This is a genomic window from Sphaerisporangium corydalis (assembly GCF_025506355.1).
GTDB lineage: Bacteria > Actinomycetota > Actinomycetes > Streptosporangiales > Streptosporangiaceae > Sphaerisporangium > Sphaerisporangium corydalis.
The window spans coordinates 1-57,671 of the sequence record NZ_JANZYP010000066.1; the positions used below are offsets into that span (position 1 = coordinate 1).

The 57,671-nt window shown below is 71.4% G+C and carries 52 protein-coding genes and 1 pseudogene (1 of these 53 running past the window's edge); 37 read left to right on the top strand and 16 right to left on the bottom strand.

Translation table 11 applies throughout. The features are described from left to right. Positions 1–97: 97 nt before the first annotated feature. Positions 98–1,246 (bottom strand): serine protease, encoded by a 1,149-nt coding sequence (locus NYZ98_RS33170; RefSeq protein ID WP_262847631.1) that lies wholly within the window; start codon positions 1,244–1,246, stop codon positions 98–100. A 304-nt stretch (positions 1,247–1,550) separates the two neighbouring features. On the opposite strand from NYZ98_RS33170, the gene NYZ98_RS33175 reads away from it, so the two are divergent. From NYZ98_RS33175 to NYZ98_RS33195, 5 genes are all read left to right on the top strand, one after another. Further along, positions 1,551–2,321, top strand: a complete 771-nt coding sequence (locus tag NYZ98_RS33175; protein ID WP_262847633.1) for a DALR anticodon-binding domain-containing protein — start codon at positions 1,551–1,553, stop codon at positions 2,319–2,321. A 126-nt stretch (positions 2,322–2,447) separates the two neighbouring features. Further along, a complete protein-coding gene (lysA, locus tag NYZ98_RS33180) occupies positions 2,448–3,830 on the top strand; it encodes a diaminopimelate decarboxylase (protein ID WP_262847635.1) in 1,383 nt (460 codons plus the stop codon). Positions 3,831–3,928: 98 nt separating this feature from the next. Continuing rightward, the gene (locus NYZ98_RS33185) at positions 3,929–5,215 is read left to right on the top strand and encodes a homoserine dehydrogenase (protein WP_262847748.1); all 1,287 of its coding nucleotides are present in this window, start codon (positions 3,929–3,931) and stop codon (positions 5,213–5,215) included. A gap of 69 nt (positions 5,216–5,284) precedes the next feature. Then, a complete protein-coding gene (locus tag NYZ98_RS33190; RefSeq protein ID WP_262847637.1) occupies positions 5,285–6,478 on the top strand; it encodes a glycosyltransferase family 2 protein in 1,194 nt (397 codons plus the stop codon). Further along, complete coding sequence (locus NYZ98_RS33195; RefSeq protein WP_262847639.1) at positions 6,475–8,319, top strand: glycosyltransferase family 2 protein; 1,845 nt, start codon at positions 6,475–6,477, stop codon at positions 8,317–8,319. The genes NYZ98_RS33190 and NYZ98_RS33195 overlap by 4 nt, the downstream gene beginning before the upstream one ends. Here NYZ98_RS33195 and NYZ98_RS33200 read toward each other — a convergent pair. After that, positions 8,285–9,940, bottom strand: coding sequence for a glycosyltransferase (locus NYZ98_RS33200; RefSeq protein WP_262847641.1), 1,656 nt, complete (start codon positions 9,938–9,940; stop codon positions 8,285–8,287). The two genes, NYZ98_RS33195 and NYZ98_RS33200, sit on opposite strands and share 35 nt — an antisense overlap. A 215-nt stretch (positions 9,941–10,155) precedes the next feature. Beyond that, a complete protein-coding gene (locus NYZ98_RS33205; protein WP_262847643.1) occupies positions 10,156–11,235 on the bottom strand; it encodes a class I SAM-dependent methyltransferase in 1,080 nt (359 codons plus the stop codon). A gap of 323 nt (positions 11,236–11,558) precedes the next feature. Here NYZ98_RS33205 and thrC point away from each other — a divergent pair, with 323 nt between their 5' ends. From thrC to NYZ98_RS33315, 22 genes and pseudogenes are all read left to right on the top strand, one after another. Further along, a complete protein-coding gene (thrC, locus tag NYZ98_RS33210) occupies positions 11,559–12,617 on the top strand; it encodes a threonine synthase (RefSeq protein WP_262847644.1) in 1,059 nt (352 codons plus the stop codon). A 212-nt stretch (positions 12,618–12,829) separates the two neighbouring features. Next, entirely contained in the window at positions 12,830–13,765 is a 936-nt protein-coding gene (gene thrB, locus NYZ98_RS33215) for a homoserine kinase (protein ID WP_262847646.1), read from the top strand. A 451-nt stretch (positions 13,766–14,216) separates the two neighbouring features. Further along, positions 14,217–16,391, top strand: a complete 2,175-nt coding sequence (rho, locus tag NYZ98_RS33220; RefSeq protein ID WP_262847648.1) for a transcription termination factor Rho — start codon at positions 14,217–14,219, stop codon at positions 16,389–16,391. Positions 16,392–16,598: 207 nt separating this feature from the next. Then, on the top strand, positions 16,599–16,817 hold the full coding sequence (gene rpmE / locus NYZ98_RS33225; protein WP_262847651.1) for a 50S ribosomal protein L31: 219 nt from the start codon (positions 16,599–16,601) through the stop codon (positions 16,815–16,817). A gap of 111 nt (positions 16,818–16,928) precedes the next feature. Next, positions 16,929–17,981, top strand: coding sequence for a peptide chain release factor 1 (prfA, locus tag NYZ98_RS33230; RefSeq protein ID WP_262847653.1), 1,053 nt, complete (start codon positions 16,929–16,931; stop codon positions 17,979–17,981). Between the two features lie 26 nt (positions 17,982–18,007). Further along, a complete protein-coding gene (gene prmC / locus NYZ98_RS33235; RefSeq protein ID WP_262847656.1) occupies positions 18,008–18,862 on the top strand; it encodes a peptide chain release factor N(5)-glutamine methyltransferase in 855 nt (284 codons plus the stop codon). A 60-nt stretch (positions 18,863–18,922) separates the two neighbouring features. Next, positions 18,923–19,556 (top strand): annotated as a pseudogene (locus tag NYZ98_RS33240) (L-threonylcarbamoyladenylate synthase); the annotation flags it as partial. A 715-nt stretch (positions 19,557–20,271) separates the two neighbouring features. Then, on the top strand, positions 20,272–22,254 hold the full coding sequence (locus NYZ98_RS33245; RefSeq protein WP_262847658.1) for a hypothetical protein: 1,983 nt from the start codon (positions 20,272–20,274) through the stop codon (positions 22,252–22,254). Positions 22,255–22,270: 16 nt separating this feature from the next. Next, positions 22,271–22,654 carry a hypothetical protein gene (locus NYZ98_RS33250; RefSeq protein ID WP_262847660.1) on the top strand — a complete coding sequence of 128 codons (384 nt, stop codon included), beginning with the start codon at positions 22,271–22,273 and terminating at the stop codon, positions 22,652–22,654. A gap of 231 nt (positions 22,655–22,885) precedes the next feature. Next, the gene (locus NYZ98_RS33255) at positions 22,886–24,172 is read left to right on the top strand and encodes a serine hydroxymethyltransferase (protein WP_262847662.1); all 1,287 of its coding nucleotides are present in this window, start codon (positions 22,886–22,888) and stop codon (positions 24,170–24,172) included. 60 nt (positions 24,173–24,232) lie between these two features. After that, positions 24,233–25,480, top strand: coding sequence for a glycosyltransferase family 4 protein (locus NYZ98_RS33260; RefSeq protein ID WP_262847664.1), 1,248 nt, complete (start codon positions 24,233–24,235; stop codon positions 25,478–25,480). A gap of 140 nt (positions 25,481–25,620) precedes the next feature. After that, positions 25,621–26,046 carry a hypothetical protein gene (locus tag NYZ98_RS33265; RefSeq protein ID WP_262847666.1) on the top strand — a complete coding sequence of 142 codons (426 nt, stop codon included), beginning with the start codon at positions 25,621–25,623 and terminating at the stop codon, positions 26,044–26,046. 76 nt (positions 26,047–26,122) lie between these two features. After that, the gene (locus NYZ98_RS33270; protein WP_262847668.1) at positions 26,123–26,335 is read left to right on the top strand and encodes an AtpZ/AtpI family protein; all 213 of its coding nucleotides are present in this window, start codon (positions 26,123–26,125) and stop codon (positions 26,333–26,335) included. A gap of 58 nt (positions 26,336–26,393) precedes the next feature. Continuing rightward, positions 26,394–27,185, top strand: coding sequence for a F0F1 ATP synthase subunit A (atpB, locus tag NYZ98_RS33275; RefSeq protein WP_262847670.1), 792 nt, complete (start codon positions 26,394–26,396; stop codon positions 27,183–27,185). Between the two features lie 68 nt (positions 27,186–27,253). Continuing rightward, positions 27,254–27,484, top strand: a complete 231-nt coding sequence (gene atpE / locus NYZ98_RS33280; protein WP_262847672.1) for an ATP synthase F0 subunit C — start codon at positions 27,254–27,256, stop codon at positions 27,482–27,484. A gap of 33 nt (positions 27,485–27,517) precedes the next feature. Further along, on the top strand, positions 27,518–28,066 hold the full coding sequence (locus tag NYZ98_RS33285; protein ID WP_262847674.1) for a F0F1 ATP synthase subunit B: 549 nt from the start codon (positions 27,518–27,520) through the stop codon (positions 28,064–28,066). Continuing rightward, positions 28,066–28,875 (top strand): F0F1 ATP synthase subunit delta, encoded by an 810-nt coding sequence (locus NYZ98_RS33290; RefSeq protein WP_262847676.1) that lies wholly within the window; start codon positions 28,066–28,068, stop codon positions 28,873–28,875. The genes NYZ98_RS33285 and NYZ98_RS33290 overlap by 1 nt, the downstream gene beginning before the upstream one ends. 40 nt (positions 28,876–28,915) lie before the next feature. Continuing rightward, positions 28,916–30,565: a F0F1 ATP synthase subunit alpha gene (gene atpA, locus NYZ98_RS33295; protein ID WP_262847678.1), complete on the top strand. Its 1,650-nt coding sequence runs from the start codon at positions 28,916–28,918 to the stop codon at positions 30,563–30,565. A gap of 3 nt (positions 30,566–30,568) precedes the next feature. Next, a complete protein-coding gene (locus NYZ98_RS33300) occupies positions 30,569–31,471 on the top strand; it encodes a F0F1 ATP synthase subunit gamma (RefSeq protein WP_262847680.1) in 903 nt (300 codons plus the stop codon). Positions 31,472–31,480: 9 nt separating this feature from the next. After that, a complete protein-coding gene (atpD, locus tag NYZ98_RS33305) occupies positions 31,481–32,908 on the top strand; it encodes a F0F1 ATP synthase subunit beta (RefSeq protein ID WP_262847682.1) in 1,428 nt (475 codons plus the stop codon). 52 nt (positions 32,909–32,960) lie between these two features. Next, entirely contained in the window at positions 32,961–33,362 is a 402-nt protein-coding gene (locus NYZ98_RS33310) for a F0F1 ATP synthase subunit epsilon (protein WP_262847684.1), read from the top strand. Positions 33,363–33,393: 31 nt separating this feature from the next. Then, positions 33,394–33,780 carry a DUF2550 domain-containing protein gene (locus NYZ98_RS33315; protein WP_262847686.1) on the top strand — a complete coding sequence of 129 codons (387 nt, stop codon included), beginning with the start codon at positions 33,394–33,396 and terminating at the stop codon, positions 33,778–33,780. Between the two features lie 18 nt (positions 33,781–33,798). On the opposite strand, the gene NYZ98_RS33320 is transcribed toward NYZ98_RS33315, so the two are convergent. After that, positions 33,799–34,389: a cob(I)yrinic acid a,c-diamide adenosyltransferase gene (locus NYZ98_RS33320; protein ID WP_262847688.1), complete on the bottom strand. Its 591-nt coding sequence runs from the start codon at positions 34,387–34,389 to the stop codon at positions 33,799–33,801. Positions 34,390–34,518: 129 nt separating this feature from the next. Here NYZ98_RS33320 and NYZ98_RS33325 point away from each other — a divergent pair, with 129 nt between their 5' ends. Further along, positions 34,519–34,836 carry an STAS domain-containing protein gene (locus tag NYZ98_RS33325; protein WP_262847690.1) on the top strand — a complete coding sequence of 106 codons (318 nt, stop codon included), beginning with the start codon at positions 34,519–34,521 and terminating at the stop codon, positions 34,834–34,836. A gap of 6 nt (positions 34,837–34,842) precedes the next feature. On the opposite strand, the gene NYZ98_RS33330 is transcribed toward NYZ98_RS33325, so the two are convergent. From NYZ98_RS33330 to NYZ98_RS33360, 7 genes are all read right to left on the bottom strand, one after another. Then, complete coding sequence (locus NYZ98_RS33330; RefSeq protein WP_262847693.1) at positions 34,843–35,451, bottom strand: TetR/AcrR family transcriptional regulator; 609 nt, start codon at positions 35,449–35,451, stop codon at positions 34,843–34,845. Positions 35,452–35,531: 80 nt separating this feature from the next. Then, positions 35,532–37,019 (bottom strand): aldehyde dehydrogenase family protein, encoded by a 1,488-nt coding sequence (locus tag NYZ98_RS33335; RefSeq protein ID WP_262847695.1) that lies wholly within the window; start codon positions 37,017–37,019, stop codon positions 35,532–35,534. A 117-nt stretch (positions 37,020–37,136) separates the two neighbouring features. After that, the gene (locus NYZ98_RS33340) at positions 37,137–37,754 is read right to left on the bottom strand and encodes a response regulator (protein ID WP_262847697.1); all 618 of its coding nucleotides are present in this window, start codon (positions 37,752–37,754) and stop codon (positions 37,137–37,139) included. Continuing rightward, positions 37,751–39,019, bottom strand: a complete 1,269-nt coding sequence (locus tag NYZ98_RS33345) for a sensor histidine kinase (protein WP_262847699.1) — start codon at positions 39,017–39,019, stop codon at positions 37,751–37,753. Before NYZ98_RS33345 ends, NYZ98_RS33340 begins: the two co-directional genes overlap by 4 nt. After that, a complete protein-coding gene (locus NYZ98_RS33350; protein ID WP_262847701.1) occupies positions 38,977–39,807 on the bottom strand; it encodes an ABC transporter permease in 831 nt (276 codons plus the stop codon). The genes NYZ98_RS33345 and NYZ98_RS33350 overlap by 43 nt, the downstream gene beginning before the upstream one ends. Then, positions 39,804–40,700: an ABC transporter ATP-binding protein gene (locus NYZ98_RS33355; RefSeq protein ID WP_262847703.1), complete on the bottom strand. Its 897-nt coding sequence runs from the start codon at positions 40,698–40,700 to the stop codon at positions 39,804–39,806. Before NYZ98_RS33355 ends, NYZ98_RS33350 begins: the two co-directional genes overlap by 4 nt. A 114-nt stretch (positions 40,701–40,814) precedes the next feature. After that, positions 40,815–42,095, bottom strand: a complete 1,281-nt coding sequence (locus NYZ98_RS33360) for a glycosyltransferase family 4 protein (protein WP_380707441.1) — start codon at positions 42,093–42,095, stop codon at positions 40,815–40,817. A gap of 289 nt (positions 42,096–42,384) precedes the next feature. Between NYZ98_RS33360 and NYZ98_RS33365 the strand changes: the two genes are divergently transcribed. Together NYZ98_RS33365 and NYZ98_RS33370 are read left to right on the top strand one after the other, a co-directional pair. Then, a complete protein-coding gene (locus NYZ98_RS33365; RefSeq protein ID WP_262847707.1) occupies positions 42,385–42,954 on the top strand; it encodes a TetR/AcrR family transcriptional regulator in 570 nt (189 codons plus the stop codon). Positions 42,955–43,042: 88 nt separating this feature from the next. Further along, complete coding sequence (locus tag NYZ98_RS33370) at positions 43,043–43,663, top strand: DUF4865 family protein (RefSeq protein ID WP_262847709.1); 621 nt, start codon at positions 43,043–43,045, stop codon at positions 43,661–43,663. A 64-nt stretch (positions 43,664–43,727) separates the two neighbouring features. Here NYZ98_RS33370 and nucS read toward each other — a convergent pair whose 3' ends face one another. Continuing rightward, positions 43,728–44,387, bottom strand: coding sequence for an endonuclease NucS (gene nucS / locus NYZ98_RS33375; protein WP_262847711.1), 660 nt, complete (start codon positions 44,385–44,387; stop codon positions 43,728–43,730). A gap of 157 nt (positions 44,388–44,544) precedes the next feature. Here nucS and NYZ98_RS33380 point away from each other — a divergent pair, with 157 nt between their 5' ends. The 4 genes from NYZ98_RS33380 (at position 44,545) to NYZ98_RS33395 (ending at position 48,032) form a co-directional block, all read left to right on the top strand. After that, entirely contained in the window at positions 44,545–46,017 is a 1,473-nt protein-coding gene (locus NYZ98_RS33380) for a 3-hydroxyacyl-CoA dehydrogenase (RefSeq protein ID WP_262847713.1), read from the top strand. Positions 46,018–46,158: 141 nt separating this feature from the next. Next, complete coding sequence (locus NYZ98_RS33385; RefSeq protein WP_262847715.1) at positions 46,159–46,389, top strand: ATP/GTP-binding protein; 231 nt, start codon at positions 46,159–46,161, stop codon at positions 46,387–46,389. A 101-nt stretch (positions 46,390–46,490) separates the two neighbouring features. Further along, positions 46,491–47,195, top strand: coding sequence for an alpha/beta hydrolase (locus tag NYZ98_RS33390; protein WP_262847717.1), 705 nt, complete (start codon positions 46,491–46,493; stop codon positions 47,193–47,195). A 78-nt stretch (positions 47,196–47,273) separates the two neighbouring features. Next, positions 47,274–48,032, top strand: coding sequence for an SDR family NAD(P)-dependent oxidoreductase (locus tag NYZ98_RS33395; protein ID WP_262847719.1), 759 nt, complete (start codon positions 47,274–47,276; stop codon positions 48,030–48,032). A 16-nt stretch (positions 48,033–48,048) separates the two neighbouring features. On the opposite strand, the gene NYZ98_RS33400 is transcribed toward NYZ98_RS33395, so the two are convergent. The 3 genes from NYZ98_RS33400 to mce form a co-directional block, all read right to left on the bottom strand. Continuing rightward, complete coding sequence (locus tag NYZ98_RS33400) at positions 48,049–49,254, bottom strand: AI-2E family transporter (protein ID WP_262847721.1); 1,206 nt, start codon at positions 49,252–49,254, stop codon at positions 48,049–48,051. A gap of 163 nt (positions 49,255–49,417) precedes the next feature. Next, positions 49,418–50,713: a DivIVA domain-containing protein gene (locus NYZ98_RS33405; RefSeq protein WP_262847723.1), complete on the bottom strand. Its 1,296-nt coding sequence runs from the start codon at positions 50,711–50,713 to the stop codon at positions 49,418–49,420. Between the two features lie 253 nt (positions 50,714–50,966). After that, positions 50,967–51,419 carry a methylmalonyl-CoA epimerase gene (gene mce, locus NYZ98_RS33410; RefSeq protein WP_262847726.1) on the bottom strand — a complete coding sequence of 151 codons (453 nt, stop codon included), beginning with the start codon at positions 51,417–51,419 and terminating at the stop codon, positions 50,967–50,969. Between the two features lie 114 nt (positions 51,420–51,533). Here mce and NYZ98_RS33415 point away from each other — a divergent pair, with 114 nt between their 5' ends. From NYZ98_RS33415 to NYZ98_RS33425, 3 genes are all read left to right on the top strand, one after another. Continuing rightward, complete coding sequence (locus NYZ98_RS33415; RefSeq protein WP_262847728.1) at positions 51,534–52,751, top strand: acetyl-CoA C-acetyltransferase; 1,218 nt, start codon at positions 51,534–51,536, stop codon at positions 52,749–52,751. A 299-nt stretch (positions 52,752–53,050) separates the two neighbouring features. Further along, positions 53,051–55,462, top strand: coding sequence for a CHAT domain-containing protein (locus NYZ98_RS33420; protein WP_262847730.1), 2,412 nt, complete (start codon positions 53,051–53,053; stop codon positions 55,460–55,462). 192 nt (positions 55,463–55,654) lie between these two features. Next, a complete protein-coding gene (locus tag NYZ98_RS33425; RefSeq protein WP_262847732.1) occupies positions 55,655–57,043 on the top strand; it encodes a hypothetical protein in 1,389 nt (462 codons plus the stop codon). 27 nt (positions 57,044–57,070) lie between these two features. Here NYZ98_RS33425 and NYZ98_RS33430 read toward each other — a convergent pair whose 3' ends face one another. Continuing rightward, positions 57,071–57,671: the 3' portion of a hypothetical protein gene (locus tag NYZ98_RS33430; protein ID WP_262847737.1), read on the bottom strand. The gene runs 191 nt beyond the window's last position; the window shows 601 of its 792 coding nt (coding positions 192–792); its start codon lies beyond the right edge, outside the window — the gene reads right to left on this strand; it ends in the stop codon at positions 57,071–57,073.

The window sequence follows — 57,671 nt, forward strand, 5'->3', positions numbered from 1 at the left end:
CAGGAGGGGGGTCGGGGGCGGGGGACGTAGCGGCGGGAGGCGGTAGGGCCGTTAGGCCTGGAAATACGTCCGAGCCGAAGGCGAGGACCTTTGGGGGTCAGTGGGTGGACTTGGGGGTGCGGTCTTTGCCGGCGGTGATGGCTCGCTGGGTGTTGACGATGTACTGGGCGACGTAGGGGTGGGCGGGGTAGAGGCGGCTGACCTGGCGGAACTTGGGTAGGGCGGCCTTGTAGCGTGCGGCGAAGAAGTCGTCGAGCGCGGAGTTGTAGACGTGCGTGGTCGAAGACTCCCGGGCGGTGACGTGGGCGGCGGTGAGCCGCTTGTGGATGATGCTGACGGGCAGGATGAAGCTGTGGTTCTCGGCCGTCTCGCCCGTCTCGGAGACGGATCCGGCGATCAGGATGCCGATGACCTTGCCGTCCGCGTTGAAGACCGGGCCTCCCGAGTTGCCGTGGTACGACGGCGCCTGGGCCTGGATGTAGGGGACGCCGAGGACGGTGGTCCGCTTGGCGTTGTAGGCGCCCTCCGTCAGCGCCGGGTACAACTTCGAGCGCAGGTTGAAGATCGGGCTGTTGGTGATCAGGCCGGGGAAGCCGTTGATGTAGAGGATGTCGCCGACCTGGACGTCGACGTCCCGGCCGAGCGGCACAGTGGGCAGGTTCCGTGCCCCGGCCATCTTCAGCAGGGCGAAGTCCTCGCCCGGGTAGACGCGGCCCTTGGCGACGAGGGTGACGGGCGTGACCTTGGCGGTCTTGTCCATCCCGCCTCCGGGCAGGGGGGCGACGACGCTGAGGAACTTCTTGATCCCGGTCACGCGCATCTTCTTGGTGTTGAACCGGGTGAACACGGTGTCCGCCAGTTTGACCAGCTCGTCGTCGGGCTGGGCCACCTGCATGATCGACTTCAGGAATCCCTTGACGTCCGTGGTGTTGATGGTCGGCAGGACGTTTGTGGCGAAGTACGTGCGCAGGCCAGCCCTGGTCTGGTAGACGCAGTGCGCGCCGGTGACCATGTAGCCGTTCGGCGTCACCCACCACCCGGTGCACCAGCCGCCCGAGATGGCCTTGACCGATCGCAGGGGACGCGCCGGCGCGAGGTAGCGGTCGACGTTGGACCTGGCCGTACGCAGGACCCATTTGACCTGGCTCTGGTGGTCGGACGGGATGCGCCCGGCCTTGGCGTGCTTCGCGGCCTGGGCGAACAGCCCGTCGAGCGCCTTCGTCGGCTTCGCGGTCGGCACGCTCACCTTCGCGGAGTATTCAAGGGAGATCAATTGGACCGCCGGGTCGGTCCGAGCCGCTAATCGTGTTCCGATCGTCGCCTTGTGCGGGGCTTCACGCGTGGCCCCGGCCGACGCGTATCCCTGGGAAAGTGAAAGGGCGGCCAGCGCCACCCCTGCCGCCATGACGAGCCTTCGCGAGCGGTGCATTGGCCGAACCCTCCTGTAGTAGTGAGGAAAGGGTGCGTTGTAGTGCTGAACCCTGGCTTGCACGCCGCTTGAAACATGATCTTCAGGTGCGCGGCACCGTCTGTAGGCTGCGGGAATGCTCATGGACGAGTTGCGCGCGATCCTCGGCTCGCCCCCCGTTCCACGAGGTTCCTGGGCGAAGCGGGCCACGTACGTCTCCACGGCGGCGCTCGTGCGGCCGGAGGCCCCCGAGGGGGAATCCGGGCCGGTGGCCGGGTGGACGGAGACGGCGCGGCGCATGGCGGCGGAGCTTCGCGACGTGCCGGGGGTGGCTTCGGTGGACGTCCGGCGGAACGGGTTCCTGGTGATCGAGATCGCGGTCCCCGGCGTGATCGTGGCGGACATCCTCGGCGGTGCGGGGGAGGGGCGGAATCGGGCGGGAGATATCCATCAGCAAGGTGATAAGTCGGGCTTGTGGCCTGACTTTCCACGTACGTGGAGCAATCCTGGATTTGTCGTGAGATATGCCTACGTAAGGGCCGACGCCGTCCAACGCTGGGCCCGCGAACTCGGACTCGCGGCGGCCGCCGGGCCCATCGCCCCGGCTCGGGCGACTGCAGGGCTCGCCGTGTTCCGGCCGGAATCGCTGGGAGCGCCGGCCGACCGGGCCGTGCTGCGGGTGCTGGCCGAGTTGCCGAGCCGGCGGGTGAGCCGCGACCCGGGCTGGCCGGCGTATCTGGAGCGGCTCGCCGGGGCCTACCACGACGCCTTCGAGCGGGCGCCCGCCCTTCCGAAGGGCGACGAGGCGCCGTCCGCCACCCACGCGGCCCGGGTTCGCCTGGCACGGGCGGTGCGCGAGGTCCTCGCCGAGGGTCTGGCGGCGCTGGGAGTGACCCCGCCCAGCAAGATATGAAAATTCGGGCAAAGCTCAGCAATTGGTACGTCCGGTGAGTCGGGGTTCTGGAGATCTTTCGCGTGGGCGTCTCGCTGGGTGAGCATCGGGCGCGGGGGGATCACGGGGTCGGATAGCCTCGTTCGGGTGAGTCGATTCGCCCATCCCGCCGGTGACCGGCACGCGGAGGTGCTGCCCGAGGAGCGTCCTCCGCAGGCCCCCGCCGACCTCAATACGCTCGTCCCGCTGATCTGGCCGCGAACGACCGGCCGGGCGGACGGAGCCATCACGATCGCCGGCGTCGACGTCCGCGATCTCGCCAGCGAGTACGGAACCCCCCTGTACGTCGTGGACGAGGACGATTTCCGTTCCCGCTGCCGCGACTACCGCGCCGCCTTCGCGAACGACGACGTCTACTACGCGGGCAAGGCGTTCCTGTGCAAGGAGGTCGCCCGCTGGGTCGACCAGGAGGGCCTCGGGCTCGACGTCTGCAGCGGCGGCGAGCTCGCCGTGGCGCTCAGCGTCGGCTTCCCGCCCGAGCGCATCGCCCTGCACGGCAACAACAAGTCCTACGCCGAGCTCGAACGGGCCCTGCGCGCCGGTGTCGGCCACATCGTGGTCGACTCCTTCGACGAGATCGCCCGCGTCGGCTACCTCGCCGACCAGCTCGGCGTGCGGCCCAAGATCCAGATCCGGGTCACCACCGGCGTCGAGGCGCACACCCACGAGTTCATCGCGACCGCCCATGACGACCAGAAGTTCGGTCTCTCGCTGGGCAGCGGCGCGGCGGCCGAGGCGGTGCGCCGGGTGCTGGCCATGCCCCAGCTCGAGCTCGTCGGCCTGCACTCCCACATCGGCTCCCAGATCTTCGACACCGCGGGCTTCGAGGTGGCCGCCCGGCGCCTGGCCCTGCTGCTGACGCAGATCAAGGAGGAGCACGACGTCTTCCTGCCCGAGCTCGACCTCGGCGGCGGGTACGGCATCGCCTACGTCGAGGGCGACGACCCCCCCGACATCAAGGTGATCGCCGACAGCCTCCGCGAGATCGTCTCCAGGGTCTGCGAGAACGCGGGGATCCCCGTCCCGAGGCTCACCGTCGAGCCGGGCCGGGCCATCTCCGGGCCCGGCGGCGTCACGATCTACGAGGTCGGCACGGTCAAGGACGTCGAGGGCCTGCGCACCTACGTCAGCATCGACGGCGGCATGAGCGACAACATGCGCACGGCGCTGTACGGTGCGGACTACACCTGCGTCCTGGCCTCACGGAACAGCGACGCCCTGCCCGCGCTGTCGCGTGTCGTCGGCAAGCACTGCGAGAGCGGTGACATCGTGGTCCGTGACGTGTGGCTGCCGAGGGACCTCGCCGCGGGCGACCTGCTCGCGGTCCCGGCGACCGGCGCGTACTGCCGTTCGCTGGCCCACAACTACAACTACCTCCCCAGGCCCGCGGTGGTGGCGGTGAGGGACGGCGTGTCGCGGGTGATCGTGCAGAGGGAGACCGAGGACGATCTTTTGAGGGGGCAGGCGTGAAACCGGGCGCACCGGAAGGGCCTCACGAGGCGCAAGGCACTCAGGCGGGACCGGCGGCCTCGGTCAGGCGCGTCCGGCGCGCGGAGCCCGGCGCGCCGCTGAAGGTCGCGCTGCTCGGCTGCGGCGTCGTCGGCTCCCAGGTCGTCCGGCTGCTCCACGAGCAGGCCGCCGATCTCGCCGCCCGCGTCGGCGCCCCCCTGGAGCTCGCCGGGGTCGCCGTGCGGCGTCTCGGCCGTAAGCGGGACAGCGAGGTGGACGCCGCCCTGCTGACCACCGACGCCGAGGCCCTGGTGACCCGGGACGACGTCGACATCGTCGTCGAGGTGATCGGGGGCATCGAGCCGGCCAGGTCGCTCATCCTGGCCGCCATGTCCAGCGGCAAGTCGATCGTCACCGCCAACAAGGCCCTGCTCGCCGAGGACGGCGCCACGGTGCACGGCTCGGCCAAGGAGCACGGCGTCGACCTCTACTACGAGGCCAGCGTGGCCGGGGCGATCCCCCTGCTCCGCCCGCTGCGCGAGTCCCTGGCGGGCGACCGCGTCCACCGCGTGCTCGGCATCGTCAACGGCACCACCAACTACATCCTCGACAAGATGGACTCCTCGGGCGCCTCGTTCACCGACGCGCTGGAGGAGGCCCAGTCGCTCGGGTACGCCGAGGCCGACCCGACCGCCGACGTCGAGGGCTTCGACGCCGCCGCCAAGGCCGCGATCCTCGCCGGGCTCGCGTTCCACAGCCGGGTGACGGCCGCCGACGTGCACCGCGAGGGCATCACCGAGATCACCGCCACCGACGTGGCCAGCTCCAAGGCCATGGGCTACGTCATCAAGCTGCTCGCGATCTGCGCCAGGTCCGACGACGGGCGGTCGGTCGGCGTCCGCGTCCACCCCGCGATGATCCCGAGGAGCCACCCCCTGGCCGGGGTACGCGAGGCGTACAACGCGGTGTTCGTGGAGGCGGAGTCCGGCGGGCAGCTCATGTTCTACGGCAAGGGCGCCGGGGGCGCCCCCACCGCCTCGGCGGTGCTGGGCGACCTGGTGGCCGTGGCGCGCAACCGCCTCGCGGGCACCCACGGCCCGCAGGAGTCCACCTACGCCGACCTGCGCGTCCATCCCATGGGCGAGACGGTCACCCGCTACCACGTCTCCCTGGACGTCGCCGACAAGCCGGGCGTGCTCGCGCGGGTCGCCGACGTCTTCGCCTCGCACGACGTGTCGATCCAGACGGTGCGCCAGGAAGGCCACGGCGACGACGCCCAGCTCGTGCTGGTCACCCACCGGGCCAACGACGCCGCGCTCTCGGCGACAATAGATGATCTGCGCGGGCTCGACATCGTCAGAGGCGTGACGAGCGTGATGCGCGTCGAGGGCGAAGAAGCGCCCTGACCTGGGCATGGGGCCCGGACGACGGCCGTCCTTCCCCGCCCTGGCGGGGCCCGATCGAGAGGCAGCGCATTGGGAGAGGGCGACCCCACCCCGCTCGGTTACGTGCGGACGCCGTCGGGAGGCCCGGCGGACCTGACCTTCGACGGCGGGCGGCCGCTGCTCGCCGGTGAGGCGGTGGACCTTCCGCTGACGGCGGCCGACGTCGTACGGCTCCGGCCGTTCGACGGGGTGCGGGTCCAGTGGCCGGAGGGCCGGGAGGGCGCGCTGGAGACGGTGCTCGGGCTGGCCTCGGCCGGGGTCCCGGTGCACGCCGCCGACGTGCCCGCCTGGGCCGAGCGGGCCGACCCCGGCCTCACAAGCCTGCTCACCTCCTGGACCCCCGCCGAGCCGCCCCGGCGCTCCCCGGGCGGATCCGGGTCGCCCCGGGTCGCGGGGGCCGAGCCGGTGCGGTCGGTGCGCGACCTGCGCAGGGAGGAGCACAGCCTGCGGCTGCGGCGGCACGCTTTCGCGAACCCGGCGGGCCAGGGCGCGACCCCGGCCGGTCAGGGCGTGGCCTCCGGCCGGACGGTCCCTAAGGTCAGCGTGGTGATGTCCAGCAAGCGCCCCGGCCTGCTCGGGTCCGCGCTCGCGCAGATCGCCCGCCAGCGTCACGTCGAGGCCGAGGTCCTGCTCGGGCTGCACGGCTTCCCCGCCTCGCACGAGGACGTGCGCCGGGCCGTCGCGGACTTCCCGCTGCCGCTCACCGTCATCGAGGCCGGCGAGGACGTCCCGTTCGGCGAGGTGCTCAACCGGGCGGCGGCCAAGGCGAGCGGCGACGAGATCGCCAAGTGGGACGACGACGACTGGTACTCCCCAGAGCACCTCTCCGACCTGCTGCTGGCCCGCGCGTACAGCGGGGCCGACATCGTCGGGACGGCGGCGGAGTTCTTCTACCTGGAGCCGCTGGACGTCACGATCCGGCGGACCGACTACACCAGCGAGATCTGGTCGGATCATGTGGCCGGGGGTACGATCTTCCTCGCTCGGGCGAAATTTCAGGAAATAGGCGGATTCGAGGGGGTGGCGCGAGGGGTGGACGCCCAGTTCCTGAAGACCGCGCACGCCGCCGGCGCCCGCATCTACCGCACCCAGGGCCTCGGCTACGTCCTCCGCCGCTCGCTCGCCGCCGCGCACACCTGGCAGCTCCCCCTCGCGCATTTCCTGCGCGTCGCGGCGAACCAGTGGCGCGGCTTCCGCCCGAGCCGGATCCTGGAAGCCTCATGACCCTGCGGATCCGAGGCAACGACTACACCGTGCTCGACCCGCCCGCCCTCGGCGGCTGGACGCCGAGCCTGCGGGTGAGCGTCGTCATCCCCGCCTACGACGGCCAGGAGAAGCTCGACCTGGCGCTCGCCGGCCTGTCCGCGCAGAGCTACCCCGCCGCGCTCGTCGAGGTCGTCGTCGTCGACAACGGCAGCTCACCGGCCCTGCGCCTGCCGGAGATCCGCCCGGCAGGCACGCGGCTGATCCGCTGCGAGGCCCCGGGCAGGGCCAACGCGCGCAACGCCGGGCTCGCCGCCGCCACCGGAGACGTCGTCCACTGGCTGGACTCCGACGTGGTCGCCGACCGGTACGAGGTCGAGGCGCACATGCGCTGGCACCACCTGGCGCCCTACCTCGTCGTCACCAGCTACCTGCGGTTCACCACGGCCCCGCTGCCCTCTCCCGAGACCGTGGCGGCGGCGGACGACCTGGCCAAGCTCTTCGAGCCCGCCGAGCCGCACGAGTGGCTCGTGGACCTCGTGGAACGTACCGACGGCCTCACCGCCACCCCCAGCCGGGCCTTCAGCCTGCACGTCGGCGGCGCCACGTCCGTGAACCGCGTGCTGATCGACGCGGCGGGCCCCATGGACGAGGAGCTCATCCTCGGCCAGGACACCGAGATGGGCTACCGCCTCGCCCAGGCCGGCGCGGTGTTCGTCCCCGAGCCGCTGGCCAGGGGGTTCCACCTCGGGCCCTCGATGCGCATGCGCGACAAGCAGCCCATCGACCGGGTCAGCCACGCCCTGATCGGCGACCGGATCCCGCAGTACCGCTGGCTCCGCGCGCACCCCGCCCGCCAGTGGAAGGTGCCCTACCTGGAGGTCGTGGTCGAGGCCGGGGGGTACGAGGAGACCCGGGCCACCATCGACGCCGTCCTCGCCGGCACGGTGCCCGACGTCTCGGTCCTGCTGGCCGGCCCGTGGGACACCCTGGTCCCCGAGCGCCGTGCCCCGCTCACCGACCCCCGGCTCGACCTGAGCCTGCTCCACGGCCACTACGCCTACGAGGGCCGGGTGCGGTTCGTGGCGGCCGATGCCGGGCGGCTGGCGCCGTTCCTGCTGCGCCTCCCGGCCGGGTGGGTGCCGGGGGAGGACACCCTCGCCCGGTTGCTCGACCTGGCCGTCGAGGGCGGTCACGGGCTGGTCGGCGTGCTGCTCGCCGAGGGCGCCGAGGGCGTCACCGCCGCCCGCCTGGAACGCCGCGCCGCCTTCGCCCGCGCCGCCCTGGTCCTCGGCACCCCCGCGCCCCCGGAAACGCCGCCGTCCGCCGCCCCGGCCGTGCCCGCGTCGGCCGAGACCCCCGCGTGGACGCACGAGCCCGCGTCCGCCGAGGCCGCCAGGGCGTACGACGACGTGGTGGACGACGTGTACGGGGCGCTGTGGATCGACGGCGAGACGCTGGGCTTCACGGCCGCCACGGAGCCGGCCCCGGCCAAGGGCCGCAGGATGGCCTACCGCTCCCGGCTGGAGACCGAGGCCGAGGTGGTCAAGCTCACCAAGGAGATCGAACGGCTCCGCGGCCAGGTGGGCAAATGGCGCGATGAGGCGGGCCGATGGCGCAAGACCGCCGTCGACCTGCGGCGGGACGTGGGCGGGCTGCGGCGCGAGATCGCCGCGCTCAAGACCAGCCGTCTGCGCACCGTGATCAAGCGGATCTCCGTCCGCAGGGCCGGGACCTCCCGGACGGCCCCGGACGCGGAGCCGCTCGGGAACGCTCCGGCGGCCCCGGAGACGGTCCCCGAGCCGCCCGGTGCGGGCGGGACGGGGATCAGCGGCCCCGGAAGGCCGTCCGCAGGCGGTTGACCAGCGCCGCCGGCTGCGGGGCGCTCCGCCCGGGGCGGCCCTCGGAGGCGTCGCGTCCTGCGGGTTCACCCGTGTCGTGTCCGCCGGGCTCGCCCGTGTCGCGGCCTGCGGGTTCGCCCGTGTCGCGTTTGCCGGGTCCGTCCTTGGGCGCGGCCGATTGGGCCCGGGGGGCCTTGGCGGGCCGGTCCTTTGCCGCCGGCGGCCAGAACTCGGACGCGGCGCCGCGTCGTACCCCGTAGACCTGCTCGATCACCTCGGCCAGGTCCTCGCCCGGGGCGGCGAGCAGCCGGGCGCGGTTGACGGCGTCGGTACGTTCCAGGCGGGCCGTCCTGCCGTCGGGGAACTCCACGACGAGCATCCCGTTCAGGTTCTCGGTCATCGCCTTGATCATCAGTTCCAGCGACCGCCGGTCCAGCGGCACGTCCACCGGCCCGGTGTACCGGAACGGCACGGGAGCGGGGTCGGGCACCGGCGCCGAGACCAGCCGGACCCGGTCGTCGTACCTGAACTGCTCGCGGACCAGCCGCGTCTCGAACCCGGGGTCGGTGAGCACCTGGTGGCGTCCCTCGGGCAGCTCCGCCCACGGCCCCACCAGCGTGACGGCCACGTCCGGCAGGCTGCCGCCCAGCGCGCCGGCGACGGCCGCGCCCACCTGCGCCTCGGCCGCCCCCCGCACGTCCAGGACCACCTCGGCGTACGGCACCAGCCAGGTCCGGCCCCGCTCCTTGCGCAGGTCGCGGCGGAGGGGGACGCGGTGCGCCAGGAACGGGGCCACGACCCGGACGGTCGAGTCCTTGTCGACGCGCTGCGCGGGAAGCCCGAGATGGACGGCCCTGGCCTGCATGTCGGGCACGAACACCGCGCCGCTCATCGCCAGCCGGTAGGCGAACTCGGTGTCCTCGCCCCTGAGCACGTTCGGGTCGAGGCCGCCCACCGTGTGGAACAGGGTGCGGCGGAACGAGACGGTGGGCCCGGTGCACACGTGGTAGGGGTTCCTGCTGGCCCGCAGGCCGTCCAGGCGGCGGATGGTCGCCTCCGTCGAGCTCGGGACGGCCGACTCCATGTCGAAGAGCGTGTCTAGGCCCCCCTCGCCCACCGCCGCGTACACCTCGGCCGCCGTCAGGTCCGGCTCCTGCACGAAGACCTTGGCGCCGATCGTCACCACGTAGTCGGTGAGATGGTGCCAGCGCATCAGGGCCTCGATGTGCTCCCGGCAGATCACCATGTCGGAGTCGAGCCGCTGGACGATCTCCCCCTCGGCGAGGCGGATGCCGGAGTTGAGCGCGTGGGCCGTGCCCCAGCCGCCGTCGGCGCCGGAGACCAGGCGGGTGTGCTCGGGGCGGATGGCGGGCAGCCGCAGCGGCGGCTCGCTGCCGTCGTCCACGACGATGATCTCCATCAGGCCCGGCGGGTACGTCTGCGTCGCCAGCGCGGCGAGCGTCAGGTCGAGGCGGTGCTGGCCGCCGTACGCCGGGATGACCACGCTCACGGGAAGGTGAGGGGCCCATCCGCCCAGCGGGGGCGGGACGAGCGGGGAGTAGTCGTTGTGGCGGATCCTGGGCCGCGCGCCCGTCGGGGCCGCCGTCCCGGCCGCGCGCGGGAGACCGCTGGATTCGCTCATTTCGCTCATGAGGAGGGCCCGGTCTCCGGCCCGCCGGGCCGGGACGCCGTCGGGCTCGTCCATGGGGAGGCGGTCAAGATGATCGCTCCTTCGCCGCTCGGGTTCGCCGCCGGGAGCCGACCCTATACAAGGAACCTGTGAGCTTCATAGGAAGGTTCCCACGGTTCCGCCGGGGTCGTCACCTGCGTATCCTCGACTGCCCCGAGATCGGGACGTCAACCCGGGGGCCCGGCTCCGAGCTTCTGGGCGGCGGCCGGGGGAGGGGTGGGCTCCCCGCCGTCGGGGTGGCGCAGGCGGCGGTAGGCGGTCACCAGGCGCCAGGCCCGCGACCCGCGCAGCCGGGCGATCACCTCGCGGTACTCCACGAGGCGCCCTTCGAGGTGCCGTACGCGGCTTCTGAGGCGGACGGCCTCGGCGCGCAGCTCGCCGTTCGCCTCGGACAGGTCCTCGCGCGCGCGTGCGAGCGTTCTCTCCCGCGCGGCCGTCTCGGCGCACCGCGCCCTCAGTTCGGCGATCTCCGTGTGCAGGAGCCGCTCCCGGTGCAGGAAAGCGGTCTCGGCCCGGCTGAGCGCGAAACCGGGCGTCCCGCGGGCCTCGTCGCGGCGCACGGCGACCCCGGCCAGGTGCCCGCGCAGCACGGTCAGCTCGCGGATCTCGAAAAGGGGTTCCACGAGGTGGCGCAGGCTCCCGTGGTAGAACACCCGCCGCCGCTCGCCCTCGTCGTCGGCCGCCTCCGGCCCCGCGTGCCCGTCCGGCCCGGCGTGATCGGCGCCGCCAGCCGCTGAACGGCCGGCGTGATCGGTGCCGCCACCCGCTGGACGGCCGGCAGGTTCGTCGTCGCCGCCCTCGGCGAGGCGCAGGACCGCGTCGGTGACCCCGTAGGGCACCGTGAAGACGAGCGTCGCGCCCGGCCTGAGCGTCCGGTGGAGCTCGGTGAGGACCTGGACGGGGTCTCCGACGTGGTCAAGGAGCCCGCCGACGGCCGCCGCGTCGAACGTCGAGTCCGGGGCCTCGTCGAGCTTGTGCCCGTCCCCGACCGCGAAGTCCATCCGCGAGGCGACGTCGGAGGGCAGCCGCTCGCACCGCCGCCGCGCGTGCATGATCACCGGCGGCCGGACGTCGACCCCGGTGACCCGGTCGCCGCGCTCGGCGAGCAGCAGCGACAGGTCGCCTTCGGCGCAGCCGAGGTCGAGCACGACGATCGGGCGCCCTGGGCGGCTCGCGGGCAGGTGGTCGAGGATCCAGTGCAGGCGCTCCCGATCGTCCTCCTCGCGGAGCACCAGGTCGTCGGTCACGTCGGCGCTTCCCTCCGGGCAGATTGAACTCGCCCCGAATTCGGGACTGGCATTTCCCCAATTCTGGGGCACGGGATGCTAAAGAGACAGTGAGGATTTTCGGGGTTCTTCTGGGGTGCGGACTTTGCCGCTTTCAGGGTCGGGTCCGGCCTTCATGCCGGAGAATCGGGGGACAGGGTCAAGTTGGGCGGTCCAGCCTGTGGACAGGCGGCGCGGCGGGGTTTCCGCCCCCGTAGACTCGTTGCCTGATACCGCTGGTGGCGGACCATGGTTACGCGTTGTCGGGCCTGCTTGACGCCGGGCCGGGCGCGGGAGGAGCAGCGATGTTCAGGGCGTGGCGTGGCCTTATCGAGGAATACCGTGACCGGCTCCCCGTGACCTCCACGACGCCCGTGGTCACCCTGCTCGAAGGCGGCACGCCGCTGGTCCCGGCCAGGCGCGTGTCGGCGCTCACCGGTTGCGACGTGCACCTCAAGGTCGAGGGGCTCAATCCCACCGGCAGTTTCAAGGACCGCGGCATGACCGTGGCGATCAGCAAGGCGGTGGAGGAGGGCGCCAAGGCGGTCATCTGCGCCTCCACCGGCAACACCAGCGCCTCCGCCGCCGCCTACGCCGTCAGGGCCGGGCTGACCTGCGCGGTCCTGGTGCCACGCGGCAAGATCGCGATGGGCAAGCTGGCCCAGGCGCTGGTGCACGGCGCCAAGCTGCTGCAGGTCGACGGCTCGTTCGACGACTGCCTGGAGATGACCAGGAAGCTCGCGGAGAACTACCCCATCGCCCTGGTCAACTCGGTCAACCCCCACCGGCTCCAGGGGCAGAAGACGGCGGCCTTCGAGATCGTCGACGCCCTCGGCGACGCGCCCGAGGTCCACTGCATCCCGGTGGGCAACGCCGGCAACATCTCGGCGTACTGGATGGGATACCGCGAGTACGCCGCCGACGGCCTGGCGACCCGGACCCCGCGCATGCTCGGCTTCCAGGCCAGCGGCTCGGCGCCCATCGTCGACGGCGCCCCCGTCACCCACCCGCACACCATCGCCACGGCGATCCGCATCGGCAACCCGGCCTCCTGGAAGCTCGCCGAGGCGGCCCGCGACGAGTCGGGCGGCGACATCCAGGCCGTCACCGACCGCCAGATCGCCGCGGCGTACAAGCTGCTGGCCCAGGAAGAGGGCGTGTTCGTCGAGCTCGCCTCGGCCGCCAGCGTGGCGGGCCTGCTCCAGGCCCACGAGCAGGGCCTGCTGCGCCAGGGAGAGCGCGTCGTCTGCACCGTCACGGGCAACGGCCTGAAGGACCCCGACTGGGCGATCTCGGGCGCGCCGACCCCGCTGACGATCCCGGTCGACGCCTTCGCCGCCGCGCACGCCCTCGAACTGGCCTGACCTGTCCTGAAGGCGCGAGCCGTCAGGGACGCCCGAGCCGCGAGGCGCGGGCACACAGGGGCGCGAGCCGTCCGGGACGCCCGCCCAGGGCGGTCCGGGACACCCGGGCATCACCGCATCACTCCCGCCTGAATGTTCTCCTGAGATCGGCGAGGACATTCGCCTACATATCGCCTGAGACGGGCAAGAACCGAGGAAGACCGAGGAACCGCATGGTATCGAGCAGCACCGTCGTCGTCCGCGTGCCCGCGACCAGCGCCAACCTCGGGCCCGGCTTCGACTCGCTCGGCCTGGCCCTCACCCTGTACGACGAGGTAGAGGCGACCGTTCTCGACGGCCCGTCCGACCCGGTCTCCGGCCACGCCGTCGAGGTGCGCGTCGAAGGCGAGGGCGAGGGCGAGCTCGACACCGGGGAGGGCCATCTGATCGTCAGGACGATGCGCGCCGCCTTCGACCGGGCCGGGGCGCCGCAGCCCAAGGGCATCCGCCTGCGGTGCCGCAACCGCATCCCGCACGCGCGCGGCCTCGGCTCCTCGTCAGCCGCCATCTGCGCCGGCCTCCTCGCGGCCCGCGCCCTCGGCGCCGCCGAGCTGACCGACGACGACGTGTTCGCCCTGGCCACCGCCATCGAGGGCCATCCCGACAACGTCGCCCCCTGCCTGTCGGGAGGACTGACCATCGCATGGACCGACCTGTCCGGAAATCCGCGTAAGCTGAAGTTGAGCCCGCATGGGGGCGTCCGACCTGTGGTGTGTGTGCCGAGAACCCGGCTCTCCACCGAGGAGGCGCGCGGGCTTCTGCCGAAGGACGTGCCGCATGCCGACGCAGCGGCCAACGCCGGACGCGCCGCCCTGCTCATCGCGGCGCTCACCCAGCGGCCGGAGAGCGGGTTGTTGTTCGACGCCACCGAAGATCGTCTCCACCAGAACTACCGCGCGCCTGCGATGCCGGGCACGGCTGATCTGGTAAAACGTCTCCGCGTGGCAGGGTTTCCCGCAGTCGTATCCGGGGCCGGTCCCACGGTTCTGGTGTTCGGAACAGCGGATACCCATGATTTGATCGCGTCGGAAGTGGGTAGTGACTGGCACATCCAGCCATTGGACGTCGACCAGTCTGGCGCGAGCGTTCAATTTCCCGAGACACGCTGATGCATCTTCGACCTTCAGGGAATAGCAGTGTGCGCTGGTGATGTTAGGCTGATAGCCGCACCAGATGCCCCCGTTGCGGGTGCGTGCTTGTCAGCCATACATCGCTGGATCGCGCCTTCCGTCGTGAGACGGAGGCCGCACAGCGGGCTTCCCGAATTGATCACCTCCGGTTGGTCCACATCCGGTTGGCGCGTCGAGAAGCGGCGTAATCGGGGACATGCGCGTTCGACGGACATCGACATCTGGTCGGCGGTAACCAGCCGGGGGGCGACCCCCGGGCCCCCAACGGCTCGCGAATCTCGACGGTGACGGCTATGTGCCGGTTCGACGCACCGGCTTCCCGACACCTCCGAAGTTCGTTCAGCCCGACCCGGTCTGTCCCGCCGGGTCGCACCACCGGGACGCCTGGCTGATCGTGGCCGACGCCCGACCCCTGGGAAGGACCTTTTAGTTGAGCGACACCACCGAACTCCTCTCCGACGCCTCCGGCTCCGCGCCGCCGGTCGACGGCGACACCCCCATCCGCGCCGCGGCCAAGCCGCGCCGTCGCTCCGGCACCGGCCTTTCCGCCATGGTGCTGCCTGAGCTGCAGGCTCTCGCGTCGAGCCTTGGCATCAGCGGGACCGGACGGATGCGCAAGAGCCAGCTCATCGCGGCCATCCAGGATAAGCAGGGCGTATCTGCTGACGGTGCCTCTTCCTCCGCCTCCGCCGCGCCGACGGCCGCACCGGCCCCCGTGGTAGCGGCGGCCCCCGTGGTCACCGCCGAGCCGGTCGCCGAGCAGCGCCCCACCCGTACCCGCCGGGAACGTTCCCGCCCGGCCCCGGTGGAAGCCGTGGCCGAGACCCGCGAAGAGCGCGTCCCCGTCGCCGAGGCGCCGCCGGTCGAGCAGGCCCCCGTCATCGCCGCCGCCGCGCCCGCCGCCGCCCCCGTCGAGGCCCCCCAGGCCGAGACGCGGCCCGAGCGCGGCGAGTCCCGCCGTGAGCGCGGCGAGCGTGCCGACCGTGGCGAGCGCACCGACCGCGGCGAGCGCCGTGGCCGTGGCGACCGGCGCGACCGGGGCGACAACCGCCCGGACAACCGCAACGACAACAGCCGTCCCGAGCAGCGCGCCGCCGACGCGGGCGACGCCCCCGGCCGCCGCGACCAGGGCCGCGACCAGGGCCGCGACACCCGTGACCAGGGCCGCGACACCCGTGACCAGGGCCGCGACACCCGTGACCAGGGGCGCGACCAGTCGCGTGACCAGGGCCGGGAGCCGTCGCGCGACCAGGGCCGTGACCAGGGTCGCGAGCAGTTCCGTGACCAGGGCCGCGAGCAGGGCCGTGACCAGGTGCGCGAGCAGCAGCGCGACCAGGGCCGCGACCAGGGCCGTGGCGGCGACCCCCAGAGCGAGGAGGACCGCCGCGGGCGCCGTGGCCGGTTCAGGGAGCGCAACCGCCGCGGGCGCGACCGCTTCGACAGCAACGAGCCCGTCATCGGTGACGACGACGTCCTGATCCCGATCGCCGGCATCCTCGACATCCTCGACAACTACGCGTTCGTGCGCACCAGCGGTTACCTGCCGGGCTCCAACGACGTGTACGTCTCGCTGGCGCAGATCCGCCGCAACGGCCTGCGGAAGGGCGACGTCATCACCGGCGCCGTCCGGCAGCCCCGTGACGGCGAGCGCCGCGAGAAGTTCAACGCCCTCGTACGGCTCGACACCGTCAACGGCATGGACCCCGAGCAGTCGCGCAACCGGCCGGACTTCAGCAAGCTCACCCCGCTGTACCCGCAGGAGCGGCTGCGCCTGGAGACCGACCCGAACATCCTGACGACCCGGATCATCGACCTGGTCGCGCCGATCGGCAAGGGCCAGCGCGGGCTCATCGTGTCGCCGCCGAAGGCCGGCAAGACGATGGTGCTCCAGGCGATCGCCAACGCGATCACCCGGAACAACCCCGAGTGCCACCTGATGGTCGTCCTGGTCGACGAGCGTCCCGAAGAGGTCACCGACATGCAGAGGTCGGTGAAGGGGGAGGTCATCCACTCCACCTTCGACCGTCCCGCCGAGGACCACACCACGGTCGCCGAGCTCGCCATCGAGCGTGCCAAGCGGCTGGTGGAGCTGGGCCACGACGTCGTCGTGCTCCTCGACTCCATCACCCGTCTCGGCCGCGCGTACAACCTGGCGGCCCCGGCGTCCGGGCGCATCCTGTCCGGTGGTGTCGACTCGACCGCGCTGTACCCGCCGAAGCGTTTCTTCGGCGCCGCGCGCAACATCGAGAACGGCGGCTCCCTGACGATCCTCGCCACGGCGCTGGTGGAGACCGGCTCCAAGATGGACGAGGTCATCTTCGAGGAGTTCAAGGGCACCGGCAACGCCGAGCTCAAGCTCAACCGCGGCCTGGCCGACAAGCGGATCTTCCCGGCGGTGGACGTCGACGCGTCCGGCACCCGTAAGGAAGAGATCCTCATGTCCCGGGACGAGCTGCAGATCGTCTGGAAGCTGCGCCGGGTGCTGCACGCCCTGGACATGCAGCAGGCGCTGGAGCTCCTGCTGGAGAAGATGCGGGAGACCCAGTCCAACGCGGAGTTCCTGCTCCAGGTCCAGAAGACCACGGTCAGCTCCGAGCGTGACTAGCACCACGAAGTGATCACGGGAAGGGCGGCGGGCCCGACGGTCCGCCGCCCTTCGCCCCCGGCCGGGAATGCCCGATGGCCTGGTGTGGTTACAGCATCTGGCACACTGGTAGCCGAACCAAACGGCGGTTCCGGTTCCCGCCCGCCCGCGCGTCACCTGACCGCGAGAGACGAAGGCGACCCGGCGACCGCGCCAGAGAGGATTGCAATGAAGCCCGACATTCACCCGCAGTACGGCACCACTCAGGTGACCTGTAGCTGCGGCAGCAGCTTCACCACCCGCAGCACCGCCAAGAACGGCGTCATCCACGCCGACGTGTGCTCCGCCTGCCACCCGTTCTACACGGGCAAGCAGAAGATCCTGGACACCGGCGGCCGGGTGGCCCGCTTCGAGAAGCGTTTCGGCAAGAAGGCCGCAAGCAAGTAGCTCGGCAAGAGGCGCCGGCTCGGAATCGTCCCCTTCACGGGGGCGGGCCCGGGTCGGCGTTCTTGGTGATGGCCCTGGTTCTCGCCGGTTGTGAAGGAAGAAGGACGCACGGTGAATCTCGACGAGTTGCTCGGTGAGTACGCGGAGCTGGAGCACAAGCTCGCCGACCCTGCCGTCCACGCCGACCAGAACCAGGCCAGGACCCTCGGCAAGCGCTACGCCCAGCTCACCCCCATCGTCTCGACCTACCGCGAGCTCGGCGGCGTCCGCGACGACCTGGAGGCCGCCCGCGAGCTGGCCGCCGAGGACCCCGCCTTCGCCGACGAGGCCGTCGAGCTGGAGGCCCGCCTCGGGCCGCTCGAAGAGCGCCTCATGCACCTGCTGATCCCGCGCGATCCCAACGATGACAAGGACATCATCATGGAGATCAAGGCGGGCGAGGGCGGCGAGGAGTCGGCCCTGTTCGCCGGGGACCTGCTCCGCATGTACCTCAGGTACGCCGAGCGCGTGGGCTGGAAGGCCGAGATCATCGACGCACAGCACTCCGATCTCGGCGGCTACAAGGACGTCACGGTCGCGGTGAAGGGCAAGGGCGCCGACGGGGTCTGGGCCCGCCTGAAGTTCGAGGGCGGCGTCCACCGCGTCCAGCGCGTGCCGGTCACCGAGTCGCAGGGCCGCATCCACACCTCTGCGGCCGGCGTGCTGGTGTACCCGGAGGCCGAGGACGTGGAGGTCCAGATCGACCCCAACGACCTGCGCGTCGACGTGTTCCGCAGCTCGGGGCCCGGCGGGCAGAGCGTCAACACCACCGACTCCGCGGTCCGGATCACCCACGTGCCGACCGGCACGGTGGTCTCCTGCCAGAACGAGAAGAGCCAGCTCCAGAACAAGGAGTCGGCCATGCGCATCCTGCGCGCGCGGCTGCTGGCCATCGCCCAGGAGGAGGCCGACGCCGCCGCCTCGGCCGAGCGCAAGTCGCAGGTGCGCACCGTGGACCGCTCCGAGCGCATCCGCACCTACAACTATCCGGAGAACCGCATCTCCGATCACCGCGTAGGGTTCAAGGCCTATAACCTCGACCAGGTGCTGGACGGTGACCTCACCTCGGTCATCCAGGCCCTGAGCGACGCCGACACCGCCGGCAAGCTCGCCGCCCATTCATGACGACGACGTAGACGACGAAAACTCCCATGACCCTGCTGCTGGACGAGATAGCGCTCGCCACCGCCCGGCTCGCCGAGGCGGGTGTGCCCTCTCCGCGAACCGACGCCGAGGAGATCGCGGCGTTCGTCCACGGCGTGCGGCGTGGCCAGCTCCACACCGTGCCCGATTCGGAGTTCGACGCGCTGTTCTGGGAGGGCGTCGCGCGACGCGAGTCCCGAGAGCCGCTTCAGCACATCACCGGGCGCGCCTTCTTCCGCTACATCTCGCTGGAGGTCGGCCCCGGCGTGTTCGTGCCGCGCCCCGAGACCGAGGTGGTCGCCGGCTGGGCGATCGACCGGCTGCGCGAGATGGACGTCGCGTCCCCGATCGTGGCCGACCTCGGCACCGGCTCGGGGGCCATCGCCCTGTCGATCGCCCAGGAGGTCGCGCTCGCCCAGGTGCACGCGGTCGAGGTCGACCCGGTGGCGTACGGGTGGGCCAAGCGCAACATCGTGGAGCTCGGCCAGGGCCGGGTGTCGCTCCACCCCGAGGACCTCGCCGACTGCCTTCCCGAGCTCGACGGCCGGGTGGACCTGGTGATCTCCAACCCGCCGTACATCCCGCCGGGGGCCGTGCCGCGCGATCCCGAGGTCCGCGACTACGATCCGTCCCGCGCGCTGTACGGATCGGGGGAGGACGGCCTGGACGAGGTCAGGGCGGTCGAACGCACGGCGCGGCGGCTGCTGCGGCCCGGCGGGCTGCTGGCCGTCGAGCACGCCGACCAGCAGGGCTCCGCGGTCTACCTCGTCTTCTCTGAGGAACGCGGCTGGCGGGACGCGCGCAACAACGCCGACCTGGCGAACCGCGATCGTTTCGTCACGGCACGATACGGCCAGGAATAGGGGCCCGCGCGCCGGTGCCCGGCGCCGGGGGCCCGCACCCACGTGGGAGGATTACTAGTCGTGAGTCGACGTTATGACTGTTCGGACGCCGAGCAGCGTGCCGCCGGGATGGCCGACGCGGCGTCCGCCATCCGAGCGGGAGAGCTGGTCGTCGTGCCGACGGACACGGTCTACGGCATCGGCGCCGACGCCTTCACCCCGTCGGCGGTCGCGGCGCTCCTTGAGGCCAAGGGGCGCGGCAGGGACATGCCCGTCCCCGTCCTGGTCGGCACCGTCCGGGCGGCGAACGCCCTGGTGGAGGAGTTCGGCACCTACGGGCAGGACCTGATCGACTCGTTCTGGCCGGGGCCGCTGACGCTGGTCTGCCGGGCCAGCAGGTCGCTCAACTGGGACCTCGGCGACTCCAAGGGGACCGTCGCGATCCGGATGCCGCTGCACTCCGCGACGCTGGAGCTGCTCAAGGAGACCGGGCCCATGGCGGTCAGCAGCGCCAACCGGTCGGGCGCCCCGCCCGCGACGACGGCGGCGGACGCCGAGGAGCAGCTCGGCGAGTCGGTCGCGGTCTACCTCGACGGCGGCGCGTGCGCCGACACCGTGCCCTCCACGATCATCGACCTGACCACGCCGGTGCCGAGGGTGCTGCGCAGGGGGGCCATCCCGGTCGAGAAACTGCGCAGCGTGATCGGCTACGTCGCCACCGACGCCGACCCCCACCTCGACGACCCCGCCGACATCGCGGATCCCGCGATCGACGCCGACCAGCCGGGAGCGCCGGACAAGTCCGACACGGTGGAGTCCCCGCAGGCGGCCAAGGCCGACACGGTGGAGTCCCCGCAGGCGGACAGGACCGACAAGACCGACGACGCGCAGGCGGACGTGGTCGGCAAGAACGATGATCCGCAGGCGGTCACGCCGGACGCGGGCGCGGTTTCCGACCCGGTCGTACCGCCGATCCCGTTCTCCTCGGCGGATGACGAACCGGCCGAGGGCACACGGCCGGTCTCTCCGGGGGACGAGGTCCGTGAGGCGGCGGACGAGGTTCGTGACGCGGCGGACGAGGTTCGTGAGGTGCCGGTGGACGAGGTTCTTGAGGTGCCGGTGGACGAGGTTCCTGAGGTGGGGCCGGGTGGTGTGGCGCCGTCTGCTGGCAAGGCCGGGAGGAATGGTGCGGGCGGGGCCGTGGAGCAGGGCGGATCCGGGACCACCGACGTCCCCCGGAAGGACTCCTGACGCTCCGGACTCATGCCGTATGGCTATCGCGGAGCCTGGTGACCGTGGTGTCTAAGTACCGTGAGTGGGTCTGCGCTCTTGAGCGACGGGCTGGAGCGAGAGAGCATGGCTGCGAGTGGGCGTGAGCCCTCTCCAATGAGCGGACCTGGGGGAGCGGCTTACGAGCACGGGAGACGCCCATGGGCAAGCTTGACGGAATGGACCCGAAGCTGGTCCGTGAGCTGCTGGCCGAAGTGGGGCGCGCGGGCGCCCAGATGCGCAGCGTGGAGTCCCGCGTCACCCAGCTCACCAGCGGTGCCGGTCTCTCGGTGCCGGCGACCTACCGGCCCGCCCAGGTGGCCGACGCGGGCGCCACTCTCGTCAAGGACGTCGGCGCCCGGCTCGTTCTGCTGGAGAAGAAGGAGAAGCAGAACGACTCGGCGACCGGCCCCACGAGCATGAAGACCACCGCTCCCGACAAGCAGGACTCGAAGTCCAAGGACGACAAGTCCGACGGTCCCAAGGCCGACAAGAGCGACAAGAACGACGCCCCAAAGTCGGACAAGACCGACAAGGACCACGCCCCCAAGGCGGACAAGGACGACGCCCCGAAGGCCGACAAGACCGACAAGGATCACGCGCCGAAGAGCGACAAGGACGACGCCCCCAAGGGCGACAAGTCCGACAAGGATGACGCTCCCAAGGCCGATAAGACCGACAAGGATGACGCTCCGAAGTCGGACAAGACCGATAAGGATCATGCGCCGAAGGGTGATAAGTCCGATAAGGACGATGCTCCGAAGTCGGACAAGACCGAGTCGCCGAAGGCGGACGGGCAGGACAAGACCCACAAGGTGGAGTCTCCGCAGGCGGACAAGACCGACAAGAATGACGGTCCGCAGGCCGGCAAGCCGGACAAGCACGAGACCCCGAAGAGCGACTCGACCCCCAAGGCCGAACAGTCCGACCCGGCGCCGAAGAGCGACCATTCCGATCCCGCGCCCAAGGCCGATCACCCCGACAAGCAGGACGCGCCGAAGTCCGACCCGGCGCCCAAGGCGGATCAGTCCGACCCGGCTCCCACGGCCGACAAGTCGGATCCGGCACCCAAATCCGATCCCGCGCCCAAGTCGGATCCGGCGCCCAAGGCCGACCAGTCTGATCCGGCGCCCAAGGCCGATCCGGCGCCCAAGGCCGATCCGGCGCCTACGGGGGATCCCGCGCCCAAGGCCGATCCCGCGCCTACCGGGGACGCGGCGCCCAAGGGGGATCAGCCGCAGTATGTGTCTCCGCTGGGGGAGGCGCCGCAGGGTGGGGCCGACGGGCAGATCGACACGCCGAACGCCGACAACTCCAACGATGTCAACACCTCGCAGGAGCGCACCCGCGTCATCGACGTGGACGGGGTCCGGGTCGTCGAGGTCACCATGACGCCGCCGAGCGCGGAGCATCTCCACTGGCTGAACGAGCACATGGCCGAGATCCCGCCGATGGAGCAGCCGGTGGTCGTCCCGCCGGACGGGGCCGCGCCGGGACATCCCCACGCGGACGGCCCGATCGGGTACGTCCAGCCCGACGATCCGTCCGGCTCTGCCAAGCCGTCGGCGCCGCTGGCCCCCGATTCGGGCGGCCAGGCGTCCGAACAGGCCCTCACCGCCCCTCAGGGCGTCGTCCAGGCCGGACAACACATCCAGTCAGGGGTTTACACCCCCTACGACGATGCGCCCCGGAACGGCGACTACAGCGCGTATCCGGCTACCACCCCCGACACACCCGATGCCGGCGGCCCCACGGGCGGCGGGCAGACGAACGGAGCCGGACCCGCCGCAGATTACGGACCCACCGTGGATTACGGACTCGGCGTGGATTCCGGACCGGCCATGGACTCTGGACCCGCCATGGATTACGGACCGGCCGTGGACTCTGGACCCGCCGTGGACTCTGGACCCCCCGGCGCCGGTCCCGCCGGAGACGCCGGGCCGGCTTGGGTCTCGTCCGGGGGCGCCGGTCAGCAGCCTGGTGAGGGGTGGACGGCCGAGGAGGATGTGTTCGCGCCCGAGGCGGGCCGGGCGGGAACGTCGCCCGGTTCGCATACGTCGCCCGGTTCGCACACGTCGTCTGGTTCGCACACGTCGTCTGGTTCGCATACGCCGTCCGGTTCGCGCACGCCGTCCGGTTCGTAGAGGAGGGCCGTTCGAAATGTACGCCGACCCACCGGCACCGCAGCCGCTCCAGCCAGGGGAGACGCCCCCGGCGTCGTCCACCGCCGACCCGTTCAGCCCGGACGGCCAGGCGACGAACTGGCGGTTCAACCCCGAGTACCAGAAGCTCGTGGACCTGTGGCAGCAGGCTCAGCCGCTGCTCGAAGGGCTCACCACCTCGCTCGACAAGGCCTACCAGATGGCCCGAAGCCGGGACGTCTGGGACGCGCCGGTCGCCGAGCGTTACGTCCAGGACATGACCGAGTGGCGCAACCGGCTCGGCATGTACCGCCAGGCCGTGCTGACCGCGATCAGTGACCAGGCGGCGGACACCCCCCGCTGGGTGCCGGCCGCCACCACCGCCCCCCACGCCTACAGCTGACCCGCCGCGACCCCACCCGCCAAGCCCCCGCCCGACCCGGCCCGCCACGGCCCGCCGGACCGGTCGCGGTCTCCGGTGCGGCCCGCCGCTCTCGTGCCCGCGGGCGGGCCGCCCGTGGGCCGGTTCGGCGTCGAGGTGCGGTGTGCGCAGGTCAGGGAGGCATACAGTGGGGAGATCGGTGGTCCTTACCGTGCGCTTTACCGCGCGGGGGAAAGGAGTGGTGAGCGAGCCATGAGGGTGGAAGGACGCGACCACGAGCACGCTGACGGCTTCTACGGGCCTGATTTCTCCGAGTTGAAGCAAAATGATCCGGAGATCGCCCAAGTCCTGCTCGACGAGGTCGAGCGGCTGCGCGGCGGCCTGCAGCTCATCGCCAGCGAGAACTTCGCCTCGCCCGCCGTGATCGCGGCGCTGGGCTCGACGCTCACCAACAAGTACGCCGAGGGGTACCCCGGGAGGCGCTACTACGGCGGCTGCGAGGTGGTCGACCGGGCCGAGCGGCTCGCGATCGACCGGGCGAAGGCCCTGTTCGGCGCCGCGCACGCCAACGTCCAGCCCCATTCGGGCGCGTCGGCGAACCTCGCCGCGTACGCCGCGCTGCTGCGCCCGGGGGACACCGTGCTCGCGATGGCGCTGTCGCACGGCGGCCACCTCACCCACGGCTCCAAGGTCAACTTCTCCGGCCGCTGGTTCGACGTCGTGGCGTACGGGGTGCGGCGCGACACCGAGACCATCGACTACGACGAGGTGCGCGAGCTGGCGGTACGCCACCAGCCCAAGCTGATCATCTGCGGCGCCACGGCATACCCCCGGCTGATCGACTACGCGGTGTTCAGGGGCGTCGCCGACGAGGTGGGGGCGTGGCTGCTGGTGGACGCCGCGCACACGATCGGCCTGGTGGCGGGCGGCGCGGTCCCCTCGCCGGTGCCGTACGCGGACGTGGTGACGTTCACGACGCACAAGGCCCTGCGCGGGCCGAGGGGCGGCGGCATCCTGTGCACGGCCGAGCTGGCCTCCAAGATCGACCGCGCGGTCTTCCCGTTCGTCCAGGGCGGCCCGCTGATGCACGCCGTCGCGGCCAAGGCGGTGGCGTTCGGCGAGGCGTCCCGGCCGGAGTTCCGCGCGTACGCCGAGCAGGTGATCGCCAACGCCCGCGCGCTGACCGACGCGCTCGCCGCGGAGGGCATGCGCCCGGTGTCGGGCGGCACCGACACCCACCTCGCGCTGATCGACCTGAGGGACCTCGGGGTGACCGGGGCCACGGCCGAGCGGAGCTGCGCGGCCGCCGGCATCACCCTCAACCGCAACGCGATCCCGTACGACCCTGAGCCGCCGACGGTGACCTCGGGCATCCGGCTCGGCACGCCGTGCGTCACGACCCAGGGCATGGGCGTCGCCGAGATGAAGGAGATCGGGTCGATGGTCGCCCGGGCCGTGCGGGACCCGGGTGCGATAACGTCGGTGGCCGAGCGGGTGACGCAGCTCACCCGTGGTCATCCAGTGTATCCACGTGGTTAATGTGCAGTTCTGTGTACTTATCCGGTCACATCTGGCTGGACAATCCGGGAAACTAGGTCCGTGCGCGAATACCTCCTCATAGCGCTGGTAGCAGCGGCGGTCACGTATCTCCTGGTCCCGCTGGTCAGGGTTTTCGCGCTGCGCATCGGCGCCGCGCCGGAGATCCGCGAGAGGGACGTGCACACCGTGCGGACCCCGCGCCTGGGCGGGCTGGCGATGTACGCGGGCATGCTGGCGGGGCTGTTCGTCGCCAGCCGGCTGGACCACATCGGCCCCAAGCTCGCCGACCCCAGGATGGGCGACGGCCAGACCGTCCTGGCGATGGCGCTCGCGGGCGGCGTGATCGTGCTGATCGGCTTCCTGGACGACTGGTGGGGCATGGACGCCTTCATCAAGCTCGGCGGGCAGATCGCCGCAGCCGGGCTGCTCGTCGCGTTCAAGCTGACGCTGCTGTGGATCCCCCTGCCGAACGGGAACACCGTCAGCCTCGACGAGACGCTGAGGACGGTCATCACCATCCTGATCGTCGTCGTGGCGATCAACGCGGTGAACTTCGTGGACGGCCTGGACGGGCTGGCGGCCGGCATCGTCTGCATCGCCGCGCTGGCGACCTTCGCGTGGACCATCGCGCTGACCGACAGCATGGACCAGGGCCGGCTCAGCGTCACCGCAGCGATCACCGCCATCCTGATCGGGATGTGCCTGGGCTTCCTGCCGCACAACTTCCACCCCGCCAAGATCTTCATGGGCGACACGGGCGCGATGCTCATCGGCCTGGTCCTGGCGACCTCGGTGGTCACGCTGACCGGCACGGTCGACTACATCGGCGCCGGCGGCGCCAGCCAGGAGATCAACCGGTTCCCCGTCGTGCTGCCCATCCTGCTGCCGCTCGCGGTGATGGTGCTCCCGCTCGCCGACCTGGTCATGGCGGTGGTCCGGCGCACCTCCTACGGCAAGTCCCCGTTCGCCCCCGACCGGGGCCACCTCCACCATCGCCTGCTCCAGGTCGGCCACTCCCACCGGCGCACCGTCCTGATCATGTACGCGTGGACGTTCCTGTTCGCCGCGACGGTCGTCGGCCTGTCGGTCGGCGGCGTCCCGCTGATCGTCTTCCCCGTCGTGGTGCTGCTGGCCCTGGTGGTCCTGGTGATGATGGGGCTGCCGCGCTGGCGTTCCGGCCGGGGCGGCAAGGGCGGCGGCGCGCACTCCGCGCGCCGGGGGAACTCGCCGGACTCCGGCCCCTCCTCCGACGACCCGTCGGTGCCGAGCGCGCCCAGCAGCCCGCACGCCCCCGCCGCGACCGGCTGATCTTTTCGTTTACCTGCACGAAAGCCCAGGTAAAGGCGGCCATTCCAGAGCTTGTGATACCTTTCACTAGCAGGGGGGCGCAGTACGCGCCCGGTAAGGTAGCAATCGCTCGCTTGACAACTGTTGCTTTGGAGCACCCGATGCAGGCCAACGACGTGCGCGCACTCAAAGGCGCGGCCATACCGACCATCGCCGTTGGGCTGATCGTCGTCGTGGTGGCCGCTCTCCTGGGCGGCGGCGCCGGTGCTCTCGGAGCGGCGATCGGACTCGCCGTCGTGGCGGTGTTCTTCACCGCCGGGCTCGTGGCCGTCACCTCGGCGGGGCGCGTATCGCCCCAGATGATGATGCTGGCCGCCGTGCTGGGGTACCTGGTCAAGGTCGTCCTGCTGATGATCCTGCTGCGGTCCTTCGCCGGCGCCACGGTCTTCTCGCCCCGCGCCTTCGGGCTGGCCGTCATCATCTGCACGATCGTCTGGACGATCGGCGAGATCCGCGCCTTCCTCAAACTCAAGTTGCTCTACGTCGAGCCCGGCACCAGGGTGCCCGGGCAAGGTGACCCGAGATGAGGCGTAGGATTTCCCGGGGTCGGTGCGGGGTCCGATATGACTAGTCCCCTACCTGCCTGCTATCGTCGTGCCCGCGATGAGCGAGCAGCGCAAGCCCGAGGAAGACGGTCGCGATTTCGCCAATGCCGCCTGGTCAATCCCCAGCACTTTGCTCTCAGGGATGCTGATCTGGGGCGGTATCGGCTGGTTGCTGGACCGTTGGCTTGGCTTGAGTGCGTTCTTCCCGATAGGCATCATCCTCGGGGTCGTGCTCGCCGTCTACCTCGTCTATGTGAAGTACGGCCGCTGAGCGCGCCGACCACATCCCGCAGTCTTCTGTCGATCCACCATCTTGGAGGGAACGCCGCGTGAGCGCGCTGACGGTCCTCGCCGACGGAGAGTTCGAAGCCCCCGGGCCTTCGATCTTCGACTTCCCCCCGCTGTGGCAGGGCGCCCCGGTTTGGGCGAACAAGCCGGTGCTGCTCGCCCTGCTCGGGGCGCTGCTGGTGTGTGCGCTCGCCTGGAGCGCCTTCGCCCGGCCGAAACTCGTGCCTCGCGGCATTCAGAACATCGGCGAGCTCGGCTATCTCTTCGTCCGTGACCAGGTCGCCCGCCCGTTCCTGGGCAAGGACGCCGAGCGCTGGATGCCGCTCATGGTCACGCTGTTCTTCCTGATCCTCCTCTGGAACCTGTTCGGCGTCGTGCCGTTCGTCCAGATCCCGATCGCCTCCCACATCGCCTTCCCGCTGGTCTTCGCGATCACGATCTATGTGATCAAGATCTACCTGGGGATCAAGCACCAGGGGTTCATCGGCTACTTCAAGAACATGATGTTCCCGCCGGGACTGCCGAAGGCCATCTACGTCCTGCTCGCCCCCATCGAGTTCCTCTCGAACATGATCATCGCGCCGTTCACGCACGCGGTCCGACTCTTCGCCAACATGTTCGCCGGTCACATGCTCCTGGCGTTCTTCAGCGCGGTCGGCTTCTGGTTCCTGTTCGAGAGGCTCACCGTCACCGGTGCCGCGGTCGGCGTCCTGGGCGTGGTGATGACGATCGTCATGACGGGCTTCGAGATCTTCATCGAGTTCCTGCAGGCATTCCTGTTCACGATGCTGGCCGCGATGTACATCGGCGGCTCGCTGAACCCCGAGCACTGAGTCTCTCCCACTGACCTGGTCCTGACCGGTGAACCCTCACCGGCCGACAAGTAAAGGAAAGCATCACAATGAGCCTTCTTGCTGAGGTGTCCGGCAACGTCACCGCCATCGGCTACGGTCTCGCCGCCATCGGCCCGGGCATCGGCGTCGGCATCATCTTCGGTCAGGGTGTGCAGGCGATCGCCCGCCAGCCCGAGGCTTACGGCCTGATCCGTCAGAACATGCTGCTGGGCTTCGTCCTCACCGAGGCGCTGGCGCTCATCGGTCTGGTCGCGCCGTTCATCTTCCAGAGCATCTAGTAACGCGAAATCCCCTGACGGAAGGCTGCAGCCATGACTCTGGGAGCCGGACTCCTCGCCGCGGAGGCGGAAAACCCGCTCATCCCGCATGCTTACGAGCTCATCGTCGGCGGCTTCGCGTTCCTGATCGTCTTCGTCGTCGTCGGCAAGATCCTCACCCCGCGCATCCAGAAGACGCTGGAAGAGCGGACCGAGGCCATCGAAGGCGGCATCAAGAAGGCCGAGGATGCCCAGGCCGAGGCCCAGCGCACGCTGGAGCAGTACAAGGCCAAGCTGGACGAGGCCCGTCACGAGGCTTCCCGCATGCGGGAAGAGGCTCGCGAGCAGGCCGCCCAGATCAAGACCGACCTCCGCGAGGAGGCGCAGGCCGAGGCGCGGCGCCTGATCGAGGCGGCGCGCGCGCAGATCGAGGCCGACCGTCAGCAGGCGTTCGCCCAGCTCCGCGGTGAGCTCGGACGCCTGGCGACCGACCTCGCCGGCCGCATCGTCGGCGAGTCGCTGGAGGACGAGACCCGGCAGAGCCGCGTCGTGGACCGGTTCCTCGAGGAGCTCGAGTCCACCGACGGGGCGGCGGTCCGCTGATGAGGGGCCTGAGCCGTAGCTCGTTCGCCGACGTCGAGGAGCGCTTCAACGCGGTGGCCGCGACGGCCGACCTCGGCTCCCTGGCCGAGGACCTGCACGGCGTCGCCGTCCTGCTGGACGACCAGCACGGGCTTCGCCGCAACCTCGCCGACCCTGCCCGCCCCGCGGAGCAGAAGGCCGAGGTCGTGCGGTCCCTGCTGGACGGCAAGATCGGTGACGCCGCCCTGGAGACGGTCGTCGCGGCCGTCTCCGCCCGCTGGTCGAGGTCACCCGACCTGCCCGACTCGCTGGAGCGGCTCAGCGTCGTGGCCTCGGCCGCCGAGGCGGAGTCCCAGGGCGTGCTCGACGACGTGGAGGACGAACTGTTCCGGTTCGGCCGCATCGTCGAGGCCAACCCCGGGCTGCGCCTGGGGCTGGCCGACCCGGCCGTGGCGGGCGAGCCCAAGCGCGGGCTGCTGGTGGAGCTGATCGGCAGCAGGGTCGCCCCGGCGACGTTGCGGCTGGTCACGCAGCTCGTGCTGCACCCGCGGGGACGTAGCTTGGAAAGAGGGCTGGAGGAGTACATCCGGCTCGTGGCGGAGCAGCGGCAGCAACTTGTCGCCGTGGTGCGCAGCGCGGTTCCGCTGACCGACGGGCAGAGGCAGCGCCTCGCCGCCTGGTTGCGCACCACGTACGGACGCGAGGTGCACCTCAACATCGAGGTGGACCCGCGGGTGCTCGGTGGGTTCTCCGTCCGGCTGGGCGACGAGATCATCGACACCACGATCGCAGGACGTATCGAAGAAGTCCGCCGCCGGTTGGCCGGCTAGGAGTGTCAGGGCGGCCGATGAAAAGGGAGACTGAAGAGAGATGGCGGAGCTGACGATCCGGCCGGACGAGATCCGGGACGCGCTTGAGCGGTTTGTTCAGGCGTACGAGCCGGAAGGCGCCGCGCGCGAGGAGATCGGGACCGTCGTCGACGCTGGCGACGGCATCGCCCACATCTCCGGCCTTCCCTCGGCGATGGCGAACGAGCTGCTTGAGTTCGAGGACGGAACGCGCGGGCTGGCACTGAACCTGGACGTCCGGGAGATCGGTGTCGTGATCCTGGGCGAGTTCAGCGGGGTCGAGGAGGGCCAGGCGGTCCGGCGCACGGGCGAGGTCCTGTCCGCGCCGGTCGGCGACAACTTCCTCGGCCGCGTGGTCGACCCCCTGGGCAACCCTCTGGACGGCAAGGGTGCCATCGAGGCCGAGGCGCGCCGTCCCCTGGAGGTGCAGGCGCCTTCGGTCGTCCAGCGCCAGCCGGTGAAGGAGCCGCTGCAGACCGGCCTCAAGGCGATCGACGCCATGACGCCGATCGGCCGCGGCCAGCGCCAGCTGATCATCGGCGACCGTGGCACGGGCAAGACCGCGATCGCCGTGGACACGATCCTCAACCAGCGTGAGAACTGGGCCACCGGCGACCCGGCGAAGCAGGTCCGCTGCGTCTACGTCGCGATCGGCCAGAAGGGTTCCACGATCGCGCAGGTCAGGGCCCGCCTGGAGGAGGCGGGCGCGATGGAGTACACCACCATCGTCGCCGCCCCTGCCTCCGACCCCGCGGGGTTCAAGTACCTCGCGCCCTACACCGGTTCGGCCATCGGCCAGCACTGGATGTACCAGGGCAAGCACGTTCTCATCGTCTTCGACGACCTGACCAAGCAGGCCGACGCCTACCGCGCCGTGTCCCTGCTGCTGCGCCGCCCGCCGGGCCGCGAGGCGTTCCCCGGCGACGTGTTCTACTTGCACTCGCGGCTGCTGGAGCGCTGCGCCAAGCTCTCCGACGACCTCGGCGGCGGCTCGATGACCGGTCTGCCGATCATCGAGACGAAGGGCAACGACGTCTCGGCGTTCATCCCGACCAACGTCATCTCCATCACCGACGGCCAGTGCTTCCTGGAGACCGACCTGTTCAACGCGGGCGTCCGCCCGGCGATCAACGTCGGTGTCTCGGTCTCCCGCGTCGGCGGCTCGGCGCAGATCAAGGCGATGCGCAAGGTCGCCGGCACGCTGCGCCTGTCGCTGTCGCAGTACCGCGACCTGGAGGCCTTCGCGGCCTTCGCCTCCGACCTGGACGCGACCTCCCGCGCCCAGCTCGACCGTGGCGCGCGCCTGGTCGAGCTGCTCAAGCAGCCGCAGTACACCCCGTACGCGGTCGAGCGTGAGGTGGTCTCGGTCTGGTCGGGCACCAGCGGCGAGCTGGACGACGTGCCGCTGGAGGACGTGGCCCGCTTCGAGGGCGAGTTCCTTGAGTACCTCTCCTCGAAGTACAAGGGCGTCCTGGACGGCATCCGCGAGACCAGGGAGCTGGGCGACGACACGGTCACGACCCTCAAGGACGCGGTCACCGAGTTCAAGAAGACGTTCCAGACGTCGTCGGGCGACCTGCTGGTCCAGGACGAGCCGGTCGAGGCCCTCTCGGCCGACGAGGTCGGCCAGGAGAAGATCGTGAAGCACGTCCGCAAGACCGAGAAGAAGTAGCTCATGGGTGCCCAGCTCAGACTGCTGCGACGGCGGATCAGGTCGGTGAAGTCCACGGCGAAGATCACCCGCGCCCAGGAGCTCATCGCCTCGTCCCGCATCATCAAGGCGCAGCAGCGCATGGAGGCGGCCGTGCCGTACGAGCGCGAGATCACTCGCGCCGTGTCGGCCGTGCTGTCCAACAGCGCCGACACCGACCACCCGCTGACCGTCGCCAAGGAGCGGCCGACCTCGGCCGGCGTGCTGATCGTGACCAGCGACCGCGGTTTCGCCGGAGGCTTCAACGCCAACATCCTGCGCGAGGCCGAGGCGCTGGCCGGTCACCTCCGCGGCCGTGACATCGAGGTCAAGCCGTTCGTCGTGGGCCGCAAGGGCATCGGCTGGCACCGGTTCCGCGGCAGGGAGATGAGCGGGGAGTGGTCGGGCTTCTCCGACAGCCCCACCTACAACCACGCCAAGGAGATCGCCGAGGCGCTGGTCGGCGCCTTCGTGGACGAGAACGGGATCGACGAGATCCACGTCGTCCACACGCAGTTCGTGTCGATGTTGTCGCAGGAGGTGCAGGTCAAGCGGATCCTGCCGCTCGAGGTGGAGGAGACCACCGAAGAGCCGGTCGACGGCCCGCTGCCCTACTACGAGTTCGAGCCGACCGCCGGTGAGGTGCTGAACCAGCTCCTTCCCCGGTACATCGAGTCGCGCATCTTCAACGCGCTGCTCCAGTCGGCCGCCTCCGAGCACGCCGCCCGCCGCCGGGCCATGAAGTCGGCGACCGACAACGCCAACGAGCTCATCCGCACGTTCACGCAGAAGATGAACCAGGTGCGCCAGGCCGAGATCACCCAGGAAATCAGTGAGATCGTCGGTGGCGCCAACGCGCTGGCCGACGCCTCAGCGGGGAAAGAGTGAGAAACCACAATGACTGTTGACACCGTCGCGACCGCCGTGGGCCGCGTGGCCCGCGTCACGGGTCCCGTCGTCGACGTGGAGTTCCCCGTCGAGGCGATGCCGGAGATCTACAACGCCCTGACCACCGAGGTCACCCTCGGTGAGGAGACCAAGCTGCTGACCATGGAGGTCGCTCAGCACCTGGGCGACAACCTGGTCCGCGCCATCTCCATGCAGCCCACCGACGGCCTGGTACGCGGCGCCGCCGTGACCGACACCGGCGGCCCCATCTCGGTGCCGGTCGGCGACGTCGTCAAGGGCCACGTGTGGAACACCCTGGGCGAGGCGCTGGACGTCCCGACCGCCTCGCTGGAGATCAACGAGCGCTGGGGCATCCACCGCCCCTCGCCGGCCTTCGACCAGCTCGAGTCCCGCACCGAGATGCTGCCCACCGGCATCAAGGTCATCGACCTGCTCACCCCGTACGTCAAGGGCGGCAAGATCGGCCTGTTCGGCGGCGCGGGCGTGGGCAAGACCGTCCTCATCCAGGAGATGATCCGCCGGGTCGCGCTGAAGTTCTCCGGTACGTCGGTCTTCGCCGGCGTCGGGGAGCGCACCCGTGAGGGCAACGACCTGTGGCTGGAGATGGACGAGGCGGACGTCCTGAAGGACACCGCCCTGGTCTTCGGCCAGATGGACGAGCCGCCGGGCACCCGCCTGCGGGTCGCCCTGTCGGCCCTGACCATGGCGGAGTACTTCCGCGACGTCCAGAAGCAGGACGTGCTGCTGTTCATCGACAACATCTTCCGCTTCACCCAGGCCGGTTCCGAGGTGTCCACCCTGCTCGGCCGCATGCCGTCCGCGGTGGGCTACCAGCCGACCCTGGCCGACGAGATGGGCGTCCTGCAGGAGCGCATCACCTCGACCCGCGGTCACTCCATCACCTCCATGCAGGCGATCTACGTCCCCGCGGACGACATCACCGACCCGGCCCCGCACAACGCGTTCGCGCACCTTGACGCGCAGACCGTTCTGTCGCGGCCGATCTCGGAGAAGGGCATCTACCCCGCGGTGGACCCGCTGGACTCCAGCTCCCGGATCCTCGACCCGACCATCGTCGGCGAGGAGCACTACCGGGTCGCCCAGGAGACCAAGCGGATCCTGCAGAAGTACCGCGAGCTTCAGGACATCATCGCGATCCTCGGCATCGACGAACTGTCGGAAGAGGACCAGGTGGTCGTGAAGCGGGCCCGCCGCATCGAGCGCTTCCTGTCCCACCCGATGTACGCCGCCGAGGCGTTCACCGGCCAGCCCGGAGAGTTCGTCCCCGTGGAGGAGACCATCGCCTCCTTCAAGGGCCTGTGCGAGGGCGAGTACGACCACCTGCCCGAGCAGGCGTTCTTCATGGTCGGCGGCATCGACCAGGCCATCGCCAAGGCGAAGGAACTGGCCCGCTGACAACTGGGTGCCGGTACGGCCCCGCCGTACCGGCATTCGAGGAAGGTGTGAGATGGCAAAGCTGCGCATCGGCGTCGTGTCGCCGGAACGTGAGATCTGGTCCGGCGAGGCCGACATGGTGATTGCCAAGACCGTGGACGGCGAGATCGGTATTATGCCGAACCACGCGCCCGTGCTCGGCGTCCTCGTCGAGGGCGGTGTGCTCCGCATCAAGCGCGGCGACGGCGACGACGTCGTCGCGGCCGTTCACGGCGGGTTCATCTCCGTGGCGAACAACGACGTGTCGGTCCTGGCCGAGACGGCCGAGCTCGGGTCCGAGGTGGACGTCGCGGCGGCGCGTGACGCGCTTCAGCGGGCGCTCGCGTCCGTCGGGGCCGACGGTGACGACACCGACGCCCAGATCGAGGCCAAGCGCGCGCGGGCGAGGCTGCGCGCGGCCGGCGAAGAGGTCTGATCAGCAACGAACAGGAAAGTGGGGGGCGACGATGGCGGCGCTGGACATACTGATAGCCGTTGTGGCGGTCGCCCTCCTTGTCGTCCTCCGGGGGATCGTGCTCGCACGATCCCGGGGGACGGTCGTATGCAGTCTCCGCACAAGCGATCACGCTTGGAGAAGCGGGGTGGCCCGCTACGCGGGCGGAGAACTCCATTGGATCCCGTTCCTGGGACTGCGACTGAGGCCGCGCCACGCTATCGCGAGGCGCGGCCTCACCGTTTCCACCCGTCGCCCCCTCGTCGGTGAGGAGGGCCCGGCCGGCTACTGGACGGTCGACTGCGCCGGGGTGTCGCTGGCCATGAGCGAGGACGCGCTCACCGGCTTCCTGGCCTGGGTCGAGTCCGCCCCGCCGAGCGCCCACCTGGACGCCGCGTAGCCCCTCCGCCGTTTCGGGTCAGCGGGTGCCGCCGGGCTTCCAGAGGATCTCCTCGCCCTTCGCGGCGGTGCGGCACAGGATGAACATCAGGTCGCTCAGCCGGTTGAGGTACGTGGCGGTGAGCGGGTTCACGTCCTCGTGCGCCTCGAGCGCCGACCAGGCCGTCCGCTCGGCCCGCCGCACGGTCGTGCGGGCGACGTGCAGGAGCGCGGTGCCGGGCTCGCCGCCCGGCAGGATGAAGCTGCGCAGCGGCGTCAGCTCCTCGTTGAACCGGTCGCACTGCCCCTCCAGCCACTCCACGTAGGACGGCTCCACCCGCAGCGGCGGGAACTCCGGGTTCTCGGTGACCGGCGTGCACAGGTCGGCTCCGACGTCGAACAGCTCGTTCTGGACGCGCACCAGCACCTCGGCGATCTCCGGCGGCAGCGCGCCCATCGCGAGCGCGACGCCGATCGAGGCGTTGGCCTCCTCCACGTCGGCGTAGGCGGCGAGCCGGGGGTCGATCTTGCGCGTGCGGCTCATGTCGCCGAGGGTCGTGGTGCCGTCGTCACCGGTGCGGGTGTAGATCTTCGAGAGCACCACGGGCTTGTCGTTGTCAGCTCGCGTCATGCCACCAGCGTAACGGCCGCGGAATCCACCACTCCGGGGGGATTTGCCCAGGGAGAGGCATAGGGCGCGGATCGCTGGGCAGGGTTTTCACGCGGTCTTTCACGGGGCCGCCGGACAGGAGGAGGCGGCATGCCACGCCGGAGCGTTCCGGGATACCAGGTGGTCAGCGTCGGATCTCGTCTCGACGTGGGCACGGTCGCGAGGGTGCGTCCCCGCCTGCACGCGGCGGTCGACGCCGGCGACGGTGACATGATCGTCGACCTGTCGGAGCTGGAGATGATCGACGCGGCCGGTCTCGGGGTGCTCGTCGGCACTCATCGCCGGGCGCTGCGCGCGGAGCGCCGCCTGGTCCTGCGTGCGGTCCCGCCCCGCGTCATGCGGGTGCTCGCCATCACCCGCCTCCACCGCGTGCTCCGGGTCGAGCTCGAGCCGGCGGCGGTGGCCTGACCGGCGTCAGTAGCCGAACGAGCGCCGGAAGATGTGCACCGCGGTCTCGATGAGGTTCTCCAGCGGGGGAGGGACGTCGGCCAGCACCCACTCGATGAGGAGCTCCTGGATCGCGCCCACCATGCCGAGGGACAGCAGGTGGGTCCACTCAGGCAGGTCCTCGGGCAGGTCTCCCAGGGTCTCCTCGATGATGGTGGTGAAGTCCGTCACGGCGCGTTGGCGGTGGCCGGTGAGAATGTCACCGGCCCGCCGCACCTCCAGGTGCATGATCCGGGCCCGCCGGGCGTCCCGGGTGACGAAGGTGATGTACTCCCGGATCCCCGCCTGGATCCGGCGGGCCGGATCAGGGGGTGCCTCTCCGATGGCCTTGGCGACGGTGAGGAGGGTCTCCTGGACGCAGCGGTCGTAGACCGCCCGCATCAGGTCCTCGCGCCCGGTGAAACATTCATAGAATGCCCGGTTCGATATGCGGGCCGCGGCGCACAACCGTTCGATTGTGGTCGCGGTGAATCCCGCGCCGGCGAACAACGTGTAAGCGGCCGTCAGCAACCGCTCCCTGCGGTCGGCTAATCGCTGCTCCGCCGTCATTCCCCGGTAGTCGCGTCCCGTCGCCACTGCTCACCTCGCGTCCTGCTGGCCCCGTAGGAACCCATCATTATGGACGCAAGATCGTTTTTCGGGAAGTATCGGGACAACTAGCTCTTGCGACGGCCGTGGAGGAACGTCACCATCTTCACGAGTCGCTCCAGGTCAGCGGGCTTCCGGCCGAATGAGGTCAGATTCATTCCCGGTATGGCGAAACGCTGGCGGGAGATCGCCTTCGGCCGGGCGAACTCGCGGAGCCCGTCCGCGCCGTGGATGCGCCCGAACCCCGACTCTCCCACACCCCCGAACGGCAGGGCGGGCACTCCGGCGAAGGAGATGACCGAATTGATGGCCGTCATGCCGGTCAGCATCGCCCGGGCCAGCTCCATGGAACGCCGGACGTTGCCCGAAAAAACGGTGCCGCCCAGGCCGTAGGCGACGGCGTTGGACTTCCGCAGCGCCTCCTCCAGGGTCGCCACCCTGCTCACCGTGATCGTCGGCCCGAAGGTCTCCTCGCGCACCGCGCTGGACTCCTCGGGGACGTCGGTGAGCACCACCGGGTCGGCGTACGGGGGCCGCACCGAGTCCACGCCGCCCACGACGGCCTTGCCGCCCTTGGCGAGCGCGTCGCCGACGTGGCGGCGGATCACGTCCGCCTGGGCCGGCATGGTGATCGGCCCGTAGTCCTCTCCGCTTCGCACGGCCAGGGCCCGGTCGGTGACCTCGCGCAGGAACTCGTCGTAGACCCGGTCCAGCACGTACACCCGCTCGACGCCCACGCACGTCTGCCCGGAGTTGGACATGGCGCCCCACACGGCCGCGTCGGCGGCGGCGGCGAGGTCGGCGTCCTCGTCCACGATCAGCGCGTCCTTGCCGCCGCACTCCGCCACGATGGGCGTCAGGTTCGCGGCGCAGGCGGCCATGACCCGCTTGGCGGTGGCCGTGGACCCGGTGAAGGCGATCTTGCGGATGCCCGGGTCGGCGGCGAGCGCGGCGCCGGTCTCCCCGAGGCCGGTGACCACCTGGAGCACCTTACGCTCCGGGACGCTCTCGGCGAACAGCTCGGCCAGCAGCACCCCGACCCCGGGGGTCAGCTCGCTGGGCTTGAACACCACCGCGTTCCCGGCGGCGAGCGCGTACGCGATCGAGCCCATCGGGGTGAACAGGGGGTAGTTCCACGGGCCGATCACGCCGACCACGCCCAGGGGGAGGTACTCCAGGGTGGCGGCGAGGTTGATGCCGATCAGGCCGGTCGGGACCCGGCGGCGGCCGAGGACCTTCGGCGCGTTGCGCGCGGCCCAGTCGAGATGGGTGATGGCGAGCACCGTCTCCAGCGTGGCGTCGCCGATCGGCTTGCCGGTCTCCTCGCCGATCAGGGCGGCGACCCGGGTGAGGTTCTGGGTGAGGACCGCCTTGAAGTCGAGCAGCCGCCGCCTGCGCCCGTCGAACCCGAGCCCCGCCCACCACACGGCCGCCTCGCCGGCGCTCTCCACCGCCGCCCGCACGGCCTCCGCGTCATGGAGCGGGTGGGTGCCGACGACCGCGCCCGAGGCGGGGTTCACGGAATCGAAGGTGCGGTGCTCGGTAGCCGTTGACATGGCGTCTCCTTCTCGGGCCCTCGCGGCCGTCCGTCCCCGGATCCGGTGTCCCGGGACGGCTGTCCCCGGCGAGGGGGACCTGGGGCCACGATAGTCCCATCGTTGCGGGAGAAACCATCAGAGAAGTCCTCGGCCGAGCGCGGTCGTGACGGCGGCCGTGCGGTCGGAGACGCCCAGCTTGCCGAAGACGCGCAGCAGGTGGGTCTTGACCGTCGCCTCGCTGATGAACAGCGCCCTGCCCACCTCGGCGTTGGTCAGCCCCCGTGCCACCAGCGCCAGCACCTCGGTCTCCCGCTTGGACAGCGACTCGGCCACCGGCGCGCGCATGCGGGTCACCAGCCGGGTGGCCACCGACGGCGACAGCACGGTCTCGCCGCGCGCCGCGCCGAAGACCGCGGCGACCAGTTCGGCCCGCGAGGTGTCCTTGAGCAGGTAACCGGCGGCCCCGGCCTCGACGGCACGCACGATGTCCTGGTCGGTCTCGTAGGTGGTCAGGACGATCATCCGGCTCCGCCCGCCCTGGGCGACGATGCGCGCGATGGCGCCCACGCCGTCACCGCCCGGCATGCGCAGGTCCATGAGGATCACGTCCGGGTCCAGTTCGAGGGCACGCACGACCGCCTCGCCGCCCGAGCCTGCCTCCCCGGCGACCTCGATGCCGGGATCGGCCTCCAGCATGCCCCGCAGCCCTTCGCGCACCACGGGATGGTCGTCGACGATCAGCACGCGGATCACGCGAGGCCCTCCTTCCAGGGGAGCCGCACGGTCAGCTCCGTGCCGCCGTCCGGCCCGCCGCGCACGTCCAGGCTCCCGCCCGCCTGCTCCACGCGGGCCCGCATGGCACGCAGGCCGTACCCGCCGGCGGGCGGCGGGGTGCCGAAGCCCTTCCCGTCGTCCCGGACGCGCAGCACCACCTCGTGCCCGCCGTACTTCAGGGCGACCGACGCGCGCGAGGCCGCCGCGTGCTTGCGCACGTTCGCCAGCCCTTCCTGCGAGGCCCGGATCAGCACCACCTCCAAAGCGGGCGGCAGCGCCCGGGACACCCCGGACGTCGTGAACGTCACCGGCATGCCGAACTCCTCGCCCAGCCGGGCGGCGATCCTGCCCAGCGCCTCGTCCAGGGTGGACCCGTCGAGCGGCGCCGGGCTCAGGGCGGCGATCAGCCCGCGCGCCTCGCCGAGGCCCTCGCGGGCGGTGCGCATGGCCAGCGCCAGGTGCCTGGCGGGGTCGTCCTGCGCCTCGGCGGCCTGGATGAGCATGATGACGCTGGTGAACCCCTGGGCGAGCGTGTCGTGGATCTCACCGGCCAGCCGTTCGCGCTCGGCCAGCGCGCCCCGCTCGCGCGAGAGCCGCTCCACCTCGGCCCGGCTGGCGGACAGCTCCTCGATCAGCTCGGCGCGCCCGGCGCTCTGGTGGATGATCCGGGTCACCCAGGGGCCGAACACCATGGCGAACGTGACCGCCATCGCGCTGGTCGCGAGGAAGCCGAGCACCGCCGCCGGGTCCACCTCAGGGCCGATCACGAAGCGGATGGCCGGCGCGGTGTTCAGCAGGAGCACGGCGGCCAGGGCCCAGCCGGACTCCAGCAGCATGAACGCCTGCGGGCACAGCGCGAACAGCGCGAACGACGAGGCCGGCGCGATGATCGTGGCCGGGATGAACGCCGCCGCTATGACGGCGGCGTAGACGAGCCCGGCCCGCAGGTCGTGGTGTTCCCCGGTGATCGCCGGGCGCCCGGCGGCGAGGTAGGCGGCGGCGCACACCACGAGCAGGATGACCGCGACCACCTTGCCGCCCGGCCGGGGAGTGCCGTCGATCATCACCAGGACGACGGTGACCAGGAAGGCCGTGAGAAAGAGGATCTCCCAGCCGCGGAACGCCTCCCAGGCGTGGTCGTCGGGGTCGGTGGACCGCCGCCGCGCGCGGAAAGCGCGCGGCGGGGAGCCGCCGGTGGGGCTCATCCGTCGCGGCGGCTCTTCCAGCGGAACGTCGTCAGGCACAGGACAAGACCTCCGGCCACCCACGCTGCCAGTACCAGGGCCACGCGGTCCAGTTCGTAGGAGCCGGTCAGCTCCAGGGCGGCCCCCGCGTCGCCCAGGAACACCGACCGGAAACCCTGGCACATCCACTTCAGGGGGAACAGCGAGGAGACGTTGATCAGCCATTCCGGGAGCTGGGTCACCGGGATGAACACCCCCGAGATGAACTGCAGCACCACGAACGGCATGCTGATCACCGCCGTCGCGCTCCTCGCGGACCTGGGCAGGCTGCTGACCGCGATCCCGAGCAGCGCCGACCCGGTGATGCCGAGCAGGAACACCCAGGCGAAGGTGAACCAGGGCCCCGGCGCCGACGGGAGCGTCAGGTCGAACGCGACCACCCCCACGGCGAGCAGGATCGCCACTTCGAGCACGGCCACCGCGAGGACGTTCACGATCTTCCCGAGGAAGTACGCGCTGCGCGGCAGGGGAGTGCCGGCCAGGCGCTTGAGCGTGCCGTCGTCCCGGTCGACGGCGATGCCGATGCCGAGGTTCTGGAAGCTCGCGCTCATCACCCCCGCGCCGATCAGGCCGGCGGTGTAGAGCTGGGAGACCGTGAGCGGGCCGCCCTCCAGCGTTCCGCTGAAGATCGACCCGAAGATGCCGAGCAGGATGATCGGGAAGGCGAAGGTGAAGACCACGGCGTCCCGCTCGCGGAAGAACATCACGGTCTCGACGACGCCCCGCGACCACCCGGCGGCGACGACCGACGGCAGCCGGCCCTCGGCCGGTGCGGCGGCGGTACTCATCGGACCCCCGCCACGGTGGCCGGGACGGTCCGCTCGGTGCGCGGTTCCGGTGGTGCCGAGCCGATGAGGCCGAGGTAGACGTCCTCCAGGGACGGCCGGGTGACGGTGAGCTCGGGGACCTCGCCGCCGAACCGGGCGGTCAGCTCCAGCACCGCCCCGGTCGGGGCGCCGGTACGCAGGACCTTGCGCTCACCCCCGTCGAGCCAGCTCACCGTGGCCTCGGCCGTCGCGCGCCCGCCGAGCGTGGCGGGCTCGCCCTCGGCCACGATGCGCCCCTGGGCGATGACCGCGACCCTACCGGCGAGCGCCTCGGCCTCGTCGAGGTAGTGGGTGGTCAGCACGATCGTGGTCCCGTCGTCGGCGAGGTCGCGGATCAGGTCCCAGAACCGGCGCCGCGCCTCGGGGTCGAACCCCGTCGTCGGCTCGTCCAGGAACAGCAGCTCGGGGTTGCCCACCACCCCGAGCGCCACGTCGACCCGCCGCCGCTGGCCACCGGAGAGCTGCCGGACGCGGGTGCCCGCCTTCTCCGTCAGCCCGACCCTGGCGATCACCTCGTCGGGATCCCTGGGCCGGGGGTAGTACCCCGCGAAGTGCCGGACGGTCTCGCGGACCGTCAGTTCCGCGGTGTCGTTGGACGTCTGCAGGACGATGCCGACGCGGCTGCGCCAGAGCCGGGTGGGGCGGCCGGGATCGACGCCCAGCACGCTCACCTCTCCCGCGTCCCTGTCGCGGTACCCCTCCAGGATCTCCACCGTGGTCGACTTCCCCGCGCCGTTCGGCCCGAGTATGGCGAACACCTCGCCGGACTGGATGTCCAGGTCGATGCCGTCCACCGCCCGCACGTCGCCGTACCGCTTGGTGAGGCCGCTGACCTTCACCGCTGTTCCCGTCATGCTCCGATCATCGGGACCGCGCGGCCCGCGCGGCACCATCGAGGAGCCGACCCCGCTGTCCACCGTTCGGTGGATGCGCGGGGACGCTGTCCGGGGGCGGGCGGGGGACGCCGGTCAGCTCGTGGTGCCGAGGGAGCAGCCGGGGAAGTCCCTGGACTCGTCGAGGTCGGACAGCAGCGCCGCCCATTGGCCGCCGACGATGTCCAGGCCGTACAGCCTGGCGGTGTCCAGGGCGTTGGCGCCGAGCGTGCGGCGCAGCTCCTCGTCCTCGATCAGCCGGCCGATGCCCGCCGCCAGCGCGCCGGCCTTCTTCGAGCGGATGAGCAGGCCGTCGTGCCCGTCGGTGATGATCTCCCGGGGGCCGTGCGGGCAGTCGAAGCTGACCACCGGCACCCCCTTGCTCATGGCCTCCAGGATCGTCATCCCGAACCCCTCGTAGCGTGAGCTGACCGCGTAGACGGAGGCCTTGGACAGCTCGACGCCGATCTCCGGGGTGCTGCCCATCAGGAAGACACTGCCGGTCAGGCCGGCGTCCTCGATGCGCTTCTGGAGCCTCTCCTCCCGTTCGGGCAGGCCGCCGCCGTAGATGCGCAGCACCCAGCCGGGGTGCGCCGCGGCCACCGTCTTCCAGGCGTTGACCATCCGGTCGAAGCCCTTGGCCCACACGATGCGGCCGATGCCGACGACGACCTTCTCCTCCAGCGAGGAGACGTCGCCCGCGAGCTCGGGGATGGCGTTCGGGATGCGCAGGAGGCGCTTGGGCGGATTGGCGCGCAGCGTCTTGCCGTAGTCCTTCAGGTCGGCCTCGGTGAGCGTGGCGAACGCGTCGAGCCTGCCGTACCGCCGCTTGATCGCGGCCTGCAGCTCGGGTCCGTGGGACTCCAGCGTGACGTGCTCCTGGCCGATCGTGATCACCTCGGGCGGCGCGAACAGGCCGAGGGCGAGGTTGAAGCCGGGCCGCGTCCCGATGACCACGCCCCCGCGCAGCGACCGCAGGTAGCGGACCAGCCGCAGGTCCGTGAGCAGGGTGTTGCTGAGGTAGGCCTTCTCCTCCTTGGGGACCAGCCTGCTGGGACGGCGGGAGAGGAACTCCGCGATCCGCCCGCGCGGCGCCGTCCTGTCGTCCAGGAAGGTGATCCGCACCCCCGGGGGCATCTCGAAGAACGGTTCCTCGACCACGCGCACGAGGCTGACGATCTCCACCTCGCGCTCCCGTGCGAGGTAGAGGGCGAGGTTCAGCACCGTGCGGATCGTGCCGCCCATGCCGTTGACGTGTAACAGCAGGATGCGCACCGTCTTGGTGTCCCGTGGCGCCGCCCTGCGGGCCCTTCGCCTGTTGGCCAGTTCGAGCAGCCCGACGGCGGCGCGGGCCACGGCCTGACGTCCCCTCCTCAACACGCTGTAGACCCCTTGAGTGATGAAGTCATGGTTATGCCCCTCGCAGTGTCATATGCCATGGATCGCCGGGAGCACGCCTAACCCGAAGTGAGAGTAGTGAGTCACTCCACAGTGGAAGGTAAGAATTCGGTTAGCGCGCTGTTCCCCAAACCCCCGTATTTATGGTCTAGACGTCAGGAGACCGGGGGAAAGTTGCCCCGTTTTCGCATTAATTCGCTGAGTAATCGATCGCTCACGAACAAGATCCGGATTTATCGCTGTACCTACTGGTATGTACAATCGGACGATGGACACCATGGAGCGCCTGATCCGGAGCACTCAGGAGCTGCTCTGGGAGCGCGGGTACGTGGGCACCAGCCCCAAGGCGATCCAGCGCCGGGCCGAGGCCGGGCAGGGCAGCATGTACCACCACTTCGACGGCAAGCCGGGCCTGGCGCTCGCGGCCGTACGGCGGAGCGCCGGGGAACTGCGGGCCGAGGCGGAGGCGCGGTTCTCCGCGCCCGGCACGGCGATCGAGCGGATCACGGCCTACCTGCTGCGCGAGCGCGAGGTGCTGCGCGGCTGCCCGATCGGGCGGCTGGCCCAGGACCCCGACATCGTCGCAAGCGAGGAGCTCCGCCGCCCGCTGGAGGAGACGTTCGCGTGGCTGCGCGGCCGGCTCGCCGGGGTGCTCGCCGAGGGGCGGGCGCGTGGCGAGCTCTCCGACGGGCTGGTGCCCGAGGAGGTGGCCGCCACCATCGTGGCCGTCCTCCAGGGAGGGTACGTGGTGGCCCGCGCGGCCGGTTCCGCGGAACCGTTCGACCAGGCGGTCGGCGGTCTCCTCGCGTTACTCCGCGCCCACGTCACCCTCTCCTGACCATTCGGGCCCGCCCCGCCGATATCCGGCCGCCCCTCCGGAATTCGCCTACATGCCCATATATCGGACTCTGAGTGGAGAGTGGGAAATGCAGGTCATGCAGTATGAAATAACGCTGCCCGCCGATTACGACATGGGAGTGATCCGGCATCGGGTCGCGACCAGAGGACCGGCGCTCGACGCCTTTCCCGGGCTCGGCCTCAAGGCGTACGTGATCCGCGAGCGCGGCGTCGACGGCTCGCCGGTCAACCAGTACGCCCCGTTCTACCTGTGGACCTCCCCGAGGGGGATGAACGCCTTCCTGTGGGGCGACGGGTTCCGCGGGCTCAGCGCCGACTTCGGGCGCCCCGCCGTCCGTCAGTGGACCGGCCTCGCCTTCGAGCGCGGCCCCGCCTTCGAGCAAGGACCCGGCTTCGAGCGCGGCCCCGGCTTCGGGGCGGCCCCGCGCGCCGCGTCCCGCTCGGCCGAGCGCGTCCCGCCCGGGACCGACCCGGCCGCCGCCGTCGAGCGCGCGGCCGACCGGCTGAAGGAGCTGGCCGCGACCCCCGGCGTCCACTCCACGGCGCTCGCGATCGACACCCACGCCTGGGAACTCGTCCATTTCACCCTCTGGGCGGACGCCGCACCCGACACCGCCCCCGACCGCTACACCGTCCTCCACCTCTCGGCCCCCGGCGCGGCCACCCTCGAAACGGGCCGGCACTGGTGACCCCCAGCGGTCGCACGAAGATGCCGATGTGAGCCCGAGCGGCTTACATGAGCGGCCCGAGCGGTCAGAAGAGGGTGTCGGTGCGTTCGATGCCGCGCAGGGCGTCGTAGTCGAGGGTGACGCAGCCGATGCCGCGGTCGACGGCGAGCACCCGCGCCTGCGGCCTGATCTCCTGGGCGGCGAAGACGCCCCTGACCGGCGCGAGGTGGGTGTCGCGGTTCAGCAGTTCGAGGTAGCGCGTGAGCTGCTCGACGCCGTCGATGTCGCCCCGCCGCTTGATCTCGATGGCGATGGTGGCGCCGAGGTGGTCGCGGCAGAGGATGTCCACCGGCCCGATCGCCGTGGGGTACTCCCGGCGGATCAGCGTCCAGCCCTCACCGAGGGTGTGGATGTGCTCGGCCAGCAGCTCCTGGAGGTGGGCCTCCACGCCGTCCTTCTGGAGCCCCGGGTCGACGCCCAGCTCGTGTGAGGAGTCGTGCAGGACCTCCTCGACCGTCAGGATCAGCCGCTCGCCCGTCTTGCCGTGCGTGACCGTCCAGGTGCCCCCGTCCTCGCGGAGCCGGCACGGAGGGTTCATCCAGTTGAGCGGCTTGAACGCCCGGTCATCAGCATGAATCGACACCGAGCCGTCCGCTTTTATCAGGATAAGTCGAGGCGCCATCGGCAGGTGTGCCGTGAGCCGTCCCACGTAATCCACGCTGCATCGCGCGATGACCAGCCGCATGAGCGCCAACCCTACCGTCCGCCCCGGCGCGGCCGGGCGGCCTTCGAGGGGTGGGGAGGGCGGGGGAGGATGTGCGGGGGATGCCGACGGGGCGTTTTGGGGTGGTGGTGTGCTCTCTGGGAGACTGGGGCGGGCAACGGGGGACAGGGAGGGCATGATGGCACGCGAGTTCGGGACCGTCGGGGTCGTCGGTCTCGGCACCATGGGTGCCGGCATCGCCGAGGTGTTCGCCCGCGCCGGGCTCGGCGTGGTCGGCGTCGAGGCGGACAAGGCGGCGCTCGCGCGCGGCCGCGACCACATGCGCACGTCCCTGGACCGGGCCGTGAGCCGGGGCAGGGCGACCGAGGCCGAACGCGACGAGGCGCTCGGGCGGGTGCGGTTCACCGGCTCCCTGGACGACCTGCGGGACGCGGACCTGGTCGTCGAGGCGATCCCCGAGATCATGGACCTCAAGAGCGCCCTGTTCGCCGACCTCGACCGGATCTGCGGGCCCGGGACCGTGCTCGCGACGAACACCTCCTCCCTGTCGGTCACCGCCATCGCGGCCACGACGACCCGGCCGGGCCGGGTCGTCGGCATGCACTTCTTCAACCCCGCCCCGGTGATGAGGCTGGTCGAGGTCGTGGGCACCGTCGTCACCGAGGACGGGCTGACCGGCGCGGTCGCCGCGCTCGCCCGGCGGCTCGGCAGGACCCCGGTGACCGTGGGGGACCGGGCGGGTTTCGTGGTCAACCGCCTGCTGCTGGCCTACCTCAACCACGCCGCGACGCTGCTGGAGCTCGGCGTCGCCTCCCAGGACGGCATCGACGTCGCGATGCGGCAGGGCGCGGGGCTGCCGATGGGCCCGTTCGCCCTGCTCGACCTGATCGGCCTGGACACCTCCGCCGAGATCTGCGAGGTGTTGTTCCAGGAGACCCGCGACCGCGTCCACGCGCCGGCCCCCATCCTGCGCGAGCTGGTCGCCGGTGGGCTGCTCGGACGCAAGAGCGGGAAGGGGTTCGCCGCCCGCAGGGAGGCGGGCACCGGCGCCGTCCCCGCGCCGGCGAGCAAGCTGCGCGTGGCGTCGGTCCACGTCATGGGCGAGGGCGCCGAAGAGCTGTCGGCCCGGCTGACCGCCGCAGGGTTCAAGGCGGGCGACCCGCGCGAGGCGGACGTCGTGATCTCGCTGTCCCGCGCGCCCGTCGTCGGGCACGCCGTGCGGCTGCCGCGTCCCGAGCGCCTCGTCGGGCTCCACCTGGCGGGCGAGGTGGCCGAGATCGTCTCCACGGTGCTGACCGCGCCCGAGGCGGCGCTGGCCGTGCAGGACCTGATCAAGGTGCTGGGCCTCACGCCGGTGCCGTGCGCGGACCGCGCCGGGTACGTGGTCGAGGCGCTGACCTACCCCTACCTCAACGACGCCGTGCGCATGTACGACTCCGGGTACGCCTCGATGGAGGACATCGACACCGCGATGCGGCTCGGCTGCGGTTACCCCGCCGGGCCGTTCGAGACGCTCGACACCCTGGGCCTGGCGGTCGTGCGCGACGGCCTGCGCGCCCTGTACGACGAGTACCGCGAGCCGTCATTCGCTCCCGCCCCGCTGCTCGACCGCCTGGTGGCCGTCGGGGTGACGAGCATCCGGGACAGGTGACGGAAGAACACCGGAGACGTTGGCGTTCCTGCCGTTATGAGCCCCCGCCGCGCCCGCCGACTGGACCCTTCCGACAAGGGCCGGCGTGGCGATCCCCGGCGCGGTGAGCCCGGCCGTCCGCTGGAGGGCGTCCTTCGGGGCATGGAGCGGGTGGAGGACTGGCCGGACGGCGAGTGGAAGGTGCGGAGGGTCTCCGGCGCGGGCACGGACAAGCTCTACCGGTGCCCCGGCTGCGACCACGAGATCCGCCCCGGCCTGCCGCACGTGGTCACCTGGCCCAACTGGACGGGCGGCGAGGACGAGCGGCGCCACTGGCACACGGCCTGCTGGGCCAAGCGGGCCGACCGGGGCCCCGGCCGCTCCCGGTACTGAACCGCCCACGCCTGACCGCCCGTACGCAGGACCGCTCGACGTCACCGATCCGTACGTACCGCTGGACCGCCCACGAGAGACCGCTACCTGAGGAGCCGGCATTGGAGATTCGCTCGTCGACGGTTCTGCCCGCCCTGCGGGAGGACATCGAACTGCACACGGCCGACGGCCTGACGCTGGTGGGGGAGCTGGCGCTGCCCCCGGAGGGGCGCCCGGCCGCCACGCTGATCTGCCTGCACCCGCTTCCCACGGCCGAGGGCATGATGGACAGTCACGTGCTGCGCAAGGCGTCCTACCGGCTGCCCGCGCTCGCCGGGATCGCGGTGCTGCGCTTCAACACCCGGGGGACCACCTCGGACCGGGGGACCTCCGAGGGCGCCTTCGACGGCGGGGAGTCCGAGCGGTTCGACGTGGCCGCCGCGCTGGAGTACGCCGAGTTCCACGACCTGCCGGCTCCGTGGCTGCTCGGGTGGTCGTTCGGCACCGAGCTGGCGCTGAAGTGGGGGCGTGACCCGCTCGTCCAGGGGGCGATCCTGCTGTCGCCGCCGCTGAGCCGGGCCACCGACGCCGACCTGGACGCCTGGGCGGAGTTCGGCCGCCCGCTGGTCGCGCTGGTCCCGGAGTTCGACGACTATCTGCGGCCGGAGGAGGCGCGGCGGCGGTTCGCCCGGGTCCCTGCGGCGGAGGTGGTGGGCGTGGACAACGCCAAGCACCTGTGGGTGGGCGAGCCGTACGTGCGCATCGTGCTCGACGAGATCGTCAAGCACGTCAACCCGGCCGCGTACCCGCTGCCCACCGAGGCGTGACCGCCCGCCTCGGCCAAGGCATGTACGCCGGGCCGCCGATCCCCATAGAATCTCGTTCGGTCTAGCGAGGAGGCTGCCGTGCAGGCGTTCGATCTTTCCGGCCGGAACGCGTTCGTCACCGGGGCGTCGCGGGGCATCGGCCGCGCCATCGCCCTCGCCTACGCCGAGGCCGGTGCCGACGTCGCGCTCGTGGCGCGGTCACCGGAGACGCTGGCCGAGGTCACCAAGGAGATCGAGGCGCTCGGCCGCCGCGCGTACCCGATCCCCTGCGACCTGACCGACCGGGACGCGGCGGGCGCGTCCGTCCTGCGGGCCATCGAGCTCATGGGCCATCTGGACATCGTCGTGAACAACGCAGGCGGTTCCAACTTCATCGTGCCCTTCAAGGACCTGCGCCTGTCGGGCTGGGACAAGCTCATGAAGCTCAACCTCGACTCCGCGATGGCGGTGTGCCACGCCGTCGCGCCGCACCTGCTGGAGCGCGGGTCGGGTTCGGTGATCAACGTGGCGTCGGTCGCCGCCCTGGGCGCGCCCTTCATGGCCCCGTACGCCGCCGCCAAGGCGGGCCTGGTCGCGCTCACCAAGTCGCTGGCACTGGAGTGGGCGGGGAACGGCGTCCGCGTCAACGCGCTGTGCCCCGGCTGGACCGCCACCGACCTGAACCGCAGCCTGTGGGAGGACGAGGGCGCCAGCCAGGCCACCATCGCGTCGGTCCCCATGGGCCGCTGGGGCACCGCCGAGGAGATGGCCCATCCGGCGGTCTTCCTCGCCGGCTCCGCCTCCGCCTACATGACCGGCCAGGTCCTCTTCATCGACGGAGGCGTCACCACGACGTGACCCCGGGCCCGGCCCGTCAGAGCCGGGCCTGCCGGGGGAGCAGCACCTCGCGGACGATGAGCGCCACCGCCGCCGCCACCGGGATGGCCAGCAGCGCGCCGACCGCGCCGAGCAGCGCGCCGCCGAACAGGGCGGCGATCACCGACATCGCGGGCGCGACGTTCACCGAGCGGCTCATGACCCTGGGGTAGATCACGTAGTTCTCGACCTGCTGGTAGACCACGAAGAAGATGGCGCAGGCGATGCCGAGCGGCACGGACTGCAGGAGGCCGACGGCGGTCACCAGCACCGCGCCGACCGTGGCGCCGACCAGCGGGATCAGGTCGGTGACCGCGATGACCAGCGCGAGCGCGAGCGCGTACTTGGCGCCGGCGATCGTCAGGAAGAGCCACGACAGGCCGCCCGCGATCACCGAGATCAGCACGTTGCCCGCGACGTACCCGCCGATCCCGGTGAGGATCTGGTCGCCGATGGCCCGCGTGCGCGTGCGGCGGGTGGCGGGCACCACCAGCAGCAGGTACTCCTTGATCACCGGTAGCGACCCGAGGAAGTAGAGCGTCAGCACCAGCAGCGTGAACCCGGAGAAGAACGCGTCGAGGACCACGGCGCCCGCGCCGAGGATGCCCCCGGCGACGGTCGCGCCCAGGCCGCCGCTGGTGATGTAGGTCTGGACGTTGGCCAGGATCTTGTAGTCGGCGTCGAGCTGCTTGATCGTCGGGTTGGCCAGCAGGCTCTGGACGTACCCCGGCACGGCGCCGACGAAGTCGCTGGTCTCCTGGCTGACCGGCGGGACGATCGCGAAGCCGAACAGCACGAACATCGCGATCACGCCGAGGAAGACGATGGAGATCGCCCAGCGCCGGTTCATCCCGCGCCTCTGCAGCGCCTCCACGACGGGGTTGAGGCCGACGGCGAGGAACGCGGCGACCACGATCAGCACGATCACGCCGCGCGAGCTGACCAGCGCCTGGGCCAGCGCCCACGCGGTGAGCACGCCGAGCGCCGCCGTCAGCCCCCACAGGAACGGGCCCCGCGTCAGCGGCTTGCCCGGCTCGCCGAACGGCTGCTCGGTGTCCTCTTCCTTGCCGGACGTCGCGGCGTCCCTGCGGTGGGCGGGCAGGACGTCGGTCACCTCACCGGCGCCGGGGAGACCCGCGGGCCCGCCGCCGGCTCTGCGCTGGGTGGCTCGCGGGGACACCGCGTCCGCGACGGAATCGGGCACGTCTGCTCCTTGGGGGGCGGGAGGCCGGCGGCGGCGTGACAGGCGAGGGCCCGGGCGCGCCGGTCCGGTGGAACGGGCGGAGAACACAGGAGAGCCTAGCGACCATGGTGATCGCCAGGCTCTCCCGGTAGCCGTCCCTATCGCCCCTGAACTGGTGAGGTGCCTACTCCTGCCACCACTCGGACTCGTCCTCGGCCGGTGCGGCGGCGCGCTGCGGCGCCGGCGCCGGGCTGGGCCGCTCCTCCCGCACCGAAGGCGTGGCCGCGAGGGCCGGCTTCGGCGGGGCGGCGGCGACCGCCGGAGCCTCGTCCATGCCCGGCAGCGCCGCGCCGCCGAGCAGCTGGCGCAGCTGGGCGAGGTGGCTGGTGATGCTGTCGCGCTGGCGGGTCAGCTCGTCCACCTGGCGCTGGGCGACGGTCCTGTTGCGCTCGGCGTCGGACTTGGCGTCCGAGACGATGGACTCGGCGCTGGCCTTGGCCTCGGCGACGAACTGGTCGGCGTTCTTGCGCGCGTTCGCCAGGAGCTGCTTGGCGTGGGTGTCGGCCTCGCGGCGGCTCTGCTCGGCCTGCTGGGTGGCCTTGGTCGCCCGCTGCTCGGCGGTGGCGGCACGCTGCTCGGCCTCGGCGACCAGCTTCTGCGTGGCGGCCTGCGCCGTGGCGTGACGCTCGGACTCCTGGCGCTCGGCCTCCTCGCGGCGGGCGGCGAGCTGGATCTCGAACTCGGCCTCGTCCTGGGCCCGCTTGGCCTCGGACTCCTCCAGGACGCGCTGGGCCTGGGCCCGCATCTCGTCGGCCTGCCGCTTGGCGGTGGTCAGCACCTCGTCGCGCTCGCGCTTGGTGGAGGCACGGAGCTGGGCCACCTCGCGCTCGGTGGTGGTGCGCAGCTTGGCGATCTCGCGCTCGGCGTCCGCGCGCTTCTCGGCGACCTCGTGGTCGGCCGTGGCGCGGAGCTTGGAGACCTCGCGCTCGGTGGTGGAGGTCAGCTCGTCGGCCTCGCGCTTGGCGGTCGAGCGGATCTCCTCGGCCTCGCGCTCGGCCATCGTGCGCATCTCGTCGGTCTCACGAGTGGCGAGGGCGCGCTTCTCGGCGGCCTCGTTCTCCGCGGCGGCCCGCACGTCCGCCGCGTCCACCTTCGCCGCGGCCTTGATCTCGTTGGCCTCGGACCTGGCGGCCTGGACCAGTTCGGTGGCCTGCTCCTCCGCCAGACGCAGCAACTGCTCGATGCGGGCACCTAGACCGGAGTAGGTCGGGCGCTCCTGCTCCTGCAACTGGCGCTGCGAGTCGGAGAGCTCCCGTTGCAAGGCGGAGAGCTGCTCGCGGGTCTGGCGCAGGTCGGTGTCGAGCTGCTTCAAGTGGTCGTGGACCTGGTGCCGGTCGAAGCCACGGAGAACCACGTCGAATTCCCGCGTGGGGGTGTCTTCAAAGAAATTGTTCAGCTGGGCGTCGATGTCGGACTGCATGAGGCTCGATCCTGGGTTGTCGAGACGGCTACACGGGCCGGACGGGGGGCGGACATCCGAGGCGGGGATCCGCTTCCAAATGGTCGCGCTCGCGCGGGCACTCGACTAGCAGGGGCTCGCTGCGGCTCGCCCCTAGATCCTTGTGCTCGGCTCGCCCGTCCATGGCGGGATCCACGTCCGGATGGTAGGCCAGCGTACTCCGGTGTTGCCGAAATGGAGGTCCCGTCCGACTTTCTGCGAGAGTTGTTACGAATTAGCCATTTTTGAGTTTCGTCTGCTCGGGCCGGGGCGCCGGGCTCTCCACCAGCTCTGTCAGGACTCCTCCCACGTCTTTCGGATGGAGAAACGCGATTGAGGTGCCCATCGCTCCGTGGCGGGGGTGTTCATCGACCAATCTCACCCCCGCGCCGCCCATCGCCGCCATCGCCTTGGTGACATCCGTCACTCCGTAGGCGACGTGATGCAGGCCCTCGCCCCGCTTCGCCAGGAACTTCCCCACCGGCGTGTCGGGGCCCGTGGGCTCCAGGAGCTGGATGTAGGAACCGCCGCCCTCGCCGTCGGCGACGTGCAGCATGGCCTCCTTCACCCCCTGCTCCTCGTTGACCTCCTGGCTGACGACCGTCACCCCGAAGGCCGCCCGGTAGAAGGCGATCTTCTCCTCGAGGTTCTCGCAGGCTATGCCCACATGGTCGATTCTCAGCAGCATGCGTGTCCTCCGCTCTCGTGGCACCGCGGGGCTTCGGGGATCCCTCTCCGAAACCGCGTGGTCCGTCCTGGGTATGGTGGCAAAGTCGCCGACGACCCCATCATGGAGGCCCTGGTGCCCAGTTCTCCCGCCGTCCCGGCCGGCAGGCCGCGATCCGTCATCGTCGCCGGGGCCCGCACCCCCATCGGCCGCCTGCTCGGCTCCCTGTCCGGCCTGTCCGCCGTCGAGCTCGGCGGCCTGGCGATCAAGGCCGCCCTGGATCGCTCCGGCGTCGCGCCGGACCTGGTCGAGTACGTGATCATGGGTCAGGTCATCCAGGCCGGCGCCGGCCAGATCCCGTCGCGGCAGGCCGCCGTGAAGGCGGGCATCCCCATGAGCGTGCCGTCGCTCACCATCAACAAGGTGTGCCTGTCGGGCCTCGACGCCATCGCCCTGGCCGACCAGCTCATCCGCGCCGGGGAGTTCGACATCGTGGTGGCGGGCGGCATGGAGTCCATGACCAACGCCCCCCACCTGCTGCCGGGGCTGCGCAAGGGCGTGAAGTACGGCGGAGCCGACATCATCGACTCGATGGCCTTCGACGGGCTCACGGATGTATTCGACCAGGTATCGATGGGGGAGTCCACCGAGCGGTACAACGGCCGCCTCGGGCTGGAGCGCGCCGAGCAGGACGCCTTCTCCGCCAGGTCCCACCAGCTCGCCGCCGCCGCGGCCAAGGACGGCCGGTTCGACGACGAGATCGTCCCGGTGTCCCTGCCCCAGCGCAAGGGCGACCCCATCGTGTTCACCACCGACGAGGGCGTACGGGGCGACACCACCGTGGAGACGCTGGGCAGGCTGCGTCCCGCGTTCGCCAAGGACGGCACGATCACCGCGGGGTCGGCGTCCCAGATCTCCGACGGGGCCTGCGCGGTCGTCGTCATGTCCCGGGCCAAGGCCGAGGAGCTGGGGATCTCCTGGCTCGCCGAGATCGGGGCCCACGGGAACGTGGCGGGCCCGGACAACTCCCTGCAGTCCCAGCCGGCCAACGCGATCTTCCAGGCCCTCGGCAAGCAGGGCCTGACCGTGGGCGACCTCGACCTGATCGAGATCAACGAGGCGTTCGCGGCGGTCGTCCTGCAGTCGTCCAAGGAGCTGGGCGTGCCCGAGGACAAGGTGAACGTCAACGGCGGCGGCATCGCGCTCGGCCACCCCATCGGCGCTTCGGGTGCGCGGCTGGTCCTGACGCTCGCCCACGAGCTGCGGCGGCGTGGCGGCGGCACCGGCGCGGCGGGCTTGTGCGGCGGCGGTGGCCAGGGCGACGCCCTGATCATCACCGTCCCCGCCCCCTGACCACCGGGACGTTCCCCGACCGCCTGGGCGGTTCCTGACCTGGGTGTCCGCCGGGCCCCGGCCGCCGGCGGGCGCGGGCCTGGCTGTGATCATCAGTACGAATCACATTGATGTGTATAAATCGTGATTTGCACGTCGGGGATGAATGGTGTTCATGCCGTTATTTCCGGCCTGTTCCTGGCGAACGCCAGCCGGAGTCTTTAGCATCGTTCATCGTGGCGGAACGGGCGGATGGCCGTGGGCGGCGGCGGTTCCGGGGCACGGCCTCCCCTACGGTCGACGGCGAGTCGTGCCCCGATGTGGATATCAGCGTTGAATGGGGTAATTCACCGCAGTTCCTGCTCGCCTCTCCGGGAAAGGCGCCGGGCGGCCTTTTCTGGATCGTCACCGACGCCGACGAAGCCGACGTCCACCCCCACGATCCCGCCGGCCCTGGTCCCGGCCCCTCCGCCGACTTCGGCGTGACGGTGCGTCTTGGGCCGGCGCAGGCGCCCGTGGCCTGGCCGATCTGGTGGGCGAGCGTGGTGAGCCCGATGGGGGACCGCTTCGACCTGCCGCGGGAGGCCCGCACCGGCGTGGCCGAGATCACCGTGCGCGGGGACGTCCTGTACGGGTCCGTCCGGTTCTCCGGCGTGGCCCTCGACGGGAGCCCGGCCTGCTACGAGGCCGTCCTCCGCGGCCACCGGGCCCCCGGCGACGAGTCCGCCGACCCGCCCGCGTCGACGCTTCCGGCACCTGGCGGCGACCTCCCGGGCTTCCCTGTCCAGGTCAGCGACCGGTTCGCGCCCGCAGGAAGACAGGACGCGGGGCCGGGGCCTGTGATCAGCAGGGTGAACGCGCTCGACGAGCAGGTGTCCCTGGACTTCGCCGCCGGCCGGTTCGACGCGCTCCTCGACCACCTGGGGGAGGCCGTCGGCCTGCGCAGGGAACTGGGCGTCGGCGCGACGGCGACCGCCGCGTGGGGCCGGTTCCTGGCCGGAGTCCGCGACTCGCTGGCCACCGACCAGGAGGTGCTCGCCGCCATCGCGGCACGCGGGCACCTCGGTTCCGTCATCGCCCCGGCCGCCGCCGCGATCGCGTCCGCCGCCGGGCGGCTCCGCCACCTCGACCCCGAACCCCCCGGCCTGACCGAACTGGCCGCCGGCGTCCGCGAGGCGGCCGGGATCCTCACCGGCCTCGCGGCCCGCCTCCGCGGGCTGGAGGCGGACCGGGAGCGATGGACCACGCGGGACGTCGCCGAGGCCGGCCTCGTGCTGACGGCGAAGGACACGGCCGTCGCGCTGACCGGGTCCGCCACGCGGCTGGAGCACCATCGGGACCACCTGCGCGCCCTCGACCCCGTCGGGCACGCGCGCCGCACCCAGGAGGCCAACCGGTCGGCACTGGCCCGGATGACGCGCTACGTCGAGCTGTGGCGGGCGCGTGCCGCGACCGACTGGGACAAGATCCTCACGATGGAGCGTGCCAGGCCGCTGCACGGCCGCCTGGTCGGCGCCTTCCTCGACCTCGGGGGCGCGCGGGACGCGCTGGCCGCCTCCGAGATGGCCCGCGCCCGCGCGTACGCCGACCTGATGACCGGACGGCGTACCGCGCCCGTGCTCACCCCCGCGCGGATGTCCGCCCTGCTGGGCGAGTACGGCGGGCCGCTCGTGGAGTACTTCCTGCACCGGGACCGGCTGATCATCTTCGTGGTCGCGCAGGACGGGACGCTGCGTACCGCCGACCAGAGGGTGGACGGCGGCGCGCTACTGGTCCGGATCGACGAGCTGCACGAGCACCTCAGGGCCGAGCGGGTCGACGGGCCCCGGCTGAACGGGCTGCTGCGCGAACTGGGCGCGGTCCTGTGGGATCCGGTGGCCCGGTGGCTGCCCGCCGACCCGGAGACCGCGCTGGCGGTGGTGCCCCACGAGGCGCTGCTGCGCGTGCCGTTCCACGCGCTGGCCGGCGCGGACGGACGGCGCCTCGCCGAACGCCACACCACGACGGTGCTCCCCGCCGCCTCCATTCTCCCCACCCTGCTGTCCCGCCGCACCCACATGCCGTCCTCACCGCCGCCGGCCCCGCCCGTCCCGGCGCATCGGATGGCGGGCGGTCCTGGCCGGTCAGGTGAGCCGGTCCGGCCGGTGCCGAGGATCTGTGCTCTGGTCGATCCCGAGCCCATGCCGGACGGGCTGCCCGCGCTGCGCACCCTGCGTACGCGCTTCGGCCTGGTCAGCGACCTGTTCCCGGGCGCCGAGGTGCACATCGGCGACGCGGCGACCGAGACGGCCATGGTCGAGGGCGCGGCCCGCCGTCCCTCGGTGCTGTGCCTGGCCACGCACGCCGAGGCGCTGCCGGACGATCCGATGGGCTCCTTCGTCGCGCTCGCGTCCGGCAGGCTCACGGCCGCGGCCGTGCACGAACTGGACCTGCCGGCGCGGCTCGTCGTCCTGGCCGCCTGCGAGACCGGTGCCGGGCGGGTGACCGGCGACGGGGTCATCGGGCTGAGCCGGGCCTTCCTCGCGGCCGGGCCGCTCGCCGTGCTCATGACGCTGTGGCCCGTGCGGGAGCGCGACAGTCTCCACCTGCTGCGGCGCTTCCACGATCTGCACCTGAACTCCGGCCTCGGCACGGCGGGGGCGCTGCGCGCCGCGCACCTCTCGCTGCTCGCCGAACGACCGGACGACCCGCAGCGCTGGGCCGCCTTCACCCTGTTCGGCCTGGCCGATTGAACGAACCCGGAGGTGTGGCGTGACCGTCCTCGACCACGAGCTGGACACCCGGTCGGAAGAACCCGGAGTGCGGCGACCTCGACCTCGACCTCGATCCGCGGGCCACCTCGCGACCGTCCCGGGCCACGACGCCGTGACCTGGCCGGGGCGCCGGGATGGGGCGGTCCGGCCGAGCGGGGCCGGGGGTGTGGTGTGAACGCTTTCGGTTTCGAGGTGGCGGCCCGGCTCGACCTGGTCGCCGAGGAGTCCCTCCAGGGTGCCGGCACGCGGCTCACCCGCGAGGCCGGGGTCCTGCTCGGCCGGCCCCTGGTCGTCCCGGTGCGGCCCGAGGACCTGCCGCCCGAGGTGTCGGCCGCGCGGGGCGCCGGCCGGTGGACCTACACGCAGCTTCGGTTCCCGTTCGACCTGGAAGAGGCCGAACCCGGCCTGAGCTACGTGGAGGCCGTGTTCCAGGTCGCACTGGACGACAGCGACGTGGTGGCGCGGCGGCTCTCCCTCGTCCACAACGACGACCCTGCCCCGGTGGAGGCGGACACCGTCACGACGTTCGGGGACGGCCGTGACGACTTCCGCTGGCGGATGCGGCCGGAGCCCGGGGGCGCGCTCGCGGAGGGCGGCCGCGCGGCGCGGGTCCTGCTGGAGGTGCCCCAGCGGGCCACCTCCCTGACCGGGACGATCGGGGTGTCGGCCCGGCTGCGGGACACCGAACTGGGCATCGAGGTCCCGGTGCGGGTCAGGGAACCGCGCCGCTTCACCCTCGACCTCACCGACGGCACCTTCACCTCCGTCCCGGTGGCCCACCGGCGGTCCCCGGAGTCCTCTCCGGCGATCGCGGGGCCGCACTTCGACGACTTCCCGGCGGGCCTGGAGGCGGCACCGGGCACCCTGCCGCCGCACCTGGCCGCCTCCCCACCGGCCCTGGTCCGTGCGGAACGTGTGAACGAGGACGTGCGGCGGATGTTCGTCACCGCCGACGTCGAGGGGTACGGCAAGCGGGACCCCGCCGAGCAGAAACGGGCGCAGAGCGTGCTGGTGCGCGTGATGGACGGGGCGTTGAACGCCGCCCACGTCTACCCGCGCGAGGAGGACCACCAGCAGCAGGGCGACGGTCACCTGATCGTCATGCCCCCCGCGATCGACGAGCCGAGGGTGATCCGCTGGTTCCTGCGTGAGCTGGCCAGCGAGCTGGCCGTGGCCAACCAGCACGTCCGGCCGGAGTACGAGGTGCGGCTGCGGGTCGCGCTGGACGAGGACATGGTCTTTCCGGCGGTCAACGGCTTCGGCGGGGAAGGGGTCGTGCGGGCCCACCGGCTGCGGGGGGGGGGCCGGGCCCCCGCCGGCCGCGGCCCGGGGGGGGGGCCCCGCCACGGGGCCCCCGGGCCGCCCGCCGGGGCCGCGCCGCCGGCGGCCCGGGCCGCGCCCCGCGGCCACTTCATCGTGATCGTCTCGGAGCGGTTCTACCTGAGTTCGGTGCGTCCCGCCTTCGCCGGGGAGCCGGAGTGGCGGTTCACCGAGGCCACGGCCACCGTCGCCGACAAGGGGTTCTCCGAGCCCTGCCGCCTGCACATCCCGGACAGGTAGCTCGGCGTCATCGGGAGGAGACGGGTGTCAGGGGGCGGGGTAGATGTCGAGGGGGGCGGTGAGGAGCAGGGCGGGCGCGGACAGCAGGTCGTCGAGGTTCGCGCCGGTCATCTTGGGCGTCCAGGACGCGTGCATGACGGCCGGGCCGCCGGCCAGGTCGATGTCACCGCTGATCTCGGTGTCCACGGGCTTCCCCGCCAGGTCCAGCCCGACGTCGAGCCAGAACGTGACCGTGTCGCCGTTCCGCAGCCAGGAGCCGGTGCCCGCCCGCAGGTCCGTGCGGCTCGCCATGGTGGAGAACGAGAGCCGCCCGTCCTTCTCGGCCCGCCAGACGCCGCCGGCGAGCCAGCCGGCCATGACGCCCTTCCACTCGGCCGGCCCCGACCGCTGGGTGATCGAGGTCAGGGCGGTGATCCGCATTTCGGCGGGCAGCGCCTGGCCGGTCCACGGACGGTCGTCGGCCAGGCCGGTCCGCTCGGGAGCCCGCGCCGACGCGGATGGTGGCGGTGGCGTCGTGGGGGCGGGGGAGGAGGTGGGGAGGGCCGGCGGTGGTGTGTCCTGCTCGACGGCCGTCAGTCCGCCGGTGATGAGCAGGCCCGGGATGAGCGCCGTCACCAGGTACGGCGCG

Excerpts from the sequence above, each read along its gene's own strand:
- NYZ98_RS33175 (WP_262847633.1), top strand. The coding sequence starts at position 1,551 with ATGGACGAGTTGCGCGCGATCCTCGGCTCGCCCCCCGTTCCACGAGGT.
- NYZ98_RS33195 (WP_262847639.1), top strand. The coding sequence starts at position 6,475 with ATGACCCTGCGGATCCGAGGCAACGACTACACCGTGCTCGACCCGCCC.
- NYZ98_RS33200 (WP_262847641.1), bottom strand. The coding sequence starts at position 9,940 with ATGAGCGAATCCAGCGGTCTCCCGCGCGCGGCCGGGACGGCGGCCCCG.
- thrC (WP_262847644.1), top strand. The coding sequence starts at position 11,559 with ATGTTCAGGGCGTGGCGTGGCCTTATCGAGGAATACCGTGACCGGCTC.
- thrB (WP_262847646.1), top strand. The coding sequence starts at position 12,830 with ATGGTATCGAGCAGCACCGTCGTCGTCCGCGTGCCCGCGACCAGCGCC.
- rpmE (WP_262847651.1), top strand. The coding sequence starts at position 16,599 with ATGAAGCCCGACATTCACCCGCAGTACGGCACCACTCAGGTGACCTGT.
- prmC (WP_262847656.1), top strand. The coding sequence starts at position 18,008 with ATGACCCTGCTGCTGGACGAGATAGCGCTCGCCACCGCCCGGCTCGCC.
- NYZ98_RS33245 (WP_262847658.1), top strand. The coding sequence starts at position 20,272 with ATGGGCAAGCTTGACGGAATGGACCCGAAGCTGGTCCGTGAGCTGCTG.
- NYZ98_RS33250 (WP_262847660.1), top strand. The coding sequence starts at position 22,271 with ATGTACGCCGACCCACCGGCACCGCAGCCGCTCCAGCCAGGGGAGACG.
- NYZ98_RS33255 (WP_262847662.1), top strand. The coding sequence starts at position 22,886 with ATGAGGGTGGAAGGACGCGACCACGAGCACGCTGACGGCTTCTACGGG.
- NYZ98_RS33265 (WP_262847666.1), top strand. The coding sequence starts at position 25,621 with ATGCAGGCCAACGACGTGCGCGCACTCAAAGGCGCGGCCATACCGACC.
- NYZ98_RS33270 (WP_262847668.1), top strand. The coding sequence starts at position 26,123 with ATGAGCGAGCAGCGCAAGCCCGAGGAAGACGGTCGCGATTTCGCCAAT.
- atpE (WP_262847672.1), top strand. The coding sequence starts at position 27,254 with ATGAGCCTTCTTGCTGAGGTGTCCGGCAACGTCACCGCCATCGGCTAC.
- NYZ98_RS33285 (WP_262847674.1), top strand. The coding sequence starts at position 27,518 with ATGACTCTGGGAGCCGGACTCCTCGCCGCGGAGGCGGAAAACCCGCTC.
- NYZ98_RS33290 (WP_262847676.1), top strand. The coding sequence starts at position 28,066 with ATGAGGGGCCTGAGCCGTAGCTCGTTCGCCGACGTCGAGGAGCGCTTC.
- atpA (WP_262847678.1), top strand. The coding sequence starts at position 28,916 with ATGGCGGAGCTGACGATCCGGCCGGACGAGATCCGGGACGCGCTTGAG.
- NYZ98_RS33300 (WP_262847680.1), top strand. The coding sequence starts at position 30,569 with ATGGGTGCCCAGCTCAGACTGCTGCGACGGCGGATCAGGTCGGTGAAG.
- atpD (WP_262847682.1), top strand. The coding sequence starts at position 31,481 with ATGACTGTTGACACCGTCGCGACCGCCGTGGGCCGCGTGGCCCGCGTC.
- NYZ98_RS33310 (WP_262847684.1), top strand. The coding sequence starts at position 32,961 with ATGGCAAAGCTGCGCATCGGCGTCGTGTCGCCGGAACGTGAGATCTGG.
- NYZ98_RS33315 (WP_262847686.1), top strand. The coding sequence starts at position 33,394 with ATGGCGGCGCTGGACATACTGATAGCCGTTGTGGCGGTCGCCCTCCTT.
- NYZ98_RS33320 (WP_262847688.1), bottom strand. The coding sequence starts at position 34,389 with ATGACGCGAGCTGACAACGACAAGCCCGTGGTGCTCTCGAAGATCTAC.
- NYZ98_RS33325 (WP_262847690.1), top strand. The coding sequence starts at position 34,519 with ATGCCACGCCGGAGCGTTCCGGGATACCAGGTGGTCAGCGTCGGATCT.
- NYZ98_RS33335 (WP_262847695.1), bottom strand. The coding sequence starts at position 37,019 with ATGTCAACGGCTACCGAGCACCGCACCTTCGATTCCGTGAACCCCGCC.
- NYZ98_RS33350 (WP_262847701.1), bottom strand. The coding sequence starts at position 39,807 with ATGAGTACCGCCGCCGCACCGGCCGAGGGCCGGCTGCCGTCGGTCGTC.
- NYZ98_RS33355 (WP_262847703.1), bottom strand. The coding sequence starts at position 40,700 with ATGACGGGAACAGCGGTGAAGGTCAGCGGCCTCACCAAGCGGTACGGC.
- NYZ98_RS33365 (WP_262847707.1), top strand. The coding sequence starts at position 42,385 with ATGGACACCATGGAGCGCCTGATCCGGAGCACTCAGGAGCTGCTCTGG.
- NYZ98_RS33370 (WP_262847709.1), top strand. The coding sequence starts at position 43,043 with ATGCAGGTCATGCAGTATGAAATAACGCTGCCCGCCGATTACGACATG.
- nucS (WP_262847711.1), bottom strand. The coding sequence starts at position 44,387 with ATGCGGCTGGTCATCGCGCGATGCAGCGTGGATTACGTGGGACGGCTC.
- NYZ98_RS33380 (WP_262847713.1), top strand. The coding sequence starts at position 44,545 with ATGGCACGCGAGTTCGGGACCGTCGGGGTCGTCGGTCTCGGCACCATG.
- NYZ98_RS33385 (WP_262847715.1), top strand. The coding sequence starts at position 46,159 with ATGGAGCGGGTGGAGGACTGGCCGGACGGCGAGTGGAAGGTGCGGAGG.
- NYZ98_RS33405 (WP_262847723.1), bottom strand. The coding sequence starts at position 50,713 with ATGCAGTCCGACATCGACGCCCAGCTGAACAATTTCTTTGAAGACACC.
- mce (WP_262847726.1), bottom strand. The coding sequence starts at position 51,419 with ATGCTGCTGAGAATCGACCATGTGGGCATAGCCTGCGAGAACCTCGAG.